This is a genomic window from Pseudonocardia sp. D17, from assembly GCF_036984265.1.
Taxonomy (GTDB): Bacteria; Actinomycetota; Actinomycetes; order Mycobacteriales; family Pseudonocardiaceae; genus Pseudonocardia; species Pseudonocardia benzenivorans.
The window spans coordinates 27,563-83,606 of record NZ_BPRG01000037.1 but is presented as its reverse complement, the minus strand read 5'-3'; the positions used below and the strand labels follow the sequence as shown (position 1 = coordinate 83,606).

General features: G+C 74.7%; 55 protein-coding genes, 1 pseudogene and 1 riboswitch (1 of these 57 only partly in view). Of the genes and pseudogenes, 30 read left to right on the top strand and 26 right to left on the bottom strand.

Annotated features, from left to right (window positions below; genetic code table 11):
• Window positions 1-289 carry the 3' portion of an FAD-dependent oxidoreductase gene (locus PSD17_RS06680; RefSeq protein ID WP_339122143.1) on the top strand. The gene continues 230 nt to the left of window position 1, outside the view, so the window shows 289 of its 519 coding nt (coding positions 231-519); its start codon lies beyond the left edge, outside the window; its stop codon occupies window positions 287-289.
• Complete coding sequence (locus PSD17_RS06675; RefSeq protein WP_339122142.1) at window positions 208-732, top strand: FAD-dependent monooxygenase; 525 nt, start codon at window positions 208-210, stop codon at window positions 730-732. Before PSD17_RS06680 ends, PSD17_RS06675 begins: the two co-directional genes overlap by 82 nt.
• Window positions 733-748: 16 nt before the next feature.
• Here PSD17_RS06675 and PSD17_RS06670 read toward each other — a convergent pair whose 3' ends face one another.
• The 3 genes and pseudogenes from PSD17_RS06670 to PSD17_RS06665 all read right to left on the bottom strand — a co-directional run bounded on the left by PSD17_RS06670 (window position 749) and on the right by PSD17_RS06665 (window position 3,055).
• Complete coding sequence (locus PSD17_RS06670) at window positions 749-1,078, bottom strand: hypothetical protein (RefSeq protein ID WP_041759713.1); 330 nt, start codon at window positions 1,076-1,078, stop codon at window positions 749-751.
• Between the two features lie 65 nt (window positions 1,079-1,143).
• Window positions 1,144-1,323 (bottom strand): annotated as a pseudogene (locus tag PSD17_RS35305) (AMP-binding protein); the annotation flags it as partial.
• 289 nt (window positions 1,324-1,612) lie between these two features.
• On the bottom strand, window positions 1,613-3,055 hold the full coding sequence (locus PSD17_RS06665; RefSeq protein ID WP_013675312.1) for an FAD-binding oxidoreductase: 1,443 nt from the start codon (window positions 3,053-3,055) through the stop codon (window positions 1,613-1,615).
• Between the two features lie 237 nt (window positions 3,056-3,292).
• Between PSD17_RS06665 and PSD17_RS06660 the strand changes: the two genes are divergently transcribed.
• Window positions 3,293-4,519 carry a flavin-dependent oxidoreductase gene (locus PSD17_RS06660; protein ID WP_339122141.1) on the top strand — a complete coding sequence of 409 codons (1,227 nt, stop codon included), beginning with the start codon at window positions 3,293-3,295 and terminating at the stop codon, window positions 4,517-4,519.
• 1 nt (window position 4,520) lies between these two features.
• Here the strand turns inward: PSD17_RS06660 and PSD17_RS06655 are convergent, their stop codons facing one another.
• Window positions 4,521-4,997: a cupin domain-containing protein gene (locus PSD17_RS06655; RefSeq protein WP_013675310.1), complete on the bottom strand. Its 477-nt coding sequence runs from the start codon at window positions 4,995-4,997 to the stop codon at window positions 4,521-4,523.
• A gap of 252 nt (window positions 4,998-5,249) precedes the next feature.
• Here PSD17_RS06655 and PSD17_RS06650 point away from each other — a divergent pair, with 252 nt between their 5' ends.
• From PSD17_RS06650 to atzF, 9 genes are all read left to right on the top strand, one after another.
• Window positions 5,250-6,281: an isopenicillin N synthase family dioxygenase gene (locus PSD17_RS06650; RefSeq protein ID WP_339122140.1), complete on the top strand. Its 1,032-nt coding sequence runs from the start codon at window positions 5,250-5,252 to the stop codon at window positions 6,279-6,281.
• Window positions 6,278-7,822, top strand: coding sequence for a sugar ABC transporter ATP-binding protein (locus PSD17_RS06645; protein ID WP_339122139.1), 1,545 nt, complete (start codon window positions 6,278-6,280; stop codon window positions 7,820-7,822). Before PSD17_RS06650 ends, PSD17_RS06645 begins: the two co-directional genes overlap by 4 nt.
• Complete coding sequence (locus PSD17_RS06640; RefSeq protein ID WP_339122138.1) at window positions 7,819-8,919, top strand: ABC transporter permease; 1,101 nt, start codon at window positions 7,819-7,821, stop codon at window positions 8,917-8,919. The genes PSD17_RS06645 and PSD17_RS06640 overlap by 4 nt, the downstream gene beginning before the upstream one ends.
• A gap of 81 nt (window positions 8,920-9,000) precedes the next feature.
• Entirely contained in the window at window positions 9,001-10,071 is a 1,071-nt protein-coding gene (locus tag PSD17_RS06635) for a sugar ABC transporter substrate-binding protein (protein ID WP_013675306.1), read from the top strand.
• A 40-nt stretch (window positions 10,072-10,111) separates the two neighbouring features.
• Entirely contained in the window at window positions 10,112-11,146 is a 1,035-nt protein-coding gene (locus tag PSD17_RS06630; protein ID WP_013675305.1) for a ring-opening amidohydrolase, read from the top strand.
• Window positions 11,143-11,892, top strand: a complete 750-nt coding sequence (locus PSD17_RS06625) for a GntR family transcriptional regulator (RefSeq protein WP_013675304.1) — start codon at window positions 11,143-11,145, stop codon at window positions 11,890-11,892. Before PSD17_RS06630 ends, PSD17_RS06625 begins: the two co-directional genes overlap by 4 nt.
• A complete protein-coding gene (gene biuH / locus PSD17_RS06620) occupies window positions 11,892-12,599 on the top strand; it encodes a biuret amidohydrolase (RefSeq protein WP_013675303.1) in 708 nt (235 codons plus the stop codon). The genes PSD17_RS06625 and biuH overlap by 1 nt, the downstream gene beginning before the upstream one ends.
• Window positions 12,596-13,003 (top strand): AtzH-like domain-containing protein, encoded by a 408-nt coding sequence (locus tag PSD17_RS06615; RefSeq protein WP_339122137.1) that lies wholly within the window; start codon window positions 12,596-12,598, stop codon window positions 13,001-13,003. Before biuH ends, PSD17_RS06615 begins: the two co-directional genes overlap by 4 nt.
• Entirely contained in the window at window positions 12,996-14,711 is a 1,716-nt protein-coding gene (gene atzF / locus PSD17_RS06610; protein WP_013675301.1) for an allophanate hydrolase, read from the top strand. The genes PSD17_RS06615 and atzF overlap by 8 nt, the downstream gene beginning before the upstream one ends.
• 129 nt (window positions 14,712-14,840) lie before the next feature.
• Here atzF and PSD17_RS06605 read toward each other — a convergent pair whose 3' ends face one another.
• Genes PSD17_RS06605 through PSD17_RS06595 form a run of 3 tightly spaced genes read right to left on the bottom strand, consistent with a single transcriptional unit; the run spans window position 14,841 to window position 16,321 of the window.
• Window positions 14,841-15,686, bottom strand: coding sequence for a universal stress protein (locus tag PSD17_RS06605; RefSeq protein ID WP_013675300.1), 846 nt, complete (start codon window positions 15,684-15,686; stop codon window positions 14,841-14,843).
• A 4-nt stretch (window positions 15,687-15,690) separates the two neighbouring features.
• The gene (locus PSD17_RS06600) at window positions 15,691-15,849 is read right to left on the bottom strand and encodes a hypothetical protein (RefSeq protein WP_013675299.1); all 159 of its coding nucleotides are present in this window, start codon (window positions 15,847-15,849) and stop codon (window positions 15,691-15,693) included.
• Between the two features lie 49 nt (window positions 15,850-15,898).
• A complete protein-coding gene (locus tag PSD17_RS06595) occupies window positions 15,899-16,321 on the bottom strand; it encodes a hypothetical protein (protein ID WP_013675298.1) in 423 nt (140 codons plus the stop codon).
• 179 nt (window positions 16,322-16,500) lie between these two features.
• On the opposite strand from PSD17_RS06595, the gene PSD17_RS06590 reads away from it, so the two are divergent.
• On the top strand, window positions 16,501-17,712 hold the full coding sequence (locus PSD17_RS06590; RefSeq protein WP_013675297.1) for a sensor histidine kinase: 1,212 nt from the start codon (window positions 16,501-16,503) through the stop codon (window positions 17,710-17,712).
• Entirely contained in the window at window positions 17,709-18,422 is a 714-nt protein-coding gene (locus PSD17_RS06585; protein ID WP_013675296.1) for a response regulator, read from the top strand. The genes PSD17_RS06590 and PSD17_RS06585 overlap by 4 nt, the downstream gene beginning before the upstream one ends.
• Here PSD17_RS06585 and PSD17_RS06580 read toward each other — a convergent pair.
• Window positions 18,394-19,200, bottom strand: a complete 807-nt coding sequence (locus tag PSD17_RS06580) for a methyltransferase domain-containing protein (RefSeq protein WP_103382247.1) — start codon at window positions 19,198-19,200, stop codon at window positions 18,394-18,396. The two genes, PSD17_RS06585 and PSD17_RS06580, sit on opposite strands and share 29 nt — an antisense overlap.
• Before the next feature lie 115 nt (window positions 19,201-19,315).
• Between PSD17_RS06580 and PSD17_RS06575 the strand changes: the two genes are divergently transcribed.
• A complete protein-coding gene (locus PSD17_RS06575; RefSeq protein WP_013675294.1) occupies window positions 19,316-19,936 on the top strand; it encodes a malonic semialdehyde reductase in 621 nt (206 codons plus the stop codon).
• A 62-nt stretch (window positions 19,937-19,998) separates the two neighbouring features.
• On the opposite strand, the gene PSD17_RS06570 is transcribed toward PSD17_RS06575, so the two are convergent.
• The 3 genes from PSD17_RS06570 to PSD17_RS06560 form a co-directional block, all read right to left on the bottom strand.
• Window positions 19,999-20,394: a winged helix-turn-helix transcriptional regulator gene (locus PSD17_RS06570; protein ID WP_013675293.1), complete on the bottom strand. Its 396-nt coding sequence runs from the start codon at window positions 20,392-20,394 to the stop codon at window positions 19,999-20,001.
• Between the two features lie 84 nt (window positions 20,395-20,478).
• The gene (locus PSD17_RS06565) at window positions 20,479-21,231 is read right to left on the bottom strand and encodes an alpha/beta fold hydrolase (protein ID WP_339122136.1); all 753 of its coding nucleotides are present in this window, start codon (window positions 21,229-21,231) and stop codon (window positions 20,479-20,481) included.
• Window positions 21,232-21,324: 93 nt separating this feature from the next.
• Window positions 21,325-21,984, bottom strand: coding sequence for a DUF4232 domain-containing protein (locus PSD17_RS06560; protein WP_339122135.1), 660 nt, complete (start codon window positions 21,982-21,984; stop codon window positions 21,325-21,327).
• A 218-nt stretch (window positions 21,985-22,202) separates the two neighbouring features.
• Here PSD17_RS06560 and PSD17_RS06555 point away from each other — a divergent pair, with 218 nt between their 5' ends.
• A complete protein-coding gene (locus PSD17_RS06555; protein WP_041761372.1) occupies window positions 22,203-22,967 on the top strand; it encodes a sulfite exporter TauE/SafE family protein in 765 nt (254 codons plus the stop codon).
• A 60-nt stretch (window positions 22,968-23,027) separates the two neighbouring features.
• Here the strand turns inward: PSD17_RS06555 and PSD17_RS06550 are convergent, their stop codons facing one another.
• On the bottom strand, window positions 23,028-24,839 hold the full coding sequence (locus PSD17_RS06550; protein ID WP_013675289.1) for a serine/threonine-protein kinase: 1,812 nt from the start codon (window positions 24,837-24,839) through the stop codon (window positions 23,028-23,030).
• A gap of 238 nt (window positions 24,840-25,077) precedes the next feature.
• On the opposite strand from PSD17_RS06550, the gene PSD17_RS06545 reads away from it, so the two are divergent.
• Window positions 25,078-25,875: a DUF427 domain-containing protein gene (locus PSD17_RS06545; RefSeq protein WP_013675288.1), complete on the top strand. Its 798-nt coding sequence runs from the start codon at window positions 25,078-25,080 to the stop codon at window positions 25,873-25,875.
• A 9-nt stretch (window positions 25,876-25,884) separates the two neighbouring features.
• Here the strand turns inward: PSD17_RS06545 and PSD17_RS06540 are convergent, their stop codons facing one another.
• Together PSD17_RS06540 and coaA are read right to left on the bottom strand one after the other, a co-directional pair.
• Window positions 25,885-26,376, bottom strand: a complete 492-nt coding sequence (locus PSD17_RS06540; protein WP_013675287.1) for a MarR family winged helix-turn-helix transcriptional regulator — start codon at window positions 26,374-26,376, stop codon at window positions 25,885-25,887.
• Window positions 26,377-26,520: 144 nt separating this feature from the next.
• The gene (coaA, locus tag PSD17_RS06535) at window positions 26,521-27,483 is read right to left on the bottom strand and encodes a type I pantothenate kinase (protein WP_013675286.1); all 963 of its coding nucleotides are present in this window, start codon (window positions 27,481-27,483) and stop codon (window positions 26,521-26,523) included.
• 248 nt (window positions 27,484-27,731) lie between these two features.
• Between coaA and PSD17_RS06530 the strand changes: the two genes are divergently transcribed.
• The 5 genes from PSD17_RS06530 to PSD17_RS06510 all read left to right on the top strand — a co-directional run bounded on the left by PSD17_RS06530 (window position 27,732) and on the right by PSD17_RS06510 (window position 32,474).
• Entirely contained in the window at window positions 27,732-28,859 is a 1,128-nt protein-coding gene (locus PSD17_RS06530) for a DNA glycosylase AlkZ-like family protein (protein WP_013675285.1), read from the top strand.
• A gap of 188 nt (window positions 28,860-29,047) precedes the next feature.
• Complete coding sequence (locus tag PSD17_RS06525; protein ID WP_013675284.1) at window positions 29,048-30,382, top strand: hemolysin family protein; 1,335 nt, start codon at window positions 29,048-29,050, stop codon at window positions 30,380-30,382.
• Complete coding sequence (locus tag PSD17_RS06520; protein ID WP_013675283.1) at window positions 30,372-31,424, top strand: hemolysin family protein; 1,053 nt, start codon at window positions 30,372-30,374, stop codon at window positions 31,422-31,424. Before PSD17_RS06525 ends, PSD17_RS06520 begins: the two co-directional genes overlap by 11 nt.
• Window positions 31,425-31,470: 46 nt before the next feature.
• A complete protein-coding gene (locus tag PSD17_RS06515) occupies window positions 31,471-31,596 on the top strand; it encodes a hypothetical protein (protein WP_013675282.1) in 126 nt (41 codons plus the stop codon).
• Entirely contained in the window at window positions 31,593-32,474 is an 882-nt protein-coding gene (locus PSD17_RS06510) for a 3-methyladenine DNA glycosylase (protein WP_445260995.1), read from the top strand. Before PSD17_RS06515 ends, PSD17_RS06510 begins: the two co-directional genes overlap by 4 nt.
• A gap of 64 nt (window positions 32,475-32,538) precedes the next feature.
• Here the strand turns inward: PSD17_RS06510 and gcvP are convergent, their stop codons facing one another.
• The 5 genes from gcvP to PSD17_RS06485 all read right to left on the bottom strand — a co-directional run bounded on the left by gcvP (window position 32,539) and on the right by PSD17_RS06485 (window position 38,634).
• Entirely contained in the window at window positions 32,539-35,433 is a 2,895-nt protein-coding gene (gene gcvP, locus PSD17_RS06505; RefSeq protein WP_339122134.1) for an aminomethyl-transferring glycine dehydrogenase, read from the bottom strand.
• 151 nt (window positions 35,434-35,584) lie between these two features.
• Window positions 35,585-35,675, bottom strand: a riboswitch (glycine riboswitch).
• A 146-nt stretch (window positions 35,676-35,821) separates the two neighbouring features.
• Window positions 35,822-36,445 (bottom strand): MerR family transcriptional regulator, encoded by a 624-nt coding sequence (locus PSD17_RS06500; RefSeq protein WP_013675279.1) that lies wholly within the window; start codon window positions 36,443-36,445, stop codon window positions 35,822-35,824.
• 109 nt (window positions 36,446-36,554) lie between these two features.
• Window positions 36,555-37,031: a bifunctional nuclease family protein gene (locus PSD17_RS06495; RefSeq protein WP_013675278.1), complete on the bottom strand. Its 477-nt coding sequence runs from the start codon at window positions 37,029-37,031 to the stop codon at window positions 36,555-36,557.
• Between the two features lie 308 nt (window positions 37,032-37,339).
• Window positions 37,340-37,786 carry a glycogen accumulation regulator GarA gene (gene garA, locus PSD17_RS06490; protein WP_013675277.1) on the bottom strand — a complete coding sequence of 149 codons (447 nt, stop codon included), beginning with the start codon at window positions 37,784-37,786 and terminating at the stop codon, window positions 37,340-37,342.
• 173 nt (window positions 37,787-37,959) lie between these two features.
• Window positions 37,960-38,634: a CDP-alcohol phosphatidyltransferase family protein gene (locus PSD17_RS06485; RefSeq protein ID WP_013675276.1), complete on the bottom strand. Its 675-nt coding sequence runs from the start codon at window positions 38,632-38,634 to the stop codon at window positions 37,960-37,962.
• Window positions 38,635-38,704: 70 nt separating this feature from the next.
• Between PSD17_RS06485 and PSD17_RS06480 the strand changes: the two genes are divergently transcribed.
• From PSD17_RS06480 to PSD17_RS06460, 5 genes are all read left to right on the top strand, one after another.
• A complete protein-coding gene (locus PSD17_RS06480) occupies window positions 38,705-39,223 on the top strand; it encodes an OsmC family protein (RefSeq protein WP_013675275.1) in 519 nt (172 codons plus the stop codon).
• On the top strand, window positions 39,220-40,794 hold the full coding sequence (locus tag PSD17_RS06475; protein ID WP_339122133.1) for an acetolactate synthase large subunit: 1,575 nt from the start codon (window positions 39,220-39,222) through the stop codon (window positions 40,792-40,794). The genes PSD17_RS06480 and PSD17_RS06475 overlap by 4 nt, the downstream gene beginning before the upstream one ends.
• Before the next feature lie 223 nt (window positions 40,795-41,017).
• Entirely contained in the window at window positions 41,018-42,055 is a 1,038-nt protein-coding gene (locus PSD17_RS06470) for an MEDS domain-containing protein (protein ID WP_339122132.1), read from the top strand.
• Window positions 42,052-43,002 carry an ATP-binding protein gene (locus tag PSD17_RS06465; RefSeq protein WP_013675272.1) on the top strand — a complete coding sequence of 317 codons (951 nt, stop codon included), beginning with the start codon at window positions 42,052-42,054 and terminating at the stop codon, window positions 43,000-43,002. The genes PSD17_RS06470 and PSD17_RS06465 overlap by 4 nt, the downstream gene beginning before the upstream one ends.
• Before the next feature lie 194 nt (window positions 43,003-43,196).
• Window positions 43,197-44,054 carry an AfsR/SARP family transcriptional regulator gene (locus PSD17_RS06460; RefSeq protein ID WP_013675271.1) on the top strand — a complete coding sequence of 286 codons (858 nt, stop codon included), beginning with the start codon at window positions 43,197-43,199 and terminating at the stop codon, window positions 44,052-44,054.
• A gap of 79 nt (window positions 44,055-44,133) precedes the next feature.
• Here the strand turns inward: PSD17_RS06460 and PSD17_RS06455 are convergent, their stop codons facing one another.
• The 3 genes from PSD17_RS06455 to fgd form a co-directional block, all read right to left on the bottom strand.
• Window positions 44,134-44,385, bottom strand: a complete 252-nt coding sequence (locus PSD17_RS06455) for a hypothetical protein (RefSeq protein WP_013675270.1) — start codon at window positions 44,383-44,385, stop codon at window positions 44,134-44,136.
• A gap of 88 nt (window positions 44,386-44,473) precedes the next feature.
• The gene (locus tag PSD17_RS06450) at window positions 44,474-44,971 is read right to left on the bottom strand and encodes an ATP-binding protein (RefSeq protein WP_158703415.1); all 498 of its coding nucleotides are present in this window, start codon (window positions 44,969-44,971) and stop codon (window positions 44,474-44,476) included.
• 193 nt (window positions 44,972-45,164) lie between these two features.
• Window positions 45,165-46,169: a glucose-6-phosphate dehydrogenase (coenzyme-F420) gene (fgd, locus tag PSD17_RS06445; RefSeq protein WP_103382242.1), complete on the bottom strand. Its 1,005-nt coding sequence runs from the start codon at window positions 46,167-46,169 to the stop codon at window positions 45,165-45,167.
• A gap of 182 nt (window positions 46,170-46,351) precedes the next feature.
• Here fgd and recQ point away from each other — a divergent pair, with 182 nt between their 5' ends.
• Both recQ and PSD17_RS06435 read left to right on the top strand, forming a co-directional pair.
• Window positions 46,352-48,172, top strand: coding sequence for a DNA helicase RecQ (gene recQ / locus PSD17_RS06440; protein ID WP_013675267.1), 1,821 nt, complete (start codon window positions 46,352-46,354; stop codon window positions 48,170-48,172).
• Between the two features lie 10 nt (window positions 48,173-48,182).
• On the top strand, window positions 48,183-48,941 hold the full coding sequence (locus PSD17_RS06435) for a gamma-glutamyl-gamma-aminobutyrate hydrolase family protein (RefSeq protein ID WP_339122131.1): 759 nt from the start codon (window positions 48,183-48,185) through the stop codon (window positions 48,939-48,941).
• On the opposite strand, the gene PSD17_RS06430 is transcribed toward PSD17_RS06435, so the two are convergent.
• A complete protein-coding gene (locus PSD17_RS06430) occupies window positions 48,919-51,180 on the bottom strand; it encodes a HelD family protein (RefSeq protein WP_083845444.1) in 2,262 nt (753 codons plus the stop codon). The genes PSD17_RS06435 and PSD17_RS06430 overlap by 23 nt on opposite strands.
• Window positions 51,181-51,439: 259 nt before the next feature.
• Here PSD17_RS06430 and PSD17_RS06425 point away from each other — a divergent pair, with 259 nt between their 5' ends.
• Window positions 51,440-52,306 (top strand): SigB/SigF/SigG family RNA polymerase sigma factor, encoded by an 867-nt coding sequence (locus PSD17_RS06425; protein ID WP_445260994.1) that lies wholly within the window; start codon window positions 51,440-51,442, stop codon window positions 52,304-52,306.
• A 15-nt stretch (window positions 52,307-52,321) separates the two neighbouring features.
• On the opposite strand, the gene PSD17_RS06420 is transcribed toward PSD17_RS06425, so the two are convergent.
• The 3 genes from PSD17_RS06420 to PSD17_RS06410 all read right to left on the bottom strand — a co-directional run.
• Complete coding sequence (locus PSD17_RS06420; protein ID WP_013675263.1) at window positions 52,322-54,682, bottom strand: glycoside hydrolase family 65 protein; 2,361 nt, start codon at window positions 54,680-54,682, stop codon at window positions 52,322-52,324.
• Complete coding sequence (locus tag PSD17_RS06415) at window positions 54,679-55,425, bottom strand: beta-phosphoglucomutase family hydrolase (RefSeq protein WP_013675262.1); 747 nt, start codon at window positions 55,423-55,425, stop codon at window positions 54,679-54,681. The genes PSD17_RS06420 and PSD17_RS06415 overlap by 4 nt, the downstream gene beginning before the upstream one ends.
• A 59-nt stretch (window positions 55,426-55,484) precedes the next feature.
• On the bottom strand, window positions 55,485-56,044 hold a 560-nt coding region (locus tag PSD17_RS06410; protein WP_339122130.1), incomplete at its 5' end, for a histidine kinase.

The window sequence follows — 56,044 nt, the reverse complement described above, 5'->3', positions numbered from 1 at the left end:
GGTCGTGACCGACACCGGTGAGACCACCGAGTTCGACCTCGTGATCGGCGCCGACGGCGTCGGCAGTGCGATCAGACGTACCTGGCCGGAGGACCCCGGCATCCGCTATGCGGGCTACACCGCCTGGCGCGGCGTGACCGACGGTCCGTTCGAGACCCCGCGGCCGGGGAGACGCTCGGGCGTGGCGGGCGGTTCGGGATCGCCCCGATGCCCGACGGACTCATCTACTGGTACGCCACCGCGTCGGCACCGGCCGACTGGCGGGTCCCCGACGAGCGGGCCGAGCTGATCCGCCGGTTCGATGGCCGGCACGAGCCGATCCCCGCGCTGGTGCACGCCGCCCGCGCGGATGCCGTCCGCCGCAACGACATCCTCGACCTGGCCGCGCCGCTGTCCACACTGGTCCACGGCGGGGTCGCGCTCGGGGGCGACGCCGCGCACGCGATGACGCCCGACCTCGGGCAGGGCGGCAACCAGGCGCTCGAGGACGCCGTCACCCTCGCCGCGCTCGTGGCCCGCGAACCGGGGATCGACGCCGCGCTGGCCCGCTACGACACGACGCGGCGAGCACGAACGGCCAAGATCGCCCGCCGCTCACGGCAGATCGGCAGTGTCGCCCAGGCGCGCGGCCGGCTGACGGGGGTCGCCCGGGACACCGTGCTCCGCCTGACGCCCGCGACCCGGGTGGCCCGCGCCGCCGACCGGCTGCAGGCCTGGTGCCCGCCGTCCTGACCGCGCCGACGCCGCCTCACGCGCAGCCGGTGAGCGCCGCGGCCCGGATCGCGGGACGGTCCGGCTTGCCCTGCTCGGTGAGGGGGACACGGTCGACGGGCAGGACGTGCAGCGACCCCGCCACCTCCGGCCCGTGCGCGGCGGACACCGCGACACGACACGACTCGCCGTCGACGGTCATGCCCTGCCGAGCCTCGACCGCGGCGATGCGGACGTCCCGCTCCGGGTCGGTGACCAGTACCGCGTACCGCACCGACGGCAGCCGGCACAGCGTGTCCTGCAGGTCCACCGTGGCGACCCCGTCCGGCGCGCCGATGTCGGACTCGCGGCCGAGCACCCGCAGCATGCCCTCGGCGTCGAGCTCGCCGAGGTCCCCGGTGCGGTACCAGCCGTCGGCGTCGACAGGAACACCGCGCCGGCCCCGATCACGTGGGCCGCGTACCGCACGGCGAGCGCCTCCGGGCGGTTCGGGGCCAGCAGCGCGACGAGGTCACCGCGGCCGACGCCGAGGCGATCGAGTGCCCGCGCCGTCCGCCGGATCGTGGCCAGCAGCTCGGAGCCGGTGGTGTCGACGTCGTCGCGGCGCAGCACGGCCCGCTCCCCCGCCGCCTCGAGCACGGCGACGAGGTCCTCGATGTACACGGTCACGGTGTCCTCCCGATGTCGGTGGCGACACCGCCGCAGGCGCGGCTCCAACTCCGGTCCAACCCGCGCGACCGCGGCTCGTCGGTACGCATCCGCTCGACGACGCCGGACGCCTCACCCCGTTGCAGCGGGAGGCGCTCGACAGGACGCGCGTCGGATCCCCCCGCGGGCGGCTCCGGGACGTGCGGGGCCGCGGCCGGCGCACGGTGGCGCCGGCCGCGGCGGTGCGGCGTCGTCAGCCGGGGGTCGGGATGATGTTGTTGTTCATCTGGAAGAAGTTGTCCGGGTCGAGGTCGGCCTTGATCCTGCCGAGGCGACGCAGGTTGCGGCCGAACGCGGTGTCGGTGCCGGCCTGCAGGGGCTCGTCCTGCCTACCGGTGAAGTTCAGGAACACCCGGCCGTTGCCGTACTTCGTCATCTCCTCCCAGGCCGACCGGCCCCACGCGATCGCGGCCTCGTCCTGCTCCGGGTCGCTCCACATCGTGTCGAACGAGACCATCCACGGCGAGGTCCGTTCGGCGAACGCGGTGGCCTCCGGGTCCACGGCGTGTACGGCGCCGCCCAGCCGGAACGTGTTGACCAGGGTGATCGGACCGGGCCGGTCCGCCGCGCGCCGGGCGAGGGTGTCGATCGCGTCGTCGGAGAGCTCGTCGAGGTACTGGGACTTCCAGTAGGCCCGCAGCGCGCCCCGGGGGAAGAAGGGGTCGAACGAGGCCTGGACGACCGCGTAGGGCATCGGCTGGGACAGGTCGAACAACGGCGTGCCGAGCTCGCGCAGTGGCTGCAGCACCCGCATCCCCTCGTCCGGGTCGGGTCCGCAGTGGACCGCGGCGACGATCGCGACGGGCCGGTCGTGGATGATTTCGGGCATGCCGGGGGCCGCCGGGAAGGTCATCGTCACGACGAACGTGGTGACCTCGTCCGGTGCGGCGGCGGCGTACTCGCGCCAGCTGCGCTCGACCGTGCCGAGGTCCTCCAGGGGGTACATGACGCCGGCGAACGCGACGATCGGGCCGACCGGGTGCAGCCGGAACGTGAAGGAGGTGACGACGCCGAAGTTGCCGCCGCCGCCGCGGATCGCCCAGAACAGGTCGGCGTCGTCGGTCTCGGACGCGGTCCGCACGCTGCCGTCGGCACACACCACCTGTGCCTCGACGAGGTTGTCGCAGGACAGGCCGTACTTCGCGTTCAGGTGGCCGTAGCCGCCGCCCAACGTCAACCCGGCGACCCCGGTCTCGGACACCCGCCCGAGCGGTGTCGCCAGTCCGAAGGCCTGGGTCTCCCGGTCGACGTCGCCCAGGAGCGCCCCGCCCTGCACCCTCGCCAGCCTGCGCTGCGGGTCGACCATCACGCCGCGCATGCCCGACAGGTCGATCAGCAGACCGTCGGGGACGCTCGACAGCCCCGCGACGGAGTGGCCGCCCGCCCGGACGCCGACCAGCAGCCCCCGTTCGCGGGCGAAGCGCACCGCCTCGACGACGTCCGCGGTCCCGGTGCATCGCGCCGTCAGCGCGGCGGGGTCGCCGTACATGGCGTTCCACTCCGGGCACGGCTCGGGCGCACCCGGGTCGGTGCCGCCGAGCACGACGGTCCCGCGCAGGGCCGCGTCGAGCTCGTCGAGAACGTCGTCGGACAGGTGCTCGCGGGCACCGTCGGCCCGCAGGAGCGTGACGGTCATGGCGCACCTCTCAACCCGGCCGCCCCGTGGGCGGCCGCGTGACGTGCCGATCGCGGAAGCGAGCGGGTGGATGAAGGCACGGCCGTGGGCGGGCCAGGCTACCGTTCCCGGCACCGGGCCGAACGGGCCGATCGGCCCGGTTGTGCGGCGGCCCGCTGCGCCGGACGACGGCACAACCGGGTGGTGTGCGGTGACCGTCCCGGTCCATCCTGGGGTGATCGGGCACGGGGGGCCGACATGAGGGTCGTCATCGCGGGAGCCGGGATCGGTGGGCTGACCACCGCCCTGCGCCTGCACCGGGAAGGGATCGACTGCGAGGTCTACGAGCAGGGCGAGCAGCTGCGCGAGCTCGGGGTCGGGATCAACGTGCTGCCGCATGCGGTCAGGGAGCTCGCGGCGCTAGGCCTGCTCGACCGGCTGGACGAGGTGGCGATCCGGACCACCGAGCTGTCCTACCGGCACCGGTTGGGGCAGGAGATCCTGCGCAGGCCGTGCGGGCTCGACGCGGGGTTCGCCCTTCCGCAGTTCTCCCTGCACCGGGGCCGGTTGCAGGGGGTGCTGCTGCGGGCGGTGCGCGAGCGGCTCGGTGCCGACGCGGTCCGGACCGGGCACCGGGTGGTCGGCGTCGAGCAGGACGCGGACGGGGTGCGGCTGCGGTTCGTCGGCCGGTCCGACGAGGCGTGCGGTGACGTCCTCGTCGCCGCCGACGGGATCCACTCGACGGTGCGGTCGCTGCTGTTCCCCGACGAGGGCCCGCCGCGGTGGAACGGCGTCATGATGTGGCGCGGCGCCACCGACTGGCCGGAGTTCGGGGCGGGCCGGTCCATGCTCGTCGCCGGCGGGACCGCGGCGAAGCTGGTCGTCTACCCGATCGGCGAAGGCCTGCGGCCGGGCACGAAGCTCACCAACTGGGCCATCTGCATCCGCACCGGCCGACCGGGTGACCCCCCGCCGGACCGGCAGGACTGGTCGCGCCCGGCCGACCGGGCCGACCTGGAACGGCACGTCGGCCGCTTCCGCCTCCCGCACGTCGACCACGTCGGTCTCGTCCGGGCGACCCGCGAGGCCTTCGAGTTCCCCATGTGCGACCGCGACCCGCTGCCCCGCTGGACGCACGGGCGGGTGACCCTGCTCGGCGACGCCGCCCACCCGATGTACCCGATGGGCTCCAACGGCGCGGGCCAGGCCGTCCTCGACGCGGCCGCCCTGGGCGCGTGCCTCACCGGGCACGCCGACCCGCAGCGGGCACTCGCGGCGTACGAGGACGAACGGCTGGCCGCCACCGCCGAGGTGGTCCTGCGCAACCGGGTGGGCGGGCCGGAAGGCGTCATCGACGAGGTCGAGCGGCGCGCGCCCGATGGCTTCTCCCGGCTGGAGGACGTGATCGACGCCGCCGAGCTCGAGGCCGTCGTGACCGCCTACGCGCAGCTGACCGGCGCCTCCGCCGAGCAGGTCAACCGCTGACTCAGGCCCCCTCCACCGAGCCGGGCGGCAGGAACTGCACGTCGCACTCGGCGGACAGGCGCACCACCTCGTCCGGGTCGGTGAGGTCGTGGAGCTTGTCGAACAGCTCGGCGAGCCGGCCGGCCGGGCTCACCCAGAACAGCGCGCGGGTCGGTGCCTCGCCGCGGTTGTAGTAGGCGTGCGGGAGGTTGCGCGGCATCCGGACGGTGTCCCCGGGACCTGCCGTCTCCCACTGCCCGTCGAGGTAGAGGGTGAACACCCCGTCGAGGACGTAGATGTGCTCGTCCTGGGTGGGGTGCACGTGCGGTGGCACGCCGGTGCCGGGCGGGTCGAAGGTCTCGAACGCGAAGCTCGACTCACTGGCCGCCTTCATGAGGTAGGTGTGCCCGAGCACGTTCCACACCCGCTTCTGCATGCCCTCCTTCGCGAGCGTGATGCCCTTGGGCAGTGGGCCGAGCACGATCTCGTCGCCGAACATGACGCCTCCTGACGGCTGGTTCGCTGTCCGCTTGACACTGCGCACCCCGACTCCCCGCACTCTGCGCCATGGGGCCGCGGATGTACATGCGGACGCGAGCGGCCGGCCGCGTCCGCCCAACCGAAACGTAACGCGGCGCAACGTGCCGGCAACACCACGACACCCCTCGCGAAACACCCCGCCGCAACTCTCGTATCCGAAGTTCGTATACGAGATCGCCTCGCCGCGAGTACCCGCGAAGGAGTGTCCACCATGACGGCGCACCCGCCCGGCACGACGGAAGACCCCACGGTCGTCGGAGGATTCGTCCCGGTCGTCGACGTCGGCGGCCGTGACGGATCGCCCGCGCGCCGCCGCGAGATCGCCCGGGCCATCGACACCGCATGCCGCGAGTCCGGGTTCTTCGGGATCGTCGGGCACGGTGTGGATCTCTCGCTGATCCAGCGCGTGCACGACGTCACCGTCGACCTCTTCTCCGCCCCCGACGAGGACAAGGCGGCCCTGCTGGTCCCCCCGGACGACCCGACGCTGCGCGGCATCTTCGCCCGCGCCGGTTCGGTCTCCGCCGCCGAGGACATCACGACCTCGCCGGACCTCTGCGAGCTGTTCACGATGAACCAGCTCGGCGAACCGGGTGTCGCCGAGGTCGCCGGCCTGGGTGACGCCTACGACGTCTGGTCGCGGCCCAACGTCTGGCCCGAGCGGCCGGCGGGGTTCAAGGAGACCTGGCTCGAGTACTACCGGCAGGTCTCCGACCTCTCCGCCGACCTCATGCGGCTCTGCGCCCTCGGGCTCGGGCTCGACGAGGAGTTCTTCACCCCCTTCGTCGACATCCACAGCTCGAACCTCACCGCGAACTGGTACCCGCCGGTCGACACCGACCCGCTGCCCGACCAGTACCGCAAGGGCCCGCACAGCGACTGGGGCACGCTGACGATCCTCTACCAGGACAACTGCGGCGGTCTGCAGGTCTTCGACAAGGCGGGCGACTGGATCGACGTCCCGGTCGTCGAGGGCGGGTTCGTCGTCAACATCGGCGACCTGATGGCCGTCTGGACCAACGACGAGTGGGTCTCCACCAAGCACCGGGTGCTGGCGCCGACCGGTGAGATGGCCCGCAAGCCCCGGGTGTCGCTGGCCTTCTTCCACCAGCCGAACTGGTCGGCCGACATCGAGTGCCTGCCGTCGTGCCAGGGGCCGGGCAAGCCCGCCAAGTACGCACCGACGACGTCGGGCGCCTACCTGCTGCAGAAGATGGAGAGCGCATTCGGATCCGCGGAGTGAGCGACATCCTGCAGCCGGGCGACGCCCACGGGGACGTGCTGCGGCTCGACCGCGTCACGAAGTCGTTCCCCGGGGTCCGTGCCCTGCGCGACGCGAGCTTCACGGTGGCCTCCGGCGAGGTGCACGCGCTGCTCGGCGAGAACGGAGCCGGCAAGTCGACGCTGATGAAGATCGCCTGCGGCGCACTGGCGCCCGACGCCGGCACCGTCCACATCGGCGGCGTCGCACTCGGCCGGCACACCCCGCAGGCGGCGCGGGCGCTGGGGCTGCGGGTCCTGCACCAGGAGCGCCAGATCGCGGCGCACCTGTCGGTCGCGGAGAACGTCCTGCTCGACCGGGTGCCCACCGGTCCGCTCGGGCTCGTCGGCAGGCGACGCACGGAGCGGGCCGCCCGCGCACTGCTCGACGAGCTGGGCATCGGCCTCGACCCGGGGCGCTCGGCGGCGGACCTGAACGCCGCCGAGGCGCAGCTCGTCGCGCTCGCCCGGGCCCTGTCCGCCGGCGCGACGGTGCTGGTCCTCGACGAGCCGACGGCGTCGCTGCAGGGCGACGAGGTGCGCGTGCTGTTCGACATCGTGCGCACGCTCGCCGGGCGCGGGGTGGGGATCGTGTTCATCTCCCACCACCTCGACGAGGTCTACGCGATCGCCGATCGCGTCACGGTGATGCGCGACGGGGCCGTCGTCGGCACGGTCCCCGCGGCCGGCACCCGCCCCGACCAGCTCACCGCCATGATCTTCGGCCAGTCCGTGGACGTGTCGCGGGCCGCGGTCCGCGCGGGCCTGCCCGTCGTCGTGCGCGGCGAGCCACTGGTCGAGGTCGACGACATCCACCTCGGCCGGACCGTCAACGGCGTGAGCCTGACGATGCACGCCGGCGAGGTCGTCGCGCTCACCGGTCCACTCGGCAGCGGCGCGTCCGAGGTGGCGCAGCTCGTCGCGGGTGCCCGCGGGCCGTCGGCCGGCCGGATCACCCACGCGACCGGTGCCGCGCGGACCCGCCCGCCCCGGACGCGGCGCGACCACGCGAGGTGCGGTGTGGCGTTCCTGCCGGCCGACCGCAAGCACGCGGGGGTGCTGCTGGAGCACTCGGTCACCGAGAACGTCGCGCTGGGCGACCGGGTGACGTCACGGCGTGTCCTGCTCCGGCGGCGCGAGGACCGGCGCCGGGCCGCCGAGCAGGTCCACCGGCTCGGCATCCGCGTCGCCGACGTCCGGCAGCGGGTGCAGACGCTCTCGGGCGGCAACCAGCAGAAGGTCGTGCTCGGCCGCTGGTTGGCGGTGCGCAGCAGGGTGCTCGTGCTCGACGAACCGACCGCCGGCGTCGACGTCGCGGCGAAGGTCGAGATCTACCGGCTGCTGCTGGCCGCCGCGGCCGACGGCGCCGCCGTCCTCATCGTCTCCTCCGACTTCGAGGAGATCCACGCACTCGCCGACCGGGTCCTGGTGGTGTGCGACGGCCGCGTCGTCGCCGAGCTCCCGGGCCACGAGGCCGACCCGCACCGGGTCATGCAGATCGAGATGGAGGGGCGGTCGGCATGACGGTCTCGGAAGAGCAGGTCACCGCAGGAGCACTCGCCGAGCCGCCCGCCGGTCCGCGCAGGTCGATCCTGACGCGGCGGGGCGGGCCGAACGACCTCCTACGGTCGGCGCTGCCGCTGGTCGTCGTGATCATCGCGTTGTCGCTCTTCACGAACTCGCACAACGCGTCGTTCCTCACCGGCGACAACATCGACAACATCCTGGTGCAGAGCGCGGTGCTGGGCATCCTGGTGGTCGGGCAGACGTTCCTGATCATCGGCGGCGAGGTCGACCTGTCGGTCGGCAGCATGGTGTCGTTCACCAGCGTGCTCGGGGCCTGGATGTACACCCACGGCTGGTCGCCGGTGGTCGTCGCGGTGATGCTGCTGGTCGTCGGTACGGGGGTCGGGCTCCTGTGGGGCCTGCTGGTCGCCCACGTGGGCGTTCCCTCGTTCATCCTCACGGTCGGCGGGCTGGGCTTCTTCTCGTCGCTGGCGCTGATCCTGTCGCAGAACCGGCCGATCAGCGTGGCCAGCGTGCTGGGCGACCTCGGTTTCGCGACGTGGCTGGGCCTGCCCGCGCTCGCGGTGATCTTCCTCGCCGTCTGCGTGGTCGGTGCCGTCGTCCTGCACTCCACCCGGTTCGGCAGGCAGGTGTTCGCGGTGGGCTCCTCCGAGCAGACCGCCTTCCTCGCGGGCCTGCCCACCAAGCGGATCACGGTGACGCTCTTCGTCGTCAACGGCCTGCTGGTCGGGCTGGCCGGCATCGTCCAGCTCGCGCGGCTCAGCGCGGGCGACCCCACCTCCGGCGCCGGGCTGGAGCTGTCCTGCATCGCCGCCGTGGTGCTCGGCGGAGCCGCCCTCACCGGCGGCCGTGGCTCGATGATCGGCGGGCTGCTCGGGACGCTGCTGTTCGGCGTCATCTCGGCCTCGCTGGTGTTCCTGAACATCGGCGGGTCGTGGAAGGACTTCGTCACCGGCGCCGTCCTGATCTTCGCCGTCACGATGGCCGCCGCGTCGTACAAGCGCGGCAGGCGCAGCACCGACACGGCGCGCACGAGACGGAGGTTGCTGTCCCCCGCGACCGGAAACAGCACGACGCGTACACCGCGCCGCTGACACCGCGCCGCGCAGCGGCGACCCGCACGCTCCCCGTCCTCGCGACGACCGAGGCACCACCCCACCCCGAAGGAGTTCGTCATGCCCATTCCCGGCCGCCGCACCGCGGGCCCGTCCGCTCTGCTCGCCGCCTCCCTCGAGCGCCGCAGGTTCCTGCGGCTCGGCGCCGCGGGCACCGCGCTGGGCGCGCTCGGGCTGACCGGCCTGGTCCAGGCCTGCGGTTCCCCGGACGGCCCGTCGACGGCGACCGGCAGCGGAGGCGGCGGCACGAAGGTCATCGGCATCTCGCTCAACGTCGCGAACGCCTACTCCTCCTACGTCGCCGAGGGCGTCTACCAGGCGCTGAAGGGCGGCGGCTACGACGCGCGGATCGCGGTCAACAACGCCAACAGCACCACGGAGCTCACGAGCATCCAGAACCTCGTGTCCGCGGGGATCGCCGGGCTCGTCGTCCTGCCGGTCAACGCCGACACCGCGGCCAACGCCGCCAAGCTGTGCGCGGGCAAGGGCATACCCTGCGGTATCGCCCAGTGGCCGACGAAGACCGCCGACGCTCCCGCCACGGCGATCGCCTGGGCCGACTGGACCCAGAAGGGCCGGGACATGGGCGAGTACATCAAGGCCCACGCCAGACCCGGGAAGCTGATCGTCGTCCAGGCGATCCTCGGTCAGCAGTACACCGAGCTCATCGACGCCGGCCTCGACGAGTCGCTCGCCGGCAGCGGCTTCACCGTCGCCGTGCGCGAGCAGGGCTTCTACGACCGCACGAAGGCCACGAACATCGTGCAGAGCGGCCTGCAGGCCCACCCGGACGCCACCGGGATCCTCACCTACGCCGCCTCCATGGGCGACGGCGTCGCGCAGTACCTGCAGTCGATCAAGAAGTCCGACGTCGTGCACGTCAGCAGCGACTGCGACGAGGAGATGCTGACCTGGCTCAGGACGCCCTACCTCGCGGCGACGTCGTTCCACTCCGCCGCGCAGAGCGGCCTGCTCGTCGCGCAGGCCGTGCGCACCAAGATCGAAGGAGGGTCACCGACCTTCCTCAACGAGTTGACATTGGCGACCGCCACGGGCGACAACATCGGTGACGTCATCGCCACGACGCCGTTCGAGTACCCGGAGTTCGCCGGAAAGGTGACCGTTCAGTGACCGCAGTACCCCAGCTCCGCCGGCAGTCGGACGTGTCGCGGTGACCGTCGTCGACATCGTCAAGCGCACGACCAGCAGCCCCGACGACACCGCACTCGTGAAGACCCTCGCCGACGCCGGCTACTCGACCGCGGACGTGGTGGCGCTCGTCGCGAAGACCGAGGGCAACGGCTGCGTCAACGACTTCAGCCGCACGCTGGCCGACCACACCTGGGACGCCGTGCTGCCCGCCGACGCCGTCACGGTGTTCTCGGGTGGGACCGAGGGCGTGCTGAGCCCCCACGCCTCCGCGTTCGTCGGCACCGACCGGCCCGCGGCCCCCGAGGGCGCGCTCGTCGCCGCCGTCGGCCGCACCGCGTCGATCCCGATCGCCGACCTCGGGCGCGCCGGACAGGTCCGGGCCGTCGCCGCCCGCGTCCGCGAGCTCTGTGCGGACGCCGCGCTCGAGCCGGGCGACGTCCACCTCGTCCTGGTCAAGTGCCCCCTGCTGACGACGGAGTCGATCAGCCGCTGCCTCGCCGACGGCGTCGAGCCCGCGACCCGTGACACGCTGCGTTCCATGGCGATGTCGCGGGCGGCGAGCGCGCTCGGTGTCGCCGTCGCACTCGGTGAGATCAGCGAGCCGGACGCGGCGGCGGCGCTGCGGGGCGAGGCCGACGTCTGGTCGTCGGTGGCGTCGATCAGCTCCGGCGCCGAGCTCGACGACTGCCACATCCTCGTCCTCGGGAACTCACCCGCGGCGCACGGTCCGCTGCGCGCCGTGCACGGTGTCATGCGCGACGCGATGGACGCCCGGACGGTCCTCGACCTGCTCGACCGGGTCAGCGCCGACGGGGGTGAGGTCGTGCAGGTCCTCGCGAAGGCCGAGGCCGACCCGTCGGGCTCGATCCGCGGCAGGCGCCACACCATGCTCACCGACTCCGACCTGTCCTCGACCCGGCACGCCCGCGCGGCCGTCGGGGGGCTGCTGGCAGGTCTCGTCGGCGACAGCGCCATCTACGTGTCCGGTGGCGCGGAGCACCAGGGCCCGCCCGGTGGCGGTCCGGTCACCGTCGTCTACCGGGTTGCGTCGTGATCGGGGACCGGCCTGCGGCGCCGCCGGCGGAGCCGGACGCGACGCACTCCCCCAAGCCGCTGCGCGACCTGATCGCCGACTCGATCCGCGAGCAGGTGATCACCGGTGCGATCAAGCCCGGACGGCGCATCCGCGAGGACGAGATCGCCCAGGATCACGGGGTGTCCCGGGTACCCGTGCGGGAGGCGCTGCAGAAGCTGGAGAGCGAGGGCTACCTGACCCTCACCCGGTACCGGGGCGCGACGGTGACCATGCCCTCGGCCGAGCGGGCCCTGCAGGCCATGGAGGTCCGGCGGGGGCTGGAGGTCATGGCCGCGCGGCTCGCGGCCCGCGCCCGCGGCGGGCCCGCCGCGGCCCAGCTGGTGCGGCTGGTCGAACGCGGCAGCCGGGCGGTCGACGAACGCCGCTACAAGGCCATCCCCGAGCTGGTCTCCCGGTTCCACGAGCTCGTCGCCGTGGCCAGCGGGAACCCCGAGATCGTCCAGATCCTCGCGCTCTACCGCGGCAAGGTGGACTGGATGTTCTCCGTCGACCTCGAGGACCGCGCGGAGGGCTCGTGGGACGACCACGCCGCGATCCTCGAGGCCATCCTCGCCGGCGACGAGGAGCTCGCCGGCAGGCGGATGGACGAGCACACCAGCAAGGACGAGGACGCGTGCCGCAGGCACGTGCACCAGGAGGGCACGGCCGCACCGGCGGCCGGCCGCCGGGCCCGCAGCACCAGGACGTCGACGGGAGGCCGATGATGACGACGCCGCACCAGATCGTTGCCGATCCCTACACCTGGCCCTACGACGGCGCGCTCGACGTCGCCCGCACGGCGCTGCTGTGCATCGACTGGCAGACCGACTTCTGCGGGCCCGGCGGCTACGTCGACGCGATGGGCTACGACCTGCAGCTGACCCGGGCCGGGCTGGCCCCGACGGTCGCCGTGCTGGAGGCGGCGCGCCGGGCCGGCATGCAGGTCGTCCACACCCGGGAAGGGCATGTGCCCGACCTGTCGGACTGCCCGCCGAACAAGCTCTGGCGGTCCCGCAGCATCGGCGCCGGCATCGGCGACCCCGGGCCGTGCGGCCGGATCCTGGTCCGCGGGGAGCCGGGCTGGGAGATCGTGCCGGAGGTCGCCCCCGTCGCCGGCGAGTGGGTGATCGACAAGCCCGGCAAGGGCGCCTTCTACGCCACCGACCTCGACCTGCGGCTGCGGACCGCGGGGATCACCCACCTGATCCTCACCGGCATCACCACCGACGTGTGCGTCCACACGACGATGCGCGAGGCCAACGACCGCGGGTACGAGTGCCTGCTGCTGCGCGACTGCACCGGCGCGACCGACGTCGGCAACTACGCCGCGGCCCTGCACATGGTCACGATGCAGGGCGGGGTCTTCGGGGCGGTCGCCGCCTCGGCCGACCTGCTCGCCGTGCTGGACCCGGCCGCGGACGGACCCGCGTGATCGGGCCGGCCGACGTGGGCGACCCGGCCGTCACCAGCGAGGTGCTGGCCGTCTTCGAACGCTACGAGGACGCGCTGGTCGCCGGTGACGCGGCGACGCTCGACGCGATGTTCTGGGACAGCCCCGACACGATCCGGTTCGGTGTCGCCGACCGCCAGCGCGGGTTCGGCGAGCTGGCCGCCTGGCGGGCGACGCAGGGGCCACTGCCGGGCCGCGAACGCCGGCAGACCCACGTCGCGACGTTCGGGGCAGATCTCGCCGTGGTCACGACCCTGTTCTCCTATCCGGGGCGCCCTTTCGAGGGCAGGCAGTCCCAGACCTGGGTCCGGCTGGCCGAAGGGTGGCGCATCGTGTCGGCGCACGTGTCGGAGACGCCGGTCCCGCCGGAGGCGCTCGATGGGTGAGGTCGTCGACCGGGCGCTGCGGGCGCTGAAGGCCGCCCACGGCGGCCCGCCGGAGGTCTGGATCACGCTGCGCGACGAGGACGCCGTCGTCCGCAGCGCCACCGAGGTGGAACGACGGGTGGCCGACGGGCAGCGGCTGCCGCTCGCGGGCATGACCGTCGCGGTGAAGGACAACATCGACGTCGCCGGCGTCGAGACGACGGCGGGGTGCCCGGCCTACGCGTACCTGCCCGCCGGCGACGCCCCCGCCGTGGCAGGGCTGGTCGCGGCCGGCGCCGTGGTGATCGGCAAGACGAACCTCGACCAGTTCGCCACGGGACTCGTCGGGACCCGGTCCCCGTACGGGGTCGTCCGCAACGCCGTCGACCCGCGGTACGTGTCGGGCGGCTCGAGCTCCGGGTCGGCCGTGGCGGTGGCCCTCGACCAGGTCGACGTGGCGCTCGGCACCGACACCGCGGGATCGGGCCGGGTGCCGGCGGCGTTCAACGGCATCGTCGGGCTCAAGCCCACCCGCGGGCTGCTCAGCACCCACGGGGTCGTCCCGGCCTGCGCCTCGCTCGACTGCGTGTCGGTCTTCGCCCGCTCCGTGCCCACCGCGCACGCCGCCGCCGTGGCCGCGTGGGCGGGCGACCCGTCCGCGGCCGATCCGGGGCGCCGGCCGCCGGCCCGGCCGCCGGGCCGCGTCCGCACCGTCGGCGTCCCGGACCCGGCCGAGCTCGACCTGTCCGACGAGTACCGCCCGGCGTGGGAGGCCACGGTCGAGCGGCTGCGGGCCGGCGGGGTCACCCTGCGGCCGCTCGCCATGGCCGACCTGCTCGCCGCCGGTGCCCTGCTGTACGAGGGCGGCCTGGTCGCGGAACGCTACGCCGCAGTCGGCGCCTTCCTGGCCGCCCACCCCCACGAGGTGGACCCGACGGTGCGCGCGATCATCGGCTCGGCCGCCGAGGTCCCGGCGCACCGGCTGGCCGCGGACCTGCACCGGCTGGTCGAGCTGCGGCGGCGGACCGCCGAGCAGTTCCGGAGGTTCGACGCGTTCGTGCTGCCCGCGACCCCGCTGCACCCGCTGATCGAGGAGGTGGCGGCGGATCCGGTGGGGGTCAACCAGCGGCTGGGAACCTACAACAACTTCTGCAACCTGCTCGACCTGTGCGCCCTCACCCTGCCGGCGGGACGCACCTCCGCCGGGCTGCCGTTCGGGGTGACCGTCTACGCCGGCGCGTTCGCCGACGCGGCGCTCGTGGAGTTCGGCAGCGCGTTCACCGGGGACGCGCCGGGTCCCTATCCCGTCCCGCCGCGCCCGCTGGGGACCCCGGACACGCCGCACCGGGTCGCGGTGGCCGGCGCGCACCTGCGGGGGCAGCCGCTGAACGGGCAGCTGCTGCAGCTCGGTGCCCGGTTCCTCGAGCAGACCACGACGGCGCCGAAGTACCGGCTCTACGCCCTGCCCACGGAACCCGCCAAGCCGGGACTGGTGGCGACCGACGACGGGGACGGCGTCGCCGTGGAGGTCGAGGTGTGGGCCATGAGCGACGCCGGCTTCGCGGACCTGGTCGCGAGCGTGCCGCCGCCGTTGGCGATCGGGCGCGTCGAGACCGCCGCGGGTGACGCGCTGCCCGGGTTCGTGTGCCAGGCCGGGCAGCGTCGCGGCGCCGACGACATCAGCGCGTACGGCGGATGGCGGGCGTACCTGCGGGGCGACCAGGGCTGAGGGCAGGGGCGACGCCGGGGCCGCACGCTCCACGCGGCCCGGCGCGCACGCGGCGGGCCGGACGCGGTCACGCCGACGTCGTGGCCGCCGCCGGTCCGTGCCGGGCCGCCGTTTCCGCGGCGGTCGCCGTCACCCCGCGGACGTGCGCACGACCGCCACCGGGCAGTGCGCCGTCCGCAGCAGGCTCCGGCACAGCCGGCCCGCCGGGCCGCCGAGGCTGCGGCGTCGCGGCTGCACCCCGACGACGAGCAGTGCCGCCCCCGAGGACGCGGTGACCAGCGCCGACTCGGCGTCGGCGGGATCGGCGACGTGCCGGATCGGCACCTGTGGGTCGCCGCCGGCGATGCGGTCGTCGGGTGGGACCGCGACGCAGCCGGCATGCACGACGAGCAGCCCGCTCCCCCGCCGCCGGGCTTCCTCGTAGGCGAAGGCCGTCGCCCGGCGGCCTGCGGCCGAGCCGTCGGCGGGCACCACGACCCCGGCGGTGTCGGCCCCGGCGCGGTCGGTTCGCGGCTCGATCTCGCCGCGGACCACGACGACCGGGCACAGCGCCGTCGCGGCCGTCGCGGCGGCGACCGACCCGAGCACGACGGTCCGCATCGGCCCCCGCCCGCGGGTGCCGACGACGACCAGCCCCGCCCACTCCGACTCCGCGTGCAGCGCCACCGGCGCCGAGCCGCCCCGCACCTGCCGGACGATCTCGACACCGGGCGCCACGTCCGCCGCGACGTCGGCCGCCTCGTCGAGCGACTCGACCGCGGCGCCCGCGATGGCGTCCCGGGCCCGCGACGGGCCGACCTGGTCGAGGCCCATCGGCTGGAAGACCGGCGCGACCGTGGCGATGACCAGCCGCAACGCCCCTCCGCGGCGGACGGCCTCGCGCGCACCCCAGCGGACGGCACGCAGCGCGGGCTCCGTCCCGTCCACCCCCACGACGACGGTCCGACGGATGTAGGCGATCAGCTCGCCCGCCACGACGTCAGAGCCCGTCCAGGACGCCGCGGACCCACGCCGGGGCGCGGTCCTCGGCGGGGGCGTCGCACCCGGAGACGTCGGCGTCGGCGCGCGGCACGTCGGCGCGCGCCCGCGTCCCCGGCGGGCGGCCGAGGGCGCGGTGGCGGACGAGGACGTCGGGCACGTCGTCATCGTGGCCCGTCGTCCCCCGCCGCGCACCCCCCGGACGGCCCTCATCCCGCGCGGCGGTCGAGCGTCTGCCGGACCCCCGGCACGTCGGCGATCATGGCGATGCCGAGCAGCAGGACACCGCACACGACCTGTTCGATCTTCAGCCACACGGGGAAGGCCCCCGGCACGGCCACGACGACGACGATCGCGACGACCATGATCGCGGTGACCAGCCGCAGCCGCAGGAGGGCCCGTCGGGATCCGGCCGCGGCGCGGCGGGCGAACGCGAACGTGAGCACCGCGCTCGCCGCGACGATGACGCCGCGGATCCACACCGCGGGGGTGACGGCAGCGGGGTCGTTGCGCAGCAGCACGATCGCCACCACGCCGGCCACGCTCAGGACCAGGTAGGCGGTCGCGAGGCGGACGGCGGTCCGCCATGCCGGGGTCGGGACGGCACGCTGCGCGGTGAGGTTCTCGCTCATGGTGGGCTCCTGTCGGCCGGGGGCTCTCCCCGTCGGTGACGACCCTGCGCCTCGGCACCGGTCGGCCACATCTGCGCGGAGTTCGATCTCCGCGGCAGGGCCGGGTGCACCCGTGGTCGGAGACCGGTCTCCACCGCAGGGTCGATGCCCGGCCGCACGCGCGGCCGTAGGGTCGGAGCGTGCCGACGACCGAGTCCGCCACCGCGCCGGCGGTGGCCCGGCTGCAGCAGGTCCGCGGGGGCCAGGAGGCGCTCGTCCGGCGCCTCACGCTGTTCGCGCCGGTGGTCCTGGTGCTGTTCGTCGTGGCCGCCTACTACGCCGCCCCGGGGCTGGGCCTGCGCGGACCTGCGCTGCTCGTCACGGTCTCGACCGCGCTGTTCGTCGTCGCGGTGCTGGGGCGCAACGCGACGACGGCGCGCTCGCCCGCGCACCTCGGCTTCGTCGGGGTGCTCGTCGCGACGTCGGTGGCGTTGATGTGCGTGCAGCCCGCGGGTCCCGGACCGGCGGGGATGCTGTTGGCGGTGCTGTGCGTCGCCCGGCTGCTGCCGGTCCGGGTCGGTGTGCCGGTGCTCGTCGTCGGGTTCGTCGGCCTGGAGGTCTTCGAGACCGTCACCGGCCAGCAGTACGTGACGATCCTCGTGCTCGGCTCGCTCGCCGCGCTGTACGGGCTGATGTACCTCGCCCACCGGCTCGTCGCGGCGAACCGGCAGGCCGAGCGGCTGCTCGCGGAGCTGCACGAGAGCCGGCTGGCGCAGGCGCAGGCGGCGGGTCTCGCGGAGCGGCAGCGGCTGGCCAGGGAGATGCACGACGTGCTCGCGCACTCGTTGTCCGGGCTGATGCTGCAGCTCGAGGGGGCCCGGATGCTCGTCGAGGGCGACCCGGCGGACCCGCGGCTGCGCGCGACCGTCGAGCGGGCCCATCACCTGTGCCGCACCGGGCTCGACGAGGCACGCCGCGCGATCGGCACCCTGCGCGACGACGACCTGCCCGGTCCCGAACGCCTACCGGCGCTGGCCGAGGCCTTCGGGCGCGACCACGGCGTCGCGTGCGACTACGTCGAGACGGGCACCCCGCAGGAGCTGGGGTCGCAGGCCCGGCTCGCGGTCTACCGCGTGGCCCAGGAGGCGTTGACCAACGTCGCCCGGCACGCCGCGCCCGACCGGGTCGAGATGCGACTGGACTGGACGGGCCGTGGCCGGGTCCGGCTGACGGTCGAGGACGTCGGGTCCGGGAACGCGGGCGGGTCCGGGGCCGCCGGCGGTGGCGGGTACGGGCTCACCGGGATGCGCGAGCGGGCCGAGCTGCTCGGCGGCACCCTCGACGCCGGGCCGACCGGCCACGGCTTCCGCGTCACGCTGGAGGTTCCCGTCGGCGCCGAGGTGGCCGCGTGAGCGGCGACGGTGGCGACGCGCGGCCGATCCGGGTCGTCGTCGCCGACGACCAGCGGGTCGTGCGCGAGGGGCTGACGATGGTCCTGGGGCTGATGCCGGAGCTGGAGGTCGTCGGGGCGGCGTCCGACGGCGCCGAGGCCGTGGCCCTCGCCGAGCGGCTGGACCCGGACGTCGTGCTGATGGACCTGCGGATGCCGCGCTGCGACGGCGTCGAGGCGACCCGGCTGCTGCGCGAACGCCGGCCGGGGGTGCGCGTCGTCGTGCTCACGACGTACTCCGACGACCGCTCGGTCCTCGACGCGCTGCGGGCCGGCGCCCGCGGCTACCTCACCAAGGACGCGGGCGGCCCGGAGATCCGCGAGGCGCTGCGCCGGGTCCTCGACGACCGGGCGGCGATCGACCCCGCGGTGCAGCACCATCTCCTGGAGGCGCTCGCGGGCGGCCGGCCCGAGCCGGTTCCCGTTGCGCCGCAACGCCCGGCGGGGCTCACCGCGCGCGAGGCCGAGGTGCTGACGCTCGTCGCCGAAGGGTTGTCCAACGCCGAGATCGCGCGCCGGCTCGTCGTGTCGGAGGGCACGGTCAAGTCGCACATGAACCACCTGCTGGCCAAGATCGACGCCCGCGACCGGGCGCAGGCCGTGGCGTTCGCCTACCGCAACGGGCTCGTCGCACCCCCGACGGCTAGTTGGCGCGACGGCCCCATGCGGTGACCATCGGTGAGGTGGCCAGATCCGGGACCCGCCCGGCGACGACGTTGCCGAGGTGCTCGTCGATCTCGGCGGCGGTGGCGATGCCCCCCGCGACGAGCCGGTCGCGGATCTGCTCGACGGTGGCGACCTCGAGGGTGACGCAGGCCGGTCCGGTGATCGGGAAGTACGCGTCGGCCCCGACCTCGTGCAGACCGTGTTCGCGCAGCAGCCGCGGGAGCGTCCGCCCGTAGGCGAGATCGGCGCCGCGGCCGGCCATCAGGGTGCGGAAGCCGTGCCGCAACCGGTTGGCCAGCTCCTGCTCGGGGCCGTACTCGTCGGGACACAGCAGCGGCTGCAGCCCGGGGTCGGCCTCCTCGAGCACCAGCACGCCGCCGGGGCGCAGCGCCGAGACCATCGAGGCGACCGCGCGGGCCCGCTGCGGGACGTGGGTCAGCACGAGCCGGGCGTGGACGAGGTCGAACCCCGCGCCCGGCGGCTCGTCGCGGCCGACGTCGTGGCGCAGCACCCGGACCGGCCCGTCCGGCGCGTCGAGTCCCGCGAGCCACGAGGTGTCGATGTCCGTCGCGACGACGAGCCCGGCCGCTCCGACGCGGGCGGCGAGCCCCGCGGGGACGCCCGGACCGCCGGCCCCGACCTCCCAGCAGCGGGCCCCGGGCCCGACGCCGAGCCGGTCGAGATGCCGGAACGTCGAGGGGTCGAACAGCTCCGCGAGCGCGTCGAACCGCGTCCCGGCCTGCGCCTGCGCGTTGGCCAGCAGGTATCCCTCGTCGGACGGCACGTCCCGATCCTTGCGCACGCGGCTCGCCGGGACCCCGTTCCCGATCGACCCGCCCTGTGACCCGAGTCACGTAGTTACTAGGAATTTCGTAGCGGCTCGGTTCCTTGGAGTCGACATGACCGCTCTTCAGGACATTCCTGCGCTCCCCGTCCTCGACGACGCCGCCCGTGCCCTGCTGTTCACCGAGGCCCGCACAGCGAACACGTTCGCGCCGGTCCCGGTGCCGGACGAGACCCTGACCGCGATCTGGGAGCTCGCGAAGTGGCCGCCGACCGCGGCGAACACCCAGCCGCTGCGCGTCACGTTCGTCCGCTCCGACGAGGGCAAGGCCCGGCTGGTGCCGCTGATGGCCGAGGGCAACCAGGAGAAGACCCGGACGGCCCCCGCCGTCGCGCTCCTGGCCGCCGACGTCGAGTTCCACGAGTTCACCGACCGGACGTTCCCGATCCGCCCCGAGCTGAAGGACAACTTCGACGCCGCGGGCGTCGAGGGCCGCGAGGCGATGGCCCGCTTCAACGCGACCCTGCAGGCAGGCTACTTCCTGCTCGCGGCGCGCGCCCACGGGCTGGCCACCGGCCCGATGGCCGGGTTCGACGCCGACGCCGTCACCGAGGAGTTCTTCCCCGGTGGCCGCCACCGCGCCCTGCTCGTGGTCAACCTCGGCCTGCCCGGCGACAACCCGTGGTTCGACCGGCTCCCCCGGCTCCCCCACGACGACGTCATCTCCTGGGCCTGAGCCCACCACTCACCACGACGTCGGCGTCCGGGACCCGGCAGGCCGCGGCGGGGGCCTGGAGGTCAGCAGGAGCCGCCGGGGACCTCGGGGAGGTACTCGGCGGCCCACTGCGAGATCTGGTCGAGCGCGGGCATCAACGCCTCACCCCGCGGCGTGAGCGCGTAGGACACCGAGACCGGCGGGCCCTCGCTGACGGTCCGCACGATCAGCCCGGTGGCGGCGAGGTCGCCCAGGCGGTCGGACAGCACCGAGTCGCTGATCCCCACGACCTCCCGCGCCAGCTCCCGGAACCCGGCCGGACCGCTGCCCAGCGCCCGGAGCAGGATCGCGTTCCAGCGCTTGCCCAGGAAGGCGAACGCCCTGGTCAGCGACGCATCGGCGCGCACGCACGCGGCGTGGTCCACGTGCGTCGCGGAGAGGGGTGCGGCCGTCGCGCCGGCGCCCGGATGGTCGCTCATGTCCCTTCCCACGCTAGCACCGCCGCCCTCTCCGAGGCCGTGCGCGAAACCGTGAACCACCGGCCGGCGCACGACCCGTCCCGGTCAGCCCGATCCGGGGTCGGCCCCGCCCGGCCGGCCCGGTCCGACGAACGACTCCAGCCGGTCCACCAGCTCGACCGGCCGGCTGAGCGCAACCAGGTGCCCGCCCGGTATCTCGTCGAACGGCACACCGAGCCGCTGCGCGACCTGCGCGCGCTGGAAGTCCACGGGGAAGAACCGGTCGTCGCGGGCCTGCAGGAAGCGGGTCGGCACGTCGGGCCAGCGGTCGAGCGGCCACGCCGACGCGAACGGGGCGCCCGTCTGGTCCGGCTCGCCCCGGCGCACCGCCTCCGCGCGCACGTCCGCCGGCACGTCGTGCATGAAGGCCTCGAAGAGGTCCTCGATGTCCCAACCGTCACGACACGCCTGCGCGCGCCGGGCCTCGCGGAAACCCGAGGTCTCCCACCAGTCGCCGGGTACCTCCCCCGGCTGCGGGATCATGGCGTTGAGCAGGACGAGCAGGTCGACCCGCGTCCGCGCGCAGACCAGCGGCGCGGTCAGCCCGCCCATCGGCTGCGCGACGACGAACGTCCGCCCGCCGCCGCCCGTCCGCTCGCGGTGCGCCGCGAGCGCGGCCACGACGACATCGGCGTACTCGTCGACGCCCGCCGACTCGTCGCCGGCCGGCAGGTCCACCGCGACCGCGGCGTACCCGCGCCGCTGCAGCTCGGGCACCACCAGGTGCCAATACCACGCCTCACCGCCCGCGCCCGGGACGAGCACCCAGGTGTCGGCCGGTCGGTCGGAGCCGGTCATACGGCTGCCCCCTTCGTCGCCACACCCATGTGACGACGAAGGGAGCCTTCGCTCATCGGTACCCGCGACGGTCGTCGGCCGGACCGCGGCCCGTCAGGCCGCCGTCATCGTCTTGACGGTCAGCTGCGGGCCGGGCGGGTTGCCCGCGCAGCCGGTCTGGTTGTTCATCGCCACGAACAGCGAGGCCGTCTCACCCGGCGGGTAGACGCGCAGGCCGCGCACCGGCGTCGGCTGGCAGACCGCCGCGTCGAAGTTCGCGACCTGGACGAACTGCACCTGCGCCTGCGCCGACCGTCCCGGTGCGATCGGGACCTCCGGTCCGCGCGGACCCGACATCTCCGCGGCGGGCCCGACCTGGTGGCCGTCGTCGCCCGCGACGTAGGAGACACCCGGGAACCCGGTGAGCTCGCAGGTCCGGTTGCCCTTGTTGGTGAAGATCAGCGGCTGGAACACCGAACCGGCCCCGGCGTCGCCCTGGCCGAGGGACAGGCTGAGCTCGCCGGCCGTGCAGCGCGGGACGCCGTTGCCACCACCACCCGTGCCGCCACCACTGCCGCCTGTGCCGCCGCCGGTGCCGGCCGGCGTCGCCGGCGCTGCCGTCGCGGCCGGCGCGCTCGTCGTCGCGGCCGGTGTCCCGCCGTTGACCTCGTCCGATCCACCCGAGCACCCGGCCAGCGCGACCGCGGCCAGCAGTGCGGCCGCAGCGCCCCCGACGCGGACCCCGACGCGGCTCCCCCATGTGCGCGTGGACATCCCGATCACCCCCGTCTGATCGTGTCTTCCTCTGTGTAGACGTCAGGCGACGACGAGAGGTTGCTCTCACGCGCCGAACGGCGAGCTGATCTTTGCAGACCATGATCGACCGGACGCCGCCGGGCGTGGGACGCATCGCAGCGGCGGGCACCGCGCCCCGGCGGGGAGGAGGCCTAGTGTCGGTGCGTGCCGAACCGCCGCGTCGACCGCGCGCGACCGTGACGACGGGCCAACTGCTGCTCCTCGTCGCAGCCGGGTTCGGCGCCGGGCTGTCGGGCTCCATGGCGGGGCTCGCGTCGCTGTTCTCCTACCCGGCGCTGCTGGCCGTCGGGTTGCCCCCGACGACCGCGAACATGACCAACACCGTCGCGCTGCTCGCCAGCAGCGTCGGGTCGGTCGCGGGCTCGCGTCCCGAGCTCGCAGGGCAGGGCGCGCGGGTACGGCGGCTGGCGCCGCTGGTCGTCGTGGGCGGGGCGATCGGGGCGGCGATGCTGTTCCTCACCCCCGCCGGGAGCTTCGAGAAGATCGTGCCGTTCCTGGTGGGCGGGGCGTCGCTGGTGCTGCTGTGCCAGCCCCGCATCCGCGCCGCCGCGGCGAGGGAGGCCGACGGCGGGCCCACGCGCACCGGGCGGCTCCTCGTCCTCGGCGGGATCGGCCTCGTCGGGGTCTACGGCGGCTACTTCGGCGCGGCGGCCGGAGTGCTGCTGCTGGCGTTGCTCCTCATCGGCCTGCCCGTGTCGCTGCTGCAGGCCAACGGGCTGAAGAACGCCCTGCTGGGGCTCGCCAACGGCACGGCCGCGGTCGCGTTCGCCGTGGCGGGCGACGTCCGGTGGGCGGCGGTGGTGCCGCTCGCCGCCGGCGTGCTCGTGGGGTCGTGGCTGGGTCCGGCGATCGCCCGCCGGCTCCCGACGACGCTGTTGCGCACCGCGATCGGGCTCGCCGGCCTCGGCCTCGCCGTGAAGCTCGGGCTCGACGCGTTCTGAGACCGGGCCGTGCGGTCGCGGCCCGCGAAGCCCCGGCGCGGCCGAGCCACGGGTGCCGGGTCAGCGCCGCGCGGTGCCCGCCGTGACCGGGCCCTGGGCCGACGTGCCGTTGCGGCGCAGCCAGTCGTCGAGGTTGCGGTGGATCGTCGGCAGGTCGGGCCGTTTGCCGGCCTCGTTGCGCATCGCCGATTTCAGCAGCGACAGGTGGTGGCTGCGGCGCGGCAGGTGTGTCAGCTTCGCACCGGCCGCCGCGGCCCGCAGGCCCGAGACGGCGTCGGGGTGACCGCCGCGGGGCGGGAAACCCGCGAGCGCGTAGGACACCGTCGCGGCGAGCTGCCAGCAGTCCGACGCCGGAGTGGCCTTGCCGCCGCCCGCGACCTCCGGCGCCAGGTAGTCGGGGGTGCCGAGGACGTAGCCCGCCATCGTGAGCGTCGAGTCGCCCGTGCGCCGGGCGATGCCGAAGTCGATCAGATGCGCCACCCCGGCGGGATCGACGATGACGTTGCCCGGTTTGACGTCACGGTGCAGCACGCCGTGGGAGTGCGCGGCGTGCAGCGCGCCCGCGACCCCGGCCCACACGCGGGCGGCGGCGACGTCGTCGAGCGTGCCGTGCTGCTGGACCAGCTCGCCCAACGACATGCCCTGCACGTACTCCATGACGATGACCATGCCGTCGAGGCCCGCGAGCCCCGGGTCGCTGCGGGCGTGCACGAGATCGAGGATGCGCACGCAGTTGGGGTGTCGCACCGCGGCCAGGGCGGCGGCCTCGCGGCGGATCCGCTCCTCGGTCTCGGCGTCGGGCGCGTGCGCCGCCTTCAGCGCGACGGTGATCCCGAGCTTGGCGTCGCGGGCCAGCACGACCCGGCCGAACCCGCCCGCGCCGATGCGCCGGATCGGGCTGAACCGGGCGCCGCGGGCGGGGCCCGGTACGGCGGCGGCCGGGAAGGCGTTGCCCGGGACGGGTCCGGGGGTGGGCGCGACGAGCGTGCGCGGCGGCGGCACCCGCGACCCGGTCGGGGCGACGGGCGGCGGCACCGGGCGCGTGGGCGGGCGTTGCGGCGCGGCGACGGCGGCACGCGGCCCCGGCACGGGTCCCGACGCCGGAGCACCGGCAGGCGCGGGTTCGCGTCGGAACGCCGCCGACCGGTCGCGCCGCGACGTGCGGGCGGCCGGATCGAGCGAGCGGGCGACGACGTCGTGGCCCGGTTTCCCGGCCATCGCGGTGAGCACCACGCCGATCAGCGCGCCGGTCGCCATCCCGACCCACAGGTGCTCCGACGAACCGGCCGGGCTGCCGACGGTCACCAGGGCGAGGCCGATCAGCGGCACCCAGAAGAACCGGGCGGGCCACGACGGGCCGCGCCGCAGCGCGAGCCGGGCCTGGGCGGCGACGAACAACGTCGTGACGATCGGGACGAGGACCAGCAGCAGCACGGCGATCGCGAGGCGCACCGGATCGGACGGGTCGAACGCGTCGCCGACCGAGCCCCGGCCCAGGTAGGTGGACTGGGCACCCGCGACGCACACCGTGGTCCCCAGGGAGCGGACGGCGGTCGCCGACAGGCCGGGGACCGATCCGCCCGCGGCCGCCGCGGCGAAGACCTGGCCGACGGCCGAGAACACCAGCAGCGGCAGCACGCCGCAGGTGAGCACGCCGGCGGCGATGAGCCCGGTGGACTCGACGGGGCCGTAGCGCGACCCGATGCGCCGCCGCCAGAGCGCGACCGACACCGCTCCGACGGTCGGCAACAGGCCGACGCCGATGCCGAGCAGCGTCGTCGCCCACGCCCAGGAACCCGGGCAGACCTCCGGGCTGACGATCCGGCGCAGGCCGTCGAGCAGCCCGGCGAGCAGCGCAGCCACCGCGTCCACGACTCGTCGCCTCCCCCGGGTCCCGTCGAGACCACTATGTCAGGCGCGGACCGCCGCGCGCCGCAGCGCTCGCCACGCGACCGGGTGGCCGCGCCGGGACATTCGCCGGGCGGATCTCCTGGCCTGCAGGAACACCGAGCGGTGCCGCATCGTGCGACGGGCGGCCCCGACCTGACACCGGGCCGGTCACGAGGCAGCCTTGGAGGCTCCGACGACCCCGGCCGGAAGGATCCCTCCCGTGGGCCTGACCCGCACCACCGGTCCCCTGTCCCCCACCGCGCCCGCCACCGCGAACTACGTGATCGACGGGCCGCCGCACAAGCTGCTCGCGCATCCGTTCGGGCGCCGCGTCCGCGCGGTGCTCGGCGGCCGCACGGTCCTCGACACCCGTGACGGGCTGCTGCTGCACGAGACCGCGCTGCTGCCGGTGCTGTACGTGCCGTTCGCCGACATCGACGCGGCCGTGCTCGAACCGTCCGCGCACACGACGCACTGCCCGTTCAAGGGCGACGCCGCCTACCACTCGCTGCGGGTGGACGACCGGTTCGTCGAGAACGCCCTGTGGTCCTACCCCGACCCGAAGCCCGCCGCGGCGTGGCTCGCCGGGCACGCGGCGCTGTACTGGACGGCCGCCGACGCCTGGTACGACGAGGACGAGCAGGTCTACGCCCACCTCACCGACCCGTACACGCGCATCGACATCCGGCCGACGTCGCGGACCGTCGAGGTGCGCCACGGCGACACCGTCCTCGCGCGCAGCGAGCACCCGACGATGCTGGCCGAGACGGGGCTGCCGCACCGGTACTACCTGCAGGAGAGCGACGTCGCCGCCACGCTGGAGCCCAGCCCGACCCGCACCCGCTGCCCCTACAAGGGCGAGGCGGGCTACCGCTCGGTCCGCCTGCCCGACGGACGGCTGCTCGCCGACGCCGCATGGGTCTACCCCGAGCCGCTGCCCGAGGCGGCACGGATTGCCGGGCTGCTGTCGTTCGCGCACGACGAGCTGACCGTCCTGGTCGACGGCACCCCCGTCTGACGGCGGGGCTCAGACCCGGTCGGTGCCCGGGTTCGCCGCGTCGTCGACGAGCAGGGCCTCCAGGGCGGGCAACGCGTCGTGCACCGCGGCGAGCTGGGCGGCGTCGAGCCTGCCGAGGCGGCGGGCGACCAGCGCCGTGCGGTGGTTGCGCACCTCCTTGAGGACCTCGGCGCCCTTGGCCGACAAGGTGATCAGCACCCCGCGGGCGTCGTCGGGGTCGACCGTGCGCACGACGAGCCCCTGGTCGTCGAGGGCGGCCAGCACCCGGCTCATCGTCGGCGCGGTGACGGCCTCGCGGCGGGCCAGCTCGGAGAGCCGCAGCGGGCCCCGCTGCTCGACGGTGACCAGCGCGGACAGCTGCAACGGCGGCACCGACTCCCGGCCGTCGATACGGATGCGCCGGTTCAGCCGCCCGACGACGAGCCCCAGCCGCGCGGCCAGCGCGGTGTGCGTGTCGTCGTCGGGTGGGTCGTCGGCCATCCCGGGAGTCGCATGCGTCATACCCGGCACCTCCGGGCCCGCCACATCGGCACCGCCTTGCATCCACCCATCGTGCCAGCAGTGCCCCCGGACCCCGACGCGGGCTCGCCGGTCGCGACCGTCCGGACGTGCGATGACACCTCCGGACGGCGGCGGGCTGGGGTGTCAGACCTTGCGCAGCCGGATGCCGGTGACCGCGTGGTCGGGGCCCTTGCGCAGCACCAGGCTCGCCCGGCCCCGCGTCGGGAGGATGTTCTCCTCCAGGTTCGGCCCGTTGATCTCCGCCCAGATCGACTCGGCCCGCGCGACCGCAGCCGGGCGGTCGAGTGCGGCGTAGCGGCGGAAGTAGGACGCGGGATCACGGAACGCCGTCTCGCGCAGTTTCAGGAACCGGCTGACGTACCAGCTCCGGATGTCGTCGGTCGCCGCGTCGACGTAGACGGAGAAGTCGATGAAGTCGCTGACCGCCAGTGCCCCGCCGCGCGAGAGGCTCGGCTGCGCCGGCTGCAGCACGTTGAGGCCCTCGACGATCAGGATGTCGGGCCGGTGCACCACGAGCTGCTCGCCGGGCACGATGTCGTAGACCAGATGCGAGTACACCGGCGCGCGGACCTCGGCCTGTCCCGCCTTGATCTCGGTGATGAAGCGCAGCAGCGCGCGGCGGTCGTAGGACTCGGGAAAGCCCTTGCGCTGCATGAGACCCCGCCGTTCGAGCTCGGCGTTGGGGTGGAGGAAGCCGTCGGTCGTGACGAGCTCGACGCGGGGATGCTGCGGCCAGCGGGCGAGCAGCAGCCGTAGCAGGCGCGCCGTCGTCGACTTGCCCACCGACACCGACCCGGCGATCCCGATGACGAACGGGGTGCGTGCCGTCGTGCCGCCGAGGAAGTTGCGGTAGGCGCGGTAGAGCCGCCCGCCCTCCTGGACGTGCAGCGTGAGCAGCCGCGACAGCGGCAGGTACACCTCGCGGACGTCGTCGAGGTCGACGTGGTCGCCGAGACTGCGGACCTGCTCGAGCTCGTGCGCGGTCAGCGGCAGCGGTGTCGTCGCGCCGAGGCGCGCCCATGCCGCCCGGTCGAAGTCGACGAACGGGGACGCCGCGCCGTTGCGCGTGCCGGTGGCCCGGGTCACCGGAACACTGCCCTCTGCCGTCGTCGGCCGCACCACGTGGACATGGTGGTCCAACCTAGACGCCGACGTCGCGGCTCGGCCTCGTGAGATCGGTCGCACCGATCTCCGCGCGCCGCGCCGAAACCGCGCCGACACCCCCGCGCCGAAACCCCCGCGCCGACACCCCCGCGCCGACACCCCCGCCGCGCCGGAACAGCGCCGCGCCCGACACGGCGCGCGGACACCGCGGGTCCGGGCACGATGACGGGGTGACCCCCGTCGCGCTCGACCCGCAGGCCGTGCTCGCCCACCGGCTCGCCGTGCACGGGCTCACCTGGCGCACCGCCAGCCGGGTCGACGAGCTCGCCGTCTGCGACCTGGGCGTGCAGGACACCCCGCCCGGCGCGCTGCGCGCCGCGGTCTCGGCCCGGCTGGCGGTGCCGCTGCCGCCCGCCGCCGACGTCACCGCGGGCGGTGCGCTGACCCTGGTCTGGTCGTTCCGCGGGGCCCCGCACCTGCACCGCAGCGCCGACCTGCCGCTGCTCGCCGCGGTGGGCCGGCCCCGCGACGACGCCGACGCGATGGCGCGGCTGGCGTGGCAGCGCAGACGTCTCGCCGAGGCCGGGGTCACCGGCGAGGGCGCCTACCGGGAGGTGGCCGAGGCCGTCGCGGCGGTGCTCGCCGCGGAGGGGACCGTCACCAAGTCCCGGCTCAGCGCGCAGGTGACCACGCGGATCCGGCCGGCGCTCGCACCGTTCTGCCGGCCCTGCGACACCCGGCACGTCTCCGAGCAGCTGCTGCGCCTCGCCGCGCTGCCCGCGGGGATGCGGCTGGTGCCCGACAGCAGGCCGCTGACGTTCGAGGCGATCCCCGGCTGGGCGGGCCTGCCCGCCGCCACGGGGCCGACGGCTCCGCTGCAACGCACCTATCTGCGCCTCTTCCCCGGCGGTTCGCTCGCCGACGTCGCCGACTTCCTCGGGGTGGCCAAGCCCGTCGTCGCCGACGCGCCCGCCGCGGATCTCGTGGACGTCACCGTGGGCGGGCGGCCCGGGCTCGTGCGCGCCGAGGACCTCGACACCGTCCGCGCCGACGCCCCCGAGCCGGGGCTGCGGCTGCTCGCGCCCTCGGACCCGGTGCTGCAGGGCCGCGACCGCGCGCTGCTCGTCCCCGACCCCGACCACCGCAGCCGGCTGTGGCGCCCGCTCGGCAGCCCCGGGCTGCTGCTCGCCGGGACCGAGGCGGCCGGCGTGTGGCGGCCGCGGCAGAAGCGCACGCTGGAGATCGGCGTCACCGCGTTCCGGCGGCTCACCAGGGCCGAACGCACCGCGCTCGAGGAGGAGGCGCAGCGGCTGGCCGTCGTCCGCGGCAAGGCCGAGGCGACGGTCACCCTCGCCTGATCACCTGGGCGCCGTCGCGGGCGACGCCCTACACTCGGCGCCTCCGCACCCGCACGTGCGGCGGCCCGTCCGACAGTGTCCCGAGGAGCAGCAGTGCCCAGCGCACGGCCCGGTGACCCGGGCTGCGGTCGACCGCCACGCCCGCCCCGGAACCTCTCTCCCGCGTCCCCCGCCAGGAGCACCGTCCGATGACGGTCCTGCTGTCCGTGCTCGGCCTGGTCGCCGTGCTCGCGCTGACGTTCGGCACCGCCGTGGCCGTCGCGTCGGAGTTCTCGCTGACCGCGCTGGAGCGCAGCCAGATCGAGGCGCACGTCGCCGAGTCGGGCGATCGGCGCGCGATGGCGCTGCAGCGCGCGCACCGCGAGCTGTCGTTCCAGCTCTCGGGCAGCCAGCTGCTGATCACCGTGACGACGCTGGCCACCGGCTACATCGCCGAACCCGCGATCGCCGAGCTGATCCGGCCGGGCCTGGACGCCACCGGCATGTCGCCGGGCTGGTCCGCCGGTCTCGCCACGGCGCTCTCGCTGGTGCTGGCCACGACCCTGTCGATGGTCTTCGGCGAGCTGGTGCCCAAGAACATCGCGATCGCCCGCCCGCTGGTGACCGCGCGCGCGGTCGTGTGGGTGCTGGCCGGGTTCTCCGCGACGTTCCGCTGGCTGATCAACGGGCTCAACCGGACCGCCAACGGCGTCGTCCGCAAGCTCGGCGTGGAGCCCGCCGAGGAGCTGCGCTCGGCCCGGGCCCCGCACGAGCTCAGCTCGCTCGTGCGGGCCAGCGCCGCCCACGGCACCCTCGACGCCGGAACGGCGACGTTGCTGGACCGCTCGTTGCGGTTCACCGACCGGGTCGCCGAGGACCTGATGACCCCGCGCGTGCGGATGGAGGCCCTCGACGCCGACGACACCGTCGCCGACCTCGTCCTGCTGTCGCGGACCAGCGGCTTCTCCCGCTTCCCCGTCCGCGACGGCGACCCCGACACCGTCCTCGGGCTGGTCCACGTCAAGCAGGCCTTCGGGATACCGGCGGCCGAGCGCGTGCACACCGTCGTCCGCGACCTCGTCCAGCAGGCACCGACCGTCCCCGAGTCCCTCGACGGCGACGCGCTGCTGACCCGGCTGCGCACCGCCGGCCTGCAGATGGCCGTCGTCGTCGACGAGTACGGCGGCACGGCCGGGCTCGTGACGCTCGAGGACCTGGTCGAGGAGATCGTCGGGGACGTTCGCGACGAGCACGACCGGGCCGAGCAGCCGACGGTGCGCCCGCTCGGCCGCGACTCGTGGGTGGTCTCGGGCCTGCTGCGCGCCGACGAGGTCGCCGACGCCACCGGCTTCGACATGCCCGAGGGCGACTACGAGACGCTCGCCGGCCTGGTACTGGCCCGGCTCGGGCGGATCCCCGACGTCGGCGACGACCTCGTCGTCGACGGGTGGCGGCTGACCGTGATGCGCCGCGACCGGCACCGGATCGCCGAGCTGCGGCTGGCCCGCCGCCCGGCGGAGGCGGAGGCCGTCGATGGGCGGTGACCTCCTCGCGCTGCTCGCGGCCGTCCTGCTGCTGCTGGCCAACGCGTTCTTCGTCGGCGCCGAGTTCGCGCTGATCTCGGCCCGGCGCGACCGGCTGGAGGCCATGGCCCACGCGGGCGACGCCGCCGCGCGCACGGTGCTCGCGGCGAGCGCGGACCTGTCGCGGATGCTCGCGGCGTCGCAGCTGGGCATCACCATCGCCTCGCTGCTGCTCGGCCGCCTCGGCGAGCCCGCTGTCGCGCACCTGATCGAGCGCCCGTTCGACCTGCTCGGCCTGCCCGAGGGGCTGTTGCACCCGATCGCGTTCGCGTTGTCGCTGGCGATCGTCGTCGTCGCGCACATGGTGCTCGGCGAGATGGTGCCCAAGAACATCGCCATCGCCGGGCCCGAGCGGACCGCCGCGCTGCTCGTCCCGCCGTTCCTGGTGTGGACGCGCGTCGCGAGCCCGTTCGTCTCCGCCTTCAACTGGATGGCGAACTCGGTGCTGCGGCTGCTGCGCATCGAGCCGCGCGACGAGCTGGAGGCGGCCTTCACCAGCGGCGAGCTGGCCGAGATGATCTCCGACTCACGACGCGAGGGCCTGCTCGACGACGAGGAGTCCAGCCGCCTGGCCCGCACCCTGCACTCCGCCGAGGCCACGGTCGCCGACGTCGTCGTCCCGCTCGACGAGCTGGTCACGCTGTCGGCCAGGCCGACGGTGGGGGAGGTCGCCGCCGTCGTCGCCGAGACCGGGTACTCCCGCTTCCCGCTGCGCGCCGACGGCCGGCTCATCGGGTACCTGCACGTCAAGGACATCCTCGACGTCGTCGACGACCCGGCCGCCGTCGTCCCCGGCTCGCGGGTGCGCGGGCTGCCGGAGGTTCCCGCCGACGCCCGGCTCGACGAGGCGCTCGCCGCCCTGCGCAGCGCGCGCGCCCACCTCGCGCGGGCCGTCGACCCGCAGGGCAGCACCGTCGGCCTGGTGGCGATGGAGGACCTGGTGGAGGCCTACGTCGGGACGGTGCGCGACTCGACCCACACCGCGCCCGACCCGCAGGCCTGACCCCATGTCGTGACGTCTTGACCTCGACCTCGGTTCAGGTGCGACCGTGGCGGGCGTCATCCGCATCCACCCGCAGCGGATCCTCGCCTACGGCATCGAGGAGGGCGGCCCGGGCGCCCGCTGGGTCGCCCGCCCGGAGCCCGCCGCCGGGCCGGGTACCGTCGCCGGGTGACCGCAGCCCCGTCCGTCGCCACCGCGCGCGGCCCCGCCGTCGTGCTCGACGGCGGGCAGTGGCGCGAGCGGGCCCGGGCCCACCGCGAGCGGATGGCCCGCTGGACCGGACCGCACCGCGAGCGGCGCCGCCGCGGCGAGGCCCATCCGGTACTGGACTTCCTCTTCACCTACTACTCGCTGCGGCCCGCCCAGCTCGAACGCTGGGACCCCGGCCCCGGCGTCGCCCTGCGCGACGCCGCGGAGTTCCTCGACCGGCCCGGCTACGTCTGCGGGCCCGCCGGCGTCGTCCTCGACGTCGCCGCCCTGCCCCGGCTGCGCTCGACCGCGGAGTTCGTCGGCCGGCTGCTGCGTGCGACCGCATCGCGGCCGGCGCGGCTGGGCTGCTTCGGCCTGCACGAGTGGGCCATGGTCTACCGCAGCGACGCGCCCCGCCACCGGGCCGTCCCGCTGCGGCTCGGCGCCGCCGGCACCGACGCCGTCGTCGAGTCACTGCCCGTGCAGTGCACGCACTACGACGCGTTCCGGTTCTTCACCGACGCCGCCCGCCCCCGCAACGCGCTGACCCCGACGCGGGAGAGCCAGGTCGCGCTGGAACAGCCGGGGTGCCTGCACGCGACGATGGACCTCTACAAGTGGGCGTACAAGCTCGCCCCGGGATGCCCGTCGGACCTGCTGGGCGACTGCTTCGAGCTGGCTTCCGACGTCCGCGAGCTGGACATGCGCGCGAGCCCCTACGACCTCGCCGCCCACGGCTACGCACCGGTCCGGATCGAGACCCCCGCGGGCCGCGCCGAGTACGCCCGGCTGCAGGCGGGCTTCGCCGAGCGCGCCGCGCCGCTGCGCTCCCGCCTGATCGCGCTCTGTGAGCGCCTGTGAGTGGCGATCGTCGCTGTGGCAGTCGCTGTGGCAGTCGCTGTAGCGACGGTCGCCACTCACGACCTCACGCGTACGCCGAGACCGGCTGGCAGGAGCAGACCAGGTTGCGGTCGCCGTGCGCGCCGTCGATGCGCCGCACCGGCGGCCACACCTTGCGGTCGTGCACGCCGGGCGTCGCCCCCGTCGGGTACGCCGCGAGCTGGCGCGGGTACGGGTGGTCCCACTTGTCGGTCAGGCACGCGGCGGTGTGCGGGGCGCCGCGCAGCGGGTTGTCCTCCACCGGCCACTCCCCCGACGCGACGCGGTCGATCTCGCCGCGGATGCCGATCATCGCGTCGACGAACCGGTCGATCTCGGCGAGGTCCTCGCTCTCGGTCGGCTCGACCATGAGCGTGCCCGCGACGGGGAACGACATCGTCGGCGCGTGCAGCCCGTAGTCGGCGAGCCGCTTGGCGACGTCGTCGACGGTGACGCCGGTCGACTTCGTGATGGCGCGCAGGTCGAGGATGCACTCGTGGGCGACGCGCCCGTCGGCTCCGGAGTACAGGACGGGGTAGTGCTCGCGCAGCCGGGCCGCGACGTAGTTGGCCGCCGCCACGGCCGTCAGGGTCGCCCGGCGCAACCCGTCGACGCCCATCATCCGGATGTAGGCCCACGAGATCGGCAGCACGCCCGGGCTGCCGTACTCCGCGGCCGAGACCGCACCGACCTTGCCGCGCCCCGGCAGGTACGGGGCGAGGTGCTCGGCCACCGCGACCGGCCCGACCCCCGGTCCGCCGCCGCCGTGCGGGATGCAGAACGTCTTGTGCAGGTTGAGGTGGCTGACGTCGCCCCCGAACGCACCTGGCCGGGCCAGCCCGACGAGGGCGTTGAGGTTGGCGCCGTCGACGTAGACCTGCCCGCCCGCCTCGTGCACCGCGTCGCACACCTCGCGGACCGCGGCCTCGTACACGCCGTGCGTCGACGGGTAGGTGATCATCAGCGCGGCGAGGTTCTCACGGTGCGCCGCGATCTTGGCGCGCAGGTCGTCGAGGTCGACGTCGCCGCCCGGGCCGGTGGCCACGACGACGACGCGCATCCCCGCCATGACGGCCGACGCGGCGTTGGTGCCGTGCGCGCTCGCGGGGATCAGGCAGACGTCGCGATGGGCCTCGCCGCGGTCGCGGTGGTAGGCCGCGATCGCGAGCAGCCCGGCGAACTCCCCCTGACTGCCGGCGTTGGGCTGCAACGACACCGCCGCGTACCCGGTCAGCTCGGCGAGCCAGCGCTCCAGCTGCGCGATCAGCTCCAACGTGCCCGCGGCGTCGGCGGCCGGGGCGTGCGGGTGCAGGTCGGCGAACTCCGGCCAGGTGATGGGCTCCATCTCCGCGGTCGCGTTGAGCTTCATCGTGCACGAGCCCAGGGGGATCATCGTGCGGTCGAGCGCGAGGTCGGCGTCGGCGAGCCGGCGCAGCCAACGCATCAGGGAGGTCTCCGACCGGTGCGCGTGGAACACCTCGTGGGTCAGGTACTCCGACTCCCGGACGAGCCCGCCGGGCAGCGCGTCGGCCGTCGCCGCGTCGAGCGCCGCCACGTCCTCGACGGCCACCCCGAACGCGGCCCACACCGCCTCGACGTGAGCGACGGTCGTGAGCTCGGAGCAGGCGATCCCCACCACGTCGTCGTCGACCCTGCGCAGCAGGATCCCCGCGTCGTGGGCGGCGTCGACGACGTGCCCCGCCCGGCCCGGGACGCGCGCCTGCACCGTGTCGAAGAAGGCGTCGTGCACGACCTCGACGCCTCCGGCGCGCAACCCGGCGGCCAGCACGGCGGCCATCCGGTGCGCGCGGGTCGCGATGCGCCGCAGGCCGTCCGGACCGTGGTGGACGGCGTAGCAGGCGGCGACGACGGCGAGCAGCACCTGCGCGGTGCAGATGTTGCTGGTCGCCTTCTCCCGGCGGATGTGCTGCTCGCGGGTCTGCAGGGCCAGCCGCAGGGCGGGATGCCCGTCGGCGTCGCGGGACATGCCGACGAGCCGGCCCGGCAGCTGGCGGGAGAACTCCTGGCGCACCGACAGGTACGCGGCGTGCGGGCCACCGAAGCCGAGCGGCACGCCGAAGCGCTGCGTGGTGCCCAGCACGGCGTCGGCGCCCAGCTCACCGGGCGGGCGCAGCAGCGTCAGCGCCAGCAGGTCGGCCGCGACGGCGACGAGCGCGCCGCGCTCGTGCGCAGCCTCGATCAGCGCGGTCGGGTCGCTGACGGCGCCCGAGGCGCCCGGGTAGCTCAGCAGCACCCCGAACAGCTCGCCGTCGGGCAGCCCGGCGGCGAGGTCGGCCACGACGAGCTCGATGCCCAGCGGTGCGGCGCGGGTGGCGAGGACCTCCAGCGTCCGCGGCAGGGTGTCGGCGTCGACGACGAACCGTGGGCTCCGTGACGTCCCCGCCTTCCCCGCGCGGCGCAGCAGCGTCATCGCCTCGGCGGCGGCGGTGGCCTCGTCGAGCAGCGACGCGCCCGCGACGGGCAGCCCGGTCAGGTCGGCGACGGCGGTCTGGAACGTCAGCAGCGCCTCGAGCCGGCCCTGGCTGATCTCGGGCTGGTACGGGGTGTAGGCGGTGTACCAGGCGGGGTTCTCCAGCACGTGGCGGCGGATCACCGGCGGGGTCACCGTCCCCGAGTAGCCGAGCCCGATCATCGGGACGGTGAGGGTGTTGCGCTCCGCGAGCGCGCGCAGCTCGGCGAGCATCTCCTGTTCCGACGCCGGGGCCGGCAGGCTGGTCGCCTCACCGGCGCGGTCGCGGATCGACGCCGGGACCGTGGCGTCGGCGAGGGCGTCGAGGGAGTCGAGGCCGATCGCGGCGAGCATCGTCGCCAGTTCGTCCTCCCGCGGCCCGACGTGCCGCTCGACGAACGCGACGCCGCGTTCCAGGGAGACGAGGGACTCGCGCGGGGCGGTCGTGGCGCTGGTGGGGGTCGGGCTCATGGGGTCGACCTCTCGGGCGGCGGGCGCGGGCGTACTGCCCTCCCCCTCTGTCCCCGCTCCGTGACCGGAGCGCCTGAGAGATTCACCCGCGCGAGCGCGGGCTTTCCCCGTCGGCGGACGACGGTGACCCGGCGTCGCTTTCCAGAGGCGTCTCGCCCACGCGGTCCTGGTGCCTGAGAGGTTCCGGGGAGGAGTTGCTCCTTCGGCGCCCGGCACGTTCCGGGCTCTCCCGCGCGGGATCGGCGACTACGCGCGCCATCCTAGCCCCCAGCGGGGCCCGGGAGGGGCTCCGGAACTGTTCGACACGGTCGCGCCCCACCGGTCGGGTCGTGAGTGGCGCTCGTCGTGAGTGGCGACCATCGCCACTCGCGGTCCGCTGTCGGCGTTTCTAGCTGATCGCGCGGCGCGCCCGGCGGCGCGACAGCTCGTCCTCGGGGGCGTCGTCGACGGTGCCACCGTCGGCCCGCTCCACGGGGAAGTCCTTGATCGACCCGCTGATCTCGCGCATCGCGCCGGAGACGGCGATCCCGAAGACGCCCTGCCCACCCTGCAGCAGGTCGACGACCTCCTCGGGCGAGGCGCACTCGTAGACGGTCGTGCCGTCGCTGAACAGCGTGATGCCGGCCAGATCTCTTATCCCGCGGCGCCGCAGGTGCTCGACCGCGACGCGGATGTTCTGCAGGGACACCCCGGCGTCGAGCAGGCGCTTGACGACCTTGAGGACCAGCACGTCCTTGAAGGAGTACAGCCGCTGGCTCCCGGAGCCGGCGGCCCCGCGGATCGACGGGACGACGAGGCCGGTGCGGGCCCAGTAGTCCAGCTGACGGTAGGTGATGCCGACGACCTGGCATGCGGTCGGCCCGCGGAACCCGACCAGCTGGTCGGGCATGCCGTCGAGACCTTCGCCCACGAGGGGGTCAGGGAAGAGCTCGCCCTGTTCGGGCGCGTCGGGCGGCGACGCGTCCACGGCACTCCTTCCCGTCGGGTCGCGACGACCGCGAATCCCGTTCATCCACCCAACCGAACGATGCCGACCGTAAGCAAATGTGAGCAGTCGGTCAACGCGCCGCGCCGGTGGCGTCACCCGATCACGGGCGTGTCGGCCGGCGGGCGCCGCCGCGTCAGCCCGGCTGGGCGCCGCGGAAGTCCTCCGGCGAGACCGAGTCGAGGAACTCGCGGAACTTCTCGACCTCGTCCTCCTGCTCGTCGGGGATGACGAGCCCCGCCTCGGCGAGCACGCTCTCGTCGGCGTGGATCGGCACCCCGATCCGCAGCGCCAGCGCCACGGAGTCGCTCGGCCGCGCCGACACCTTCACGCCGCCGTCGAAGATCAGCTCTGCGTAGAAGGTGCCCTCCTGCAGGTCGGTGATCCGCACCTGCTCGAGTCGTCTGCCGAGGGCGCCGATCACGTCCTTCAACAGGTCGTGGGTCAGCGGGCGGGCCGGCTTGACGCCCTGCTGCTCCAGTGCGATCGCCGTCGCCTCGACCGACCCGATCCAGATCGGCAGGTACCGGTCGCCGCTCGTCTCCCGCAACAAGAGGATGGGCTGGTTGGCGGGCAGTTCGACCCTGACTCCCACGACGCGCATCTCGCTCATACGTCGCCTCCTCACCCATCGTGCGTCCGCGCTCCGCCCGCGTTCCCGGACCAGCCGGGCCGGGACCCGACCGCGTCCGCGAACCGTGCGGCGTCTGACGGTGATGACGCTACACGGGCCGCCTGCCCGACGCGCGCCTCCGGACGGGCAGTTCGCCACAGGATCGGTGTGTTCGGCAACCCTCGCCGACCCGGCGCGACCTGGCCGCCGGGGCCCGGACGCACCACGGCCGGCCCGTCGCGGTGCGTGACGACGCCGGGCGTGTCACACCGGATCGGGCCGGCCGTGGTGTCGGAGCGGACGCGGCGTCACTGACCGCCGGGCTCGCGGGCGCCGGTGAGGAAGATCAGCCGGAACTTGCCGATCTGCACCTCGTCGCCGTTGGCGAGGACCGCGGTGTCGACCGGCTCGCGGTTGACGTAGGTGCCGTTGAGGCTGCCGACGTCGACGACGACGAAGTCGCCGTCGCGGCGGAACTCCGCGTGCCGCCGGGAGACCGTCACGTCGTCGAGGAAGATGTCGCTGTCGGGGTGCCGGCCGGCGCTCGTCGTCGGCCGGTCGAGCAGGAACCGCGACCCGGCGTTGGGCCCGCGCTTGACCACGAGCAACGCCGACCCGGGGGGCAGCGCGTCGAGGCCGGAGACCGGCTGGTCCTGCGCCGGCTGCTCGACGTCGGCGAGGAAGTCGGCCCGGAAGACCGAGGTCGTCTCCGGTGCGCGCTCCGGCGGGACGCCGGGGCCGTCGTTCGTGGTCACCTCGGGCTCTCCTCCTGCGATGTGCTGGGCGCGGGCCGCAACGGCCCGCGTCGCGGGAAACCTACCCTGCCGGACCGACGTCGGCCGGGCCCGATCGGGGCCGACCGGTGTCGCCCGCCCGGGTCGCCCCGCCGGGCACGTCGTCGTGTCCGGGGGTCGGTTCGCGACGGAGCCTAGACCTCGTGCGGACCCGGCCGTGCCCGGGTTCCGGACGGTGCCGGACCGGCCCCGGGGCCGGTCGTCGGCGTCGGCGTCGGCGTCGGGACGGGCGTACGCAGGGCCTTCACGAACTGGGCCAGGTAGAGCAGTCCCGACCACAGGTACAGCGCCACGCCCCAGCCCGCGAAGGCGTAGCCGAACGGTCGCGCGAGGTCGGCGAACCAGTTGTGGCCCTGGCCGAGCAGCAGCAGCGGGAAGGCGTAGAGGAGCTGGAACGTCGCGGCCTTGCCGAGGTAGGTCACCACGAACGGGCCGTACCCGCGGCGGCGCAGCACGGGCAGGCACAGACCGAGCACGACGTCACGGGCCACCAGCAGGATGACGGCCCACCACGGGACGACGTCGCGGAAACCCAGCGCCAGCAGCGCGGCCAGGATGTAGAGCCGGTCGACGGCCGGGTCGAGCACGGCGCCCAGCCGCGAGTACTGGTCCAGCAGCCGGGCGAGCTTGCCGTCGAGCCAGTCGGTGACCCCGCCGACGGCGAGCACGAGGATCGCCCAGCCGTCGGCGTGCGGCCCGAGCAGCAGGTAGAGGAACAACGGGACGCCGAGCAGGCGCAGCACGCTCAGTGCATTGGGGACGGTGAGCACCCGGTCCGCGGAGGAGGGCACCGACGACGCGTCGGACACGCGGGGAGCCTACGTCGCACGGTCGCGGCCGGTGCTGCGGACGGTCCCGCCGGCGCGGCACGATGGGCCCATGGACGCGACGACGCTCCGGCAGACGCAGGCCCCGCTCAAGCAGCGCTACCGCGACGACCCCGGCGCCGCACTGGTGACGCTGCGCGCCGACGGTGAGCTCGACGGCTCCGGTGTCGCCTGCAGGGTGCGCACCGCGACCGCGCTCGCGGAGGCCGGCCTGCACCCGGCGACCGGCGGCGACGGCACCCAGCTGTGCTCGGGCGACATGCTGCTCGAGGCGCTCGTCGCGTGCGCCGGGGTGACGTTGCGCGCCGTCGCGACGTCGCTGGGGATCGAGGCGACCGGCACCGTGCACGCCGAGGGCGACCTCGACTTCCGCGGGACGCTCGGCGTCGACAAGGAGGCCCCCGTCGGGTTCCGCGACGTCCGGCTGCGCTTCGACCTGGTCACCGACGCCGACGACGACCAGGTCGCCACGCTGGTGAAGCTGACCGAGCGGTACTGCGTCGTCCTGCAGACGCTGCGGTCCTCCCCCGCCACGGCGGTCGAGGTGACCACCTCCGGGGGCGGCCGGTGAGGGGCGCGCAGGCGCTGCTGCACACGCTCGTCGACGGCGGTGTCGACGTCTGCTTCGCCAACCCCGGCACGTCGGAGATGCACTTCGTCGCCGCACTGGACGACGTCCCCGCCATGCGCCCGGTGCTGACGCTGTTCGAGGGCGTGGCCACCGGGGCCGCCGACGGCTACGGGCGGATGACCGGCCGGCCCGCGTCGGTGCTGCTGCACCTGGGGCCCGGGCTGGGCAACGGGCTGGCCAACCTGCACAACGCGCGCCGCGCGGGCACGCCCGTCCTCACCGTGGTGGGCGATCACTCGACCGCGCACAAGGCCTACGACGCACCGCTGGACTCCGACATCGACGCGGTCGCGGGCACGGTCTCGCGGTGGGTGCGGCGCAGCGCCACCGCCGCCGACGTCGGCGCCGACACGGCCGCGGCGGTGGCCGCCGCGCTCGGCCCGCCGAGCGGGGTCGCGACGCTCATCCTGCCCGCCGACGCGTCCTGGGACGAGGGCGGCGCACCCGCCGCGGTCGCGACGCCGGCCGCGGCCGGGCGGGGCGCGCTCGACGCCGACGCGCTGGAGGCGGCCGCGAAGGCACTCACCGGCGGCGAGCCGTGCGTGCTGCTGATCGGCGGCGACGCGGGCCTGGCCGAGGGCGCCCGCGCGGCGGCCCGGATCGCCGCCGCGACCGGGGCCACGCTGCTCGCCGAGACGTTCCCGCCGCGGGCCGAGCGCGGCGGCGGCATCCCCGCGGTGCCCCGGCTGTCCTACGTCGGCGACGCGGCCCGCCGCCAGCTCGGCGGCGCCCGTCACCTCGTCCTCGCCGGGGCCCGCAGCCCGGTGACCTTCTTCGGCTACCCGGGCCGGTCCGGCGACCTCGTGCCGGAGGGCTGCTCCGTCGTCACCGTCGCCGGCAAGGACGGGCCCGCGGCCACGGCGCTGGCGGCGCTGGCCGATCTCGTCGCCCCGGACGCCGAGGCCCCGGTCGAGCCGGGCCGCCGCCCCGACCTGCCCACCGGGGACCTGACCGCGGCCGCCGCCACCGCCGTCATCGGGGCGCTGCTGCCCGAGGGCGCGATCGTCGTCGACGAGGCGAACACCTCCGGCGTGGGCCTCGGGCCGGCGACCGCGGGCGGCCCCCGGCACGACTGGCTGACCCTGCCCGGCGGCGCGATCGGGTTCGGGACCCCGGCCGCCGCGGGTGCCGCCGTGGCCTGCCCGGACCGTCCGGTCTGGTGCCTGGCCGCCGACGGTGCCGCGATGTACACGATCTCCGCGCTGTGGACGCACGCGCGCGAGGGCCTCGACGTGACGACCGTCGTCTACAACAACGCGGCCTACGCGGTCCTGCGCGCCGAGCTCGCGCAGGTGGGCGCCCAGCTCGGCGGCGCCGGCGCGGGTGCCGCGGCCCGCAGGCTGCTCGACCTCGACGACCCGACGCTCGACTTCGTCTCCCTCGCCCGGGGCATGGGGGTGCCGGCCCGCCGGGCCCGGACCGCCGAGGAGCTCGCCGACGCGCTGCGCGCCGCCGCGGCCGAACCGGGCCCGCACCTGGTCGAGGCGCTGGTGCCGCCGGTCGCACGCTGACCGCGGACCCGCCCGCTCGTGGGGCGCGGCGGGCGCCGGGCCCGCCGCCGCAGCCGGTCGGGGCCCCGCCCGGGCTGTCACGGTCGGTCGGAGCGGCTACGGTCCGCTCATCGCCCGGACGTGGCGCTTCGGCGCGTGGTGGGCCGTTCGACGGCACTGAGCGGCAGGTCACCCGCCATACAGTGGGAGCGAAAGGTCACGCAGAGCCTCCGGTTGGGTGCAGATGACGAGATCGACGCACGACGTGTCGCCCGGCGATCACGTGTGCGCGGTCCCCCTCAGCGAGGAGCAGCTCTGGGAGGTCTCGGCCGACTTCGTCGCCGACGGACTGGACCGCAACGAGCAGGTCCTCTACTTCGACGACGGCACCGCCGAGGGCGTGCTCGGGCGCCTCGCCGACGACCACGTCGCCGTCGAGGGCCCGCTGGGTACCGGGCAGCTCGCGATCGTGCCCGCCGAGACCACCCGGGCGATCTTCCACACCCCGCTGCCGGAGGCGCGCGAGATGATGCTCGCGCGCATCGACGAGTCCGCGGCCGCGGGCTGGGCGGGCTTCCGGATGACCGGCCAGATGAGCTACGGCGTCGACCGGCAGTGGCCGACGACCTTCGTCGAGTACGACAGCGGGCTCGACGGTCTGGTCCGCGACCGCGGCATCACCGCGCTGTGCCTCTACGACCGGCGTCGCTACTCCGACGAGCAGATCGAGCGGATGCGCGACGTCCACCGGAAGGAGCTCAGCGTGCCGACCGCCTACGACGACGGCCTGCTGCGCGTCGTCCGCACCGGCCTCACCTCGGCGCGGCTCGCGGGCGAGGTCGACCACAGCAACCGGCCCGCGATCGCGCGCCTGCTCGAGTCCACCCTGGACGACGCACTGCGGTCGCACTCGGCGCCCACCGAGATCGAGCTGAACCTGGCCTCGCTGCGGTTCATCGACGTCGCGTCCGCGGTCAGCCTCGTGCACGCCGCCGAGGGCTTCCCCGACACCCACCGGCTGGTGCTCACCGACGTGCGGCCCGGCGTCGTGCGCGTGCTGGACCGTTGCGGCGCACCGTTCGCGGCGCAGCTGACGGTGCGGGAGGCCCCCGCGCGGTCGGGGGTGCCCGGCGCGATCCGCCCGGCGGGCGGCCGGCACCGCGGCGGCGGCACCGCGGGCGTCGACGCCGACGAGACCCCGCCCGACGAGACCCTGCCTGACGAGACCCTGCCCGACGAGACCCTGCCCGACGACGGACCCGCGCTGCGGGAGGCCCGGTGAGGGTCGAGACCACCCGGACCGCGTCGCCGGTCCGGCTACGGCACGCGTGCGGTGTGCACAGCGGCGCGGACGACCTCGTCGACCAGACCGCACCCGTCGTGTCCGATGCCGCCCGACGCGGCGAGACGATCGCGCTGGCCGTGGGCCCGGGCACCGAGGCGGCCCTGCGGGCGGCTGCGGGCTCGGCGCGCGTGGTCACGCTGGGTCCGGCCGTCCGCAGCCGGGGCTCCGGGCAGACCACCGCCGCCCGGCTGGCCCGGACCCTGCGGGCGCTGACGTCGGAGGCCGGGGCCGTGACCGCGGTGTCCGAGCACGACAGCGACCTCGACGGGATCGACGGCCGGTACTGGACCGAGTTCGACGCCGCGGTGAACGTCGCGCTCACCGACCTGCCGGTCAGCCTCTACTGCTTCTATCCCGAGCTGCCGCTGCACTCGGAGATCCTCTACGGCGCCCTCGCGAACCATCCGCTGGTCTTCGAGCAGGGCCGGCTGCGGCTCAACGACGGGCACCGCGCCCCGCGCGACGTGCTGGCCGGGATGCCCGCCGCCCCGCCGATCCTGCTCGGCGCACCGGACCTCGACATCGTCTTCACCGCCTGGCAGCTGCACGAGGTCCGCGCCGCGGTGACCGACCTGGCGACGGCGACGGCCTTCGACACCGCGCGCTGCGAGGACGTGGTGCTCGCGGTCAACGAGATCGCGACGAACGCCGTCGAGCACGGATCCGGCGAGGCCCGGATCGCGCTGTGGATCGCGGGCGACGGGCTGGTGGCCGAGGTGCACGACACCGGCGACACGCTGAGCGAGCCGCTCCCGGGCCTGCGCGCCCCGCACCCGGCCGACCCGCGGGGCCGCGGCGTGTGGATCGCGCGCCAGCTCTGCGACGTTCTGCACGTCTGGGCGGATCGTTCGGGCACCCACGTCCGGATGCACGCGGCGCCGTGAGCTAACATCGTTATGCGTCGCGCGACACGCCCCCTCACCTGGGCGTGAAACTGTGACGAAACGACAAGCCGAAGCCCCTTGGCAAGTCCGCGACGCCGGAGAAGACTCGGTCGCGCCCGCCGGGTGCCCGAGACGTGCTCTCAGGACCTGCCAGGGGTTTGACAACACTCGAGACATTCTCACGGGGACAGACCATGTCTGACGATCAGCGCCGATCCCGCATGCACGCACCCGGACTTCGTGTCACGGTGCTGGGTGCGTTCACCCTGACCCGGGACGGGGTGGCCGAGGCGTTGAGCGTCGATGCCCGTCGGGTGGTCGCGTATCTGGCGGTGCACCGCCGTCCCCAGCCGCTGCGCACCCTGGCGGCCGACCTCTGGCCCGGGGTGCGCCCCGACTCCGCCGCCCGGCTGCTCGCCGAGGCGCTCGACGACGTCGCGGTACCCGGGCTCCTCGTCACCGGCGGGTCCGCCGGCGAGCCGACCGTCGCGCTCGGTGCGGGGGTCGCGGTCGATCTCGACGAGGCCATGGCGCTCGTGCGGACGCTGCCCGAGCTGCCGCCGACCGAGGTCACCGAGACCGACGCGCTGCGCGCCGACATCCTGCCGTCCTGGACGGCGCCGTGGATCGCCGTCGAGCGCGAGCGCTTCCGCCAGCTGCGGCTCAACGCACTCGAGGACCTCAGCATCCGGTTCAGCGCTGCCGGCCGCCACGAGGAGGCCGTCGAGATCGCCCGGGTCGCCGTCACCGCCGCGCCCAGCCGGGAGAACGCCCGCCGCGCCCTCATCGAGGCGCACCTCGCCCAGGGCGACCTGGCCGCGGCCGTCGCCGAGTACGACGACTACCAGGAGCTGCTGCGCTCCAGCGTCGGCGGGCCCGTCGGGTCCGGTCTCGACGTGCTGTTCCCGCCGTCGCCGGCGTGGCCGGTGCTGCGCGCGTTCCGTCGTCCCGTCCCGCGCTCCGCCGTCGTCCTGCCCGGCCTGCGCGCGGGCCGGCCGCCGGCCGGTCGGCGCCTCGTCGCGGGCGGGTCGGTGCCCGGCTCCGGCCGCTGACCCGCGGCCCGCCACCGCCACACTCCCGAGCACGCCCCCACGGTCCGCCGCGGGGGCGTGTTGCGTGTCCGGGCCGGCGTCAGCGGGGACCGGCGTTGCGGCGCAACGACCACGTGAGATCGACGGCCGCGAACACCGCGAGGACGACGAGCACCACCCCGAAGAACGGGTAGTTCAGGAAGAACACCAGACCCGCGCCGACGACGAGCACCACGAGCAGCACCAGCGGCGTGCACGTGCGCATCGTGCGCAGCCGCGCGACCCTTCGCAGCCGGGCGGCCCGCTCGTCGTCGGGCGTCGGGGCGTCGGGGTCAGGAGGGGTCGCGTGCATCGCCCCCGGGTCTACCCCACGTCGACGGACACGAACACCGGACGCGCGACGCCGTCACCCGGATCGCCCAACGGGCGCTGTGTCCGGTTCACCCGACGCCGACGAACGGCACCTCGAACGAGACCTCGGTGCCCGACCTGCCGGGACGCACGACGACACCGGCCGCCACCGCGCGGATCATCGCCAGCCCGCGGCCACGGCGGCCGGGGTCGGCCGGCGGCCGGCGCCAGCGACCTCGGTCACGGACCCGCACCGCGATGACCCGGCCGTCGTGGGCGCGGCCGCCGGCCAGCAGGCACAGCGCCACCTCGACGACCGTCCCGCCCCGCCCGGCCGGCTCCGTCTCCCGGTAGGCGTGCTCGACCCCGTTGGCGGCGGCCTCGCCGACGGCGAGTTGGAGGTCGCCGACGGTGGCCTCGTCGGCGCCGAGCCCACCGGCCCAGTCGACCACGGCACGGCGCAGCCCCGACAGCCGCGCCGCATCGGCCGGGATGGTGAGGACGAGCTCGGCCGCGGGTGGCACGTCCGCTCCGTGCGCGACGTCGACGCCGCCGCTGCCGCGACGCCCACCCGTCGTGTCCCCCACCGGCCCTCGCATCCCCTCCAGGGCCGCGGGCCCCTCCGGCACGGATCCGCGTTCGACCGATGCAGCCGCAGCCCGGTTCACGCGATGTACTTCGTCAGGGGTGGCCGGGATGTGACACCGTCAAACGTGCGGCCCCCGGGCGGGGGAACCCGCGCCCGGGGTGTCGTCCCGCGTCGGACGCGCGCCGCGTGCGTCAGCCCAGCTCACGCAGCCGCGGCAGCACGTCCTCGGCGAACTGTGACAGGAACCGCTCCTGGTCGTGTCCCGGGCCGTGGAACACCAGATGCGTCAGCCCGGCGTCGACGTAGGGCGTGATCTGCGCGAGCGCCTCGTCGGGGGTCGAGGCGACGATCCAGCGCTTCGCGACCTGCTCGATCGGCAGCTCGTCGGCCAGCCGCTCCATCTCCGCAGCCGAGTCGACCGAGTGCTTCTGCTCGGCCGTCAGCGACAGCGGCGCCCAGAACCGGCAGTTCTCGAGCGCCTGGTCGGCGTCGCGGTCGTAGGACAGCTTGATCTCGATCATGCGGTCGATACCGCCGGCGTCGCGCTCCGCGGCCGCCGCGCCCTCCTGCACCGCCGGGATCAGCTTCTCGGTGTAGAGGTCCATCCCCTTGCCCGAGGTGCAGATGAAGCCGTCGCCGGAGCGACCCGCGTACTTCGCGACGACCGGCCCGCCCGCCGCGATGTAGACCGGCACCGGCTCCTTGGGCCGGTCGTAGATCTTCGCGTCGACGAGGGTGTAGTAGTCGCCGTCGACCGACACCGAGTCCTCGGTCCACAGCGCACGGATGAGCCGGACCGCCTCCCGCAGCCGGGCGAACCGTTCCTTGAACTCCGGCCACTCCCGGCCGGACACGGCGATCTCGTTGAGCGCCTCGCCGGTGCCGACGCCGAGCGCGACCCTCCCGTCGAACATCAACGCCATGGACGCGAACGCCTGCGCGATGACGGCCGGGTTGTAGCGGAACGTGGGGGTCAGCACGCTGGTGCCGATCTGCACCCGGCTCGTCCGCTCCCCCACCGCCGCCATCCAGGTGAGCGCGAACGGCGCGTGCCCGCCCGTGTCGCGCCACGGCAGGAAGTGGTCGGAGGTCCAGACGCTGTCCAGGCCGACCTCCTCGGCGCGCACCGCGTACTCGACGAGATCCCGCGGTCCGAACTGCTCCGCCGACGCCTTGTAGCCGATCCTCAGGGCCACGTACCCGTCCTCTCCGTCCGTCCACCACCGTCGCGGGGGTGCGTTGTCGTTGATACACCGCGCACCGGCTCCGGGCGCAGGGTTCGGTGAGCGGAACGACACCACCGGGTGCCGGTCGCAGCCGCGACGGGCCGTGCCGAGCCGGCACGGCGCGGTTCCCGCCTGCTCCTAGGATCGCGCACATGGCTCCCCGGGATCCCGCGCAGGTGCTCCATCAGGTCTTCGGTTACGAGGACTTCCGCGGGGACCAGCGCGAGATCGTCGAGCACGTCAGCGGCGGCGGCGACGCGCTCGTGCTCATGCCCACCGGCGGCGGCAAGTCGCTGTGCTATCAGATCCCCGCGCTGGTACGCGACGGCACGGGTGTGGTGATCTCGCCGTTGATCGCTCTCATGCAGGACCAGGTCGACGCGCTGCGGGCGCTCGGCGTGCGGGCCGGGTTCCTGAACTCCACGCAGGGCCCGCAGGAGCGCCGCGACACCGAGCGGGCGTTCCTCGACGGCGAGCTCGACCTGCTCTACCTGGCGCCGGAGCGGCTGCGGGTGGCCTCGACGGCCGACCTGCTCGACCGAGGGCGCATCGCGCTGTTCGCGATCGACGAGGCGCACTGCGTCTCCCAGTGGGGCCACGACTTCCGGCCCGACTACCTCGCGCTGTCCGAGCTGCACCGGCGCTGGCCCGACGTGCCGCGCATCGCCCTCACCGCCACCGCGACCCGCGCGACGCACACCGAGATCGCCGAACGGCTCGACCTCACCGACGCCAGGCACTTCGTCGCGAGCTTCGACCGGCCCAACATCCAGTACCGGATCGTGCCCAAGGCCGAGGAACGCCGCCAGCTGCTGGAGCTGCTGCGCGCCGAGCACGCGGGCGACGCCGGCATCGTCTACTGCCTGTCGCGGCGCAAGGTCGAGCAGGTCGCGGAGTTCCTCACCGCGCAGGGGATCACGGCGCTGCCCTACCACGCGGGGCTGGAGGCGCCGGTCCGCGCGGCCAACCAGGCGCGGTTCCTGCGCGAGGACGGCGTCGTCATGGTCGCGACGATCGCGTTCGGCATGGGCATCGACAAGCCCGACGTGCGGTTCGTCGCCCACCTCGACCTCCCCAAGTCCGTCGAGGGCTACTACCAGGAGACCGGCCGCGCGGGCCGCGACGGGCTGCCGTCGACGGCGTGGCTGGCCTACGGGCTGGGCGACGTCGTGCAGCAGCGCAAGATGATCGACGAGTCCGAGGGCGACCTGGCGCACCGCCGCCGGCTCACCCAGCACCTCGACGCGATGCTCGCCCTGTGCGAGACGGTCGAGTGCCGGCGGGTGAACCTGCTCGCCTACTTCGGCCAGGCCGGCGAGCCCTGCGGCAACTGCGACACCTGCCTGACCCCACCGCAGACGTGGGACGGCACCGTCGCCGCGCAGAAGGTGCTCTCGACGGTGTGGCGGCTGAAGAAGGAGCGCAACCAGAGCTTCGGCGCCGGGCACGTCGTCGACATCCTGCTCGGCAAGCAGAGCCCGAAGATCAGCCAGCACCGCCACGACGAGCTGTCGGTCTTCGGGGTCGGGTCCGACCTGCGCGACAGCGAGTGGCGCGCGGTGATCCGGCAGCTGCTGGCCCGCGAGCTGCTCGCGGTCGGCGGCGCGTACCAGACGCTCGCGCTCACCGAGACCAGCGGCGAGGTGCTGCGCGGCGAGCGCACGGTCGCACTGCGCCGCGATCCCGAACGCGCGGCGCGGGCCTCGCGCAGCAGGTCCGCGAGCGCCGCGGTCGCCCTGCCGGCCGAGGCGGCCGGGCTGTTCGAGCGGCTGCGCGCCTGGCGCGGCGCGGCCGCGAAGGAGCAGGGCGTCCCCGCCTACGTGATCTTCCACGACGCGACGCTCCGCGAGATCGCCACCGGCGCCCCCGCGACGCTCGCCGAGCTCGGCCGGGTCAACGGCGTCGGCGAGGCCAAGCTCGCCCGCTACGGCGAGCAGATCCTCGAGACGCTCGCCGCCGCGGGTCCGGCGTAGCGTCGTCCGCGTGGAGGCGAACGAGCGGCCACCCGTCGTGGGCCTGACGGCCTACCGGGAACGCGCGCGGTACTGGTTCTGGGACCACTCGGCCACGCTGCTGCCCGACACCTACGTCGAGATGGTCGTCGCCGCCGGTGGCGCGCCGGTGCTGCTGCCGCCGGACCCGGCAGCCGTCGGCGCCGTCGAGCGGCTCGACGCGCTCGTGATCACCGGCGGCTCCGACCTCGATCCCGCGCGCTACGGCGCGCTCCCGCACGAGAAGACCCAGCCGGCCCGGCCCGGGCGCGACGCGACGGAGCTCGCCGCGGTCCGCGCGGCCGTCGACCGCGGCATCCCGGTGCTCGGGGTGTGCCGGGGCGCGCAGGTGCTCAACGTCGCGCTCGGCGGGACCCTGCACCAGCACCTGCCCGATCTCGGGGCCACCGCCCACGGCGCCAGGCCCCCGGAGTTCGCGACCGTCGACGTGGCGCTCGACGCGGGCTCGACCGTCGGCCGGCTCCTCGGCGACCGCGTGACGGTGCGCTGCCTGCACCACCAGGCCGTCGACCTGCTCGGCGAGGGCCTGCGGGTCACCGCGCGCGCCGCGGACGGGGTCGTCGAGGCCGTCGAGCTCGGCGGGCACCCGTTCGTCGTGGGTGTGCAGTGGCATCCCGAGCAGGACGGCGCCGACCTGCGGCTGGTGCGGGGCCTCGTCGAGGCGGCCGCCCGGACGCGGGACCGGTGGGAGGCCCCCGGGCACGCCGTCAGCGGGGGCGCAGGCGCTTGAGCATCCGCGGCAGCTCGCCGGTGTGCACGACGGTCAGCCGCTGCGTCGCGCGCGTCAGCGCCACGTAGACGTCGTTGGCGCCGCGCGGTGACTCGGCCAGCACCTCGGCGGGCTCGACGAGCAGCACCGCGTCGAACTCCAGGCCCTTCGCCGCGGTGATCGTCAGGACGACGACGGGCGCGTCGAGGTCCGCGGCCTCCGGGTCGTCCGCGGCGGCATCGGCCGTGCCGGGCGCGAGCGCGGCGCGTAGCGCGTCGACCCGCGCCGCCGGGGCCAGCACCGCGACCCGGCCCTCCCCCACGGCCGCCCGCTCCTGCGCGACGAGCTCGGCCAGCACACCGTCGGCGCCGTCGAGCGACCCCGCGGCCACGGGGACGGCCCGCGGCGGGACGCCCGTGCTGCGCACCGACCGCGGCGGGGCCAGCGACGGCTCGATCTCGGCCAGCACGTCGTCGGCGATGTCGGCGATCTCGGCGGGCGTGCGGTAGTTGACGGTCAGCTGCTCGAGCCGCCACCGGTCGGCGACGAACGGGCGCAGCACCTCGCTCCACGACCGCGCACCGGACCGGTCGCCGGTCTGGGCGATGTCACCGACGATCGTCATCGACCGGCTCGGGACGCGGCGCATGATCAACCGCCACGCCATCGCCGACAGCTCCTGCGCCTCGTCGATGATCACGTGACCGTAGGTCCACTCGCGGTCGGCCTCGGCCCGGTCGGCCGTCGTGTCGTAACGCCGGACCTGCTGGCGCTCGGCGAGCCGGTCGGCGTCGACGATGTCGGTGGCGCGCAGCAGCTCCGGGTCGAGGTCCTCCTCCAGGTCGAGGACGTCCAGCACCCCCTGCGCGTACTCGACCTCCTCGCGCAACGCCGCCGCAGCGGCGGCCGCCGCCGCCGACCCGTCGTCACCGAGCAGCTCCGCGGCCTCGTCGAGCAGCGGCACGTCGGCGGGCGTCCAGCACTCGTCGGCCGGCAGGTCGTCGGGCGGGGCGGGGCGGTGGAGCAGGTCGCGGTCGGCCGGGGCCAACCGCCGCGCGACGGAGTTGAGCCGGCGCCGGTCGGCGAACAGGTCGGTCAGCAGCTGCTCGGCCGACAGCGTCGGCCACAGGGCGTCGAGCTCGCGCAGCAGCTCCGGGCTCTCCCCGAGCTCCTCGCGGATGTCCTCGAGATCGGCCTTCCCGAGCAGGCCGCGGCCGCCGAGGGTCTGCATGACCTGCTGGGCCAGCAGCCGGATCGCCTCCGTCCGGAAGATCCGCTTGGCCTCGTTGTGCGGCTTGCGGGACCGGCGGGCGCGGGTGCGGGCCTGGTTGGCGATGTCACGGTCGAGCCGCACCGGCTGCTGCTCGACGACCAGGTCGATCGGCCTGCGCGGGACCTGCTGCCGGTCGCGCACCGCGGCGGCGACCACGGCCGCCATCTCGACGCTGCCCTTCAGCTCCGCGACCTCCGGCGCTTCCACCCGGCGCGCATGCAGCCCCGGGTAGAGCCGGGCGACCGTCGCGAGCACCACGCTCGTCTCGCCCAGCGACGGCAGCACCTGCCCGATGTAGCGCAGGAACGTCGGGTTGGGCCCGACGACGAGCACGCCACGGCGGGCCAGCCGGTCGCGATGGGTGTAGAGCAGGTAGGCCGCCCGGTGCAGCGCGACGGCCGTCTTGCCCGTGCCGGGCCCGCCCTGCACCACCAGCACACCCGACGGCTTGGACCGGATGATGCGGTCCTGCTCGGCCTGGATCGTCGCGACGATGTCGCCCATCCGCCCGGTGCGCGCCTGCGACACCGCCGCCATCAACGCGGCCTCGCTCGTCAGCCCGGACTGGCCGGCGCCCACCGCGGCGTCGTTGAGGTCGAGGACCTCGTCGTCGATGGCGACGACGGTCCGCTTGCGCGTGCGCAGGTGCCGCCGCCTGCGCATACCTTCGGGCGACGCGGCCGTGGCGGTGTAGAACGGCTGGGCGGCCGGGGCCCGCCAGTCCATCAGCAGCGGCTCGTACTCGTTGTCCTCGTCGAGCAGCCCGAGCCTGCCGATGTAGCGGACCTCACCGGACTCCGCGTCGAGCCGGCCGAACGCGAGGCCGTGCTCGGCGGCCCGCAGCGCGGCGAGCCGGTCGGTGTACATCGCCGCCGCGGCGTCGCGCTCGGTCAGCGCCTGCGGGGTGCCGACGGTCTCCCCGTGCAGCACGTCCTGCAGGCGTCGGGCGGTGTCGGCGCGGCGGGCGTCGAGCCGCTGGTAGAGCATCTCGACGTAGGCTCGCTCGTGCGCGAGGGCGGCGTCGGGATCGGTGTCGGGGATCGCCGGCCGGTCCGGACCGGGTGCGGTGCTGTGGGGCGACACGCTGTGGGACACCAGGGCGACTACCTTCGCGGCGAGCAACGGGACTCCCTGCCGAACGACACGCTCCGGCCGGGCGACTGTCCAACGTACCAGCGCCCGCGTTTACCGCGGCAGCCGACGAGGGTAGGTCACGGCGTGCGCAGCCAGCCGCCGACAGGCCGTCGTGTCTGACCCTGCCGACCCCGCCGCCGCCGGGGATCCCGAGCCGGCGGGCGTGGCGGCGCCCGGCGGCCCACCGGGCCGCGCGGCGGGCCCCGGTGCCGAGGTGCCCGAGACCGGGAGCTCGACCTACGACCACCTCGCCCCCCTGTTCGACGAGCTCGCCACCATGACCGCCGACGACCCACGCCGGACGACGCTGCGCGAGCGGCTCGTCACCGGGCACCTGCCCGTCGTCCGGCACATCGCGCGCCGGTTCGCGGGCCGCGGCGAACCCGTGGACGACCTGGAGCAGGCCGGCACCGTCGGGCTGATCAACGCCGTCGACCGCTTCGACCCCGCCCGCGGGGTGGACTTCCTGTCCTATGCCGTCCCGACGATCACCGGTGAGGTCCGCAGGCACTTCCGCGACCGCACCTGGTCGATGCGGGTGCCGCGGCGGCTCAAGGAACTGCAGAGCTCGATCAACTCCGCCGTCGGGGGCCTGGCCCAGGAGCTCGGCCGGGCGCCGCGCCCGTCGGAGATCGCCGACCGCATCGGGCGCGACGTCGACGAGGTGATCGAGGGCCTCGAGGCCCGCCAGGTCTACCGCTCCACCTCGCTCGACGAGCTCGTCGCCGACTCCGACGCCATGCTGTCGGAGACGCTCGGCATCGCCGACGCGGAGCTGGAGAAGGTCGACTACCGGCAGACCCTCGCGCCCCTGCTCGACGAGCTCCCCACCCGCGAACGCACCATCCTCGTCCTGCGGTTCTTCGCGGGCATGACCCAGACCCAGATCGCCGACGAGGTCGGGGTCTCCCAGATGCACGTCTCCCGGTTGCTGGCACGGACGCTGGCCCGGCTGCGCCGCCGGCTGGGCGCCGGCTGACCCGCGCCCCGCGGGTCAGCCGGGGTGCCGGCGCCGGGGGCTGCGGCCGTGGGGCTGCTCCACCGGCTCCGGCATGGGCACCGCCGGCATGTCCCGCACCACCGGCGCGTCGGCCAGCGCGAGCGGCTCGCCGTGGTGCCGCAGCCGCATCGGCGGCCCGCTGACCAGCCGGTACTCGACCTCGTCCGGCGTGATCGTCACCCGCAGCGACCGGCCCTGGTACTTCAGCCCGAACGAGATGCGCGACAGCGCCGACGGCAGCCGGGGCGCGAAGGAGATGCCGTCGCGGTCGGTGCGCATCCCGCCGAACCCGCTGGCCACCGCCGTCCACGTGCCGGCCATCGACGCGATGTGCATGCCGTGGTCGGTGTTGCCGGCCAGGTCGCCCAGGTCGACGAGCGCGGCCTCGGCGAAGTAGTCGAACGCCAGGTCCAGGTGCCCGGTCCAGGCCGCGACGACGGCCTGGGTCGCCGCCGACAGCGACGAGTCCCGGACGGTGATCGCCTCGTAGTACGCGAAGTTGCGAGCCATCTGCTCGGGTGTGAAGGCGTCGGGCTGAAGCTGCATCGCCAGCACGAGATCGGCCTGCTTGATCACCTGCTTGCGGTACAGGTCGAAGTACGGGTAGTGCAGCAGCAGCGGGTACTTCGACGCCGGGGTGCCCTCGAAGTCCCACATCTGGTGGTCGGTGAAACCCTCGGCCTGCGGGTGCACACCGAGGACCTCGTCGAACGGGATGCGCATCGACGACGCCGCGTCGCGCCAGCTCGCCATCTCCTCGGCGTTGACGCCCAGCCGGGCCGCGGGCCGCGGGTGCTTGGCCGCGACCTCCGCCGCGTGGCGCAGGTTCAGCTGCGCCATCAGGTTCGTGTAGACGTTGTTGTCGACGATCGCGGAGTACTCGTCGGGCCCGGTGACCCCGTCGATGCGGAACTCGCCCGCCGCGTCGTGGTGGCCCAGCGAGCGCCACAGCCGGGCCGTCTGCACCAGCAGCTCCAGCCCGACCTCGCGTTCGAACTCGATGTCGCCGGTCGCGGCGACGTGGCGGCGCACGGCGTCGGCGATGTCGGCGTTGATGTGGAACGCCGCCGTGCCCGCCGGCCAGTACCCGGAGCACTCGTGGCCGCGGATGGTCCGCCACGGGAACGCCGCCCCCGCGAGACCGAGCTGCTCGGCGCGCTCCATGGCCTGCGGCAGGATCGACCGCCGCCAGCGCAGCGCGTCGGCCGCGGCGTCCGGCGCCAGGTGCGAGAGCACCGGCAACGCGAACGTCTCCGTGTCCCAGAACGTGTGGCCGTCGTAGCCGTCGCCGGTGAGCCCCTTCGCGCCGATCGCGCGCCGCTCGGCACGGGCGCCTGCCTGCAGGACGTGGAACGTCGCGAGCCGGATCGCCTGCTGCAGCTCGGCGTCACCGTCGATCTCGACGTCGGCGGTGATCCAGAAGTCGTCGAGGTACTGGCGCTGCTCGGCGAGCAGCCCCTCCCAGCCGGTGAACCGGGCCGCGGCCAGCGCGGCGCGCACCTGGTCGTGCACCGCGGGCAACGACCGCCGCGACGACCAGCCGTAGGACAGGTACTTGACGATCCGCAGCGTCTCCCCCGGCACGATCCGGGCGATCACCGTGGTGCGGCCGATGTCCTCTGTCGCCTCCGACGACATCTTCGTCGACCCCGGGCCGTAGACCTCGTGGTCCATCGCCGCGGCCAGCCGCAGTCCGGACTGGCGCGTCTGGTGCACCAGCGTCGCGCCGGCCTCCTCGCTGCGGTGCTGCTCGGCGACGAGCGGCTCCGCGAGCGCGGCCTCCACGCGGGGATCGCCGTTCGCCCGCTGCGGGAGCTGCTCGTTGGCGACGAGCTCGGACTGGACGACGAGCGTCGTCGGTCCGTCGAGCACCTCCACCTCGTAGCAGATCGCGGCGATCGCGCGCTGGGTCAGCGACACCAGGCGCGTGCTGCGCACCCTGATGGCCCGGTCGGCGGGCGAGACCCACTCGACCTCGCGGGTCAGGGTGCCCGCCTGCAGGTCGAGCACCCGTTCGTGACGACGCAGCTGCCCGTAGCGCAGGTCGAACGGTTCGTCGTCGACCAGCAGCCGGATCAGCTTGCCGTTGGTGACGTTGATGATCGTCTGCCCGGACTCCGGGTAGCCGTACCCGCCCTCGGCGTAGGGCAGCGGGCGGCGCTCGTAGAGCGAGTTGAGGTAGGTACCGGGGATGGCGTGCGGCTCCCCCTCGTCGAGGTTGCCACGCATGCCGATGTGCCCGTTGGACAGCGCGAACACCGACTCCGTCTGCCCCATCGCCTCCAGGTGCAGCGCCGGTTCACGCACGCACCAGGGCTCGACGGTGAACGGGCGCCCGTTCTCGGCGGCGGTCATCGGCCGTCCTCGAGCAGCTCGGCCAGGTCGTCGACGACGACCGTGGCGCCGTGCTCGCGCAGGCCGTCGGCCTGGTCGAGCCGGTTCACCCCGACGACGGCGACGAACCCGCCCGCGCGACCGGCCGCCACGCCGGCCAGCGCGTCCTCGAACACGACGGCCTCGTCGACACCGACGCCCAGGTCGGCGGCCGCGGCGAGGAAGGTGTCCGGCTCCGGCTTGCCGGGCAGCGACCGCTCCTTCGCCGTGACGCCGTCGACCCGGTGGTCGATGTAGCGCGCCAGGTCGGCCACCTCGAGCACCTGCTCGGCGTTCGCCGACGACGACACCACCGCCGTCTTCATGCCGGCCGCCCGCACCGCCTCGAGGTAGCGCACCGAGCCGGGGTAGACGTCGACGCCCTGCGTGCGGATCTTCTCCTGCACCATGTCGTTCTTCCGCGACGCCAGCGCGTACACGGTCTCGGCCCCCGGGTCGTCGCCCGGGCCGCCCGCGGGCAGCTCGATGCCGCGCGACCGCAGGAACATCGCGGTGCCCTCCAGCCGGGGCCTGCCGTCGACGTACGGGCCGTAGTCCGCGGTCAGGTCGAACGGGCGGAACGGCTCACCCGTGCGCTGCGCGCGCGCTCGGAGATAGTCGTCGAACATCTGCTTCCACGCGGCGGCATGCACGCTGGCGGTGTCGGTGAGGACACCGTCCAGATCGAACAGGCACGCGCGCGCGGCGTCGGGCAACCCCAGCATGGAGCGCACGGTATCCCCCGATCATCACGGCTGCGCGTCGGCCGGTGAACAGCGGCGCATCACACCTGCGCCGGCGCGAGCGGCACCGTCCAGCGCTGTGCCGTGGCCTCCTCGGCGACAGTGACGACGCACGTCGAGCCCTCCATCGCCGCGTGCACGCTGACGGCGCCGCCCTCGGGCCGCGGCTCGACGACCTCCTGCACCACGGACCGCACCCGGACCAGCACCGACAGCGGGACGACCGGCACGTCGTCGAGGCCCTCGTCGGTGGTGACCGAGGCGGTCAGCCGCTTGCCGAACCGGGCTCGCTCGAGCTCGAGGTAGGCGCGGACGGTGTCGAGCTCGTCGCGCAGCCCGATCGTCTCCTCGGCCGGCCGGTCGGCGGCCCGGGTCAGGTCCGCGAAGCCGAGAAGCAGGTCGCGCGCCCGGCCGGGGTCGGTGCGCACGAGCGAGGCGATCGTGTTGAGGGAGTTGTAGACGAAGTGCTGCTCGAGCCTGCGGGCGTGGACCCGGGCCTCCGACGGGAGCGCGGCGGGTGCGGCGCCCGCACCGGGTCCCGGCGGCGCCTGCTCCGCAGCGGTGCCCGCGCCGGTCCGGTCGCCCCTCTCCCGGTCCAGGT

What these genes read in the sequence shown, in the direction of transcription:
- PSD17_RS06675 (WP_339122142.1), top strand. Translation starts at nt 208, where the DNA reads ATGCCCGACGGACTCATCTACTGGTACGCCACCGCGTCGGCACCGGCC.
- PSD17_RS06670 (WP_041759713.1), bottom strand. Translation starts at nt 1,078, where the DNA reads ATGCTGCGGGTGCTCGGCCGCGAGTCCGACATCGGCGCGCCGGACGGG.
- PSD17_RS06665 (WP_013675312.1), bottom strand. Translation starts at nt 3,055, where the DNA reads ATGACCGTCACGCTCCTGCGGGCCGACGGTGCCCGCGAGCACCTGTCC.
- PSD17_RS06660 (WP_339122141.1), top strand. Translation starts at nt 3,293, where the DNA reads ATGAGGGTCGTCATCGCGGGAGCCGGGATCGGTGGGCTGACCACCGCC.
- PSD17_RS06655 (WP_013675310.1), bottom strand. Translation starts at nt 4,997, where the DNA reads ATGTTCGGCGACGAGATCGTGCTCGGCCCACTGCCCAAGGGCATCACG.
- PSD17_RS06650 (WP_339122140.1), top strand. Translation starts at nt 5,250, where the DNA reads ATGACGGCGCACCCGCCCGGCACGACGGAAGACCCCACGGTCGTCGGA.
- PSD17_RS06640 (WP_339122138.1), top strand. Translation starts at nt 7,819, where the DNA reads ATGACGGTCTCGGAAGAGCAGGTCACCGCAGGAGCACTCGCCGAGCCG.
- PSD17_RS06635 (WP_013675306.1), top strand. Translation starts at nt 9,001, where the DNA reads ATGCCCATTCCCGGCCGCCGCACCGCGGGCCCGTCCGCTCTGCTCGCC.
- biuH (WP_013675303.1), top strand. Translation starts at nt 11,892, where the DNA reads ATGACGACGCCGCACCAGATCGTTGCCGATCCCTACACCTGGCCCTAC.
- atzF (WP_013675301.1), top strand. Translation starts at nt 12,996, where the DNA reads ATGGGTGAGGTCGTCGACCGGGCGCTGCGGGCGCTGAAGGCCGCCCAC.
- PSD17_RS06595 (WP_013675298.1), bottom strand. Translation starts at nt 16,321, where the DNA reads ATGAGCGAGAACCTCACCGCGCAGCGTGCCGTCCCGACCCCGGCATGG.
- PSD17_RS06575 (WP_013675294.1), top strand. Translation starts at nt 19,316, where the DNA reads ATGACCGCTCTTCAGGACATTCCTGCGCTCCCCGTCCTCGACGACGCC.
- PSD17_RS06570 (WP_013675293.1), bottom strand. Translation starts at nt 20,394, where the DNA reads ATGAGCGACCATCCGGGCGCCGGCGCGACGGCCGCACCCCTCTCCGCG.
- PSD17_RS06565 (WP_339122136.1), bottom strand. Translation starts at nt 21,231, where the DNA reads ATGACCGGCTCCGACCGACCGGCCGACACCTGGGTGCTCGTCCCGGGC.
- PSD17_RS06560 (WP_339122135.1), bottom strand. Translation starts at nt 21,984, where the DNA reads ATGTCCACGCGCACATGGGGGAGCCGCGTCGGGGTCCGCGTCGGGGGC.
- PSD17_RS06540 (WP_013675287.1), bottom strand. Translation starts at nt 26,376, where the DNA reads ATGACGCATGCGACTCCCGGGATGGCCGACGACCCACCCGACGACGAC.
- PSD17_RS06525 (WP_013675284.1), top strand. Translation starts at nt 29,048, where the DNA reads ATGACGGTCCTGCTGTCCGTGCTCGGCCTGGTCGCCGTGCTCGCGCTG.
- PSD17_RS06520 (WP_013675283.1), top strand. Translation starts at nt 30,372, where the DNA reads ATGGGCGGTGACCTCCTCGCGCTGCTCGCGGCCGTCCTGCTGCTGCTG.
- gcvP (WP_339122134.1), bottom strand. Translation starts at nt 35,433, where the DNA reads ATGAGCCCGACCCCCACCAGCGCCACGACCGCCCCGCGCGAGTCCCTC.
- PSD17_RS06500 (WP_013675279.1), bottom strand. Translation starts at nt 36,445, where the DNA reads ATGAACGGGATTCGCGGTCGTCGCGACCCGACGGGAAGGAGTGCCGTG.
- PSD17_RS06495 (WP_013675278.1), bottom strand. Translation starts at nt 37,031, where the DNA reads ATGAGCGAGATGCGCGTCGTGGGAGTCAGGGTCGAACTGCCCGCCAAC.
- PSD17_RS06480 (WP_013675275.1), top strand. Translation starts at nt 38,705, where the DNA reads ATGGACGCGACGACGCTCCGGCAGACGCAGGCCCCGCTCAAGCAGCGC.
- PSD17_RS06470 (WP_339122132.1), top strand. Translation starts at nt 41,018, where the DNA reads ATGACGAGATCGACGCACGACGTGTCGCCCGGCGATCACGTGTGCGCG.
- PSD17_RS06460 (WP_013675271.1), top strand. Translation starts at nt 43,197, where the DNA reads ATGTCTGACGATCAGCGCCGATCCCGCATGCACGCACCCGGACTTCGT.
- PSD17_RS06455 (WP_013675270.1), bottom strand. Translation starts at nt 44,385, where the DNA reads ATGCACGCGACCCCTCCTGACCCCGACGCCCCGACGCCCGACGACGAG.
- recQ (WP_013675267.1), top strand. Translation starts at nt 46,352, where the DNA reads ATGGCTCCCCGGGATCCCGCGCAGGTGCTCCATCAGGTCTTCGGTTAC.
- PSD17_RS06430 (WP_083845444.1), bottom strand. Translation starts at nt 51,180, where the DNA reads ATGCTCTACCAGCGGCTCGACGCCCGCCGCGCCGACACCGCCCGACGC.
- PSD17_RS06420 (WP_013675263.1), bottom strand. Translation starts at nt 54,682, where the DNA reads ATGACCGCCGCCGAGAACGGGCGCCCGTTCACCGTCGAGCCCTGGTGC.
- PSD17_RS06415 (WP_013675262.1), bottom strand. Translation starts at nt 55,425, where the DNA reads ATGCTGGGGTTGCCCGACGCCGCGCGCGCGTGCCTGTTCGATCTGGAC.